Genomic DNA, 57,038 nt, shown 5'->3' on the forward strand with positions numbered 1-57,038 from the left:
CGGCTCGGCCACGGCGAACGCCCTGGACACCTCGGCGCAGTAGCCGCCCCACCGCCCGCACACCGACACGCCCAGCGCGTCCCCGGGGTTGATGACGCGCTCGCCGGGCACGTGCGCGGGCCGCGCCGTGTGCTCCCCGGCCGCCACCCGCAGCGACAGCAGCTCCTCGCACCCCGACTCGGCCAGCAGCACCCGCAGCCGGTAGGCCATCGCCCGCTCGGTCACACCGAACCAGGCCAGCTCCAGCGCCTGCTTCAGCACCCCTTCCGCCGCCGCCACCGCGCGCCCGACGGCCTCGACCTCGTACGGCTCCTTGCGCAGCCGCAGCGGCCACAGCACCGAGGAGGCGGGCACGAGCTCGGCCTCGATCGCCAGCCCGAACAGCTCCCGCACCCGCATCTCCGGATCCACCCCGACCCGGCGCGCCCCCGAGGGCACCACCCCGGCCGGATCGGCGGTCTCGGCCACCACGTCCTGCGTGACCACCAGAAACGTGCCCTGGCCGGCTCCAGGAAAGCTCCCGAGAAAGCTCCCGAGGAAGCGGGAGTCCGGCGAGGGCCGCAGCACGAGAGCGTCCACCCCGGCCTCGCCCATGGCCGCCCGCACCGCCGCCAGCCGCGCCGCGGCGGCCTGCGGCCCCGGGGCGGCCTGCGGCCCCACGGCGGCGTCGGGGACGGGGGTCACTTCGGCTCGTGCAGCCAGCAGGCGACCGGCCCGAACTCCGGCTCCTTCACGCGGCACACGTCCATCACGGACGGGCAGCGCGGGTTGAACCGGCACCCTCCCGGCGGGTTCGCCGGGTCCGGCACGTCACCGGCCAGCTCGGCGGGCAGCACACCCATCCCGTCCGGCTTGGGGATGGCCTGGAGCAGCGCCTTCGTGTACGGGTGCTGCGGATCCGCCCACACCTCTGCCGTGTCGCCCACCTCGACGATCTTGCCGAGATACATGACGGCGATCCGGTCGGCGATCAGCCGCACCACGGACAGGTCGTGGCTGATGAACAGCAGCCCCGCGCCCGAGTCCACCGCCAGGTCCCGCATCAGCCTGGCCACCTGCGACTGCGCGGAGGCGTCCAGCGCCGAGATGGGCTCGTCCCCGATCAGCAGCCGCGGCCGGGCCGCGAGCGCCCTGGCGATGGCGATGCGCTGCCGCTGCCCGCCGGAGAACTCGTGCGGGTGCCTCCCGGCGAAGTCCCGCGGCAGGCCGACGCGTTCCAGCAGGTCGGCGGGCGAGGAGGCGGTGTCGGCCGAGGTGCGCAGCCCGTCGGCGATCTGGTCGCCGATCCGCCGCCGGGGGTTGAGGGAGGCGTACGGGTCCTGGAAGACCATCTGGATCCCGGTCAGCTTCCTGCGCCGCAGGCCGAGCGGCGTGACCGGCTGCCCGTCGAACGCGATGGAGCCCGCGGTGATCGGGTTCAGCCCGCAGACGGCGCGGGCCAGCGTCGACTTGCCGCATCCGGACTCGCCGACCAGCCCGACGACCTCGCCGGGGTTGACCGTCAGGCTGGCCCCCGCCACGGCCCGCACGGCGGGACGCCCGGGGGAGCGGTGCTCGACGACCAGGTCGTCGATGGCCAACAGAGTCATTGCGCCTCCGCGTCGGGTAGGGACTCCAGCAGGGAACGCGTGTAGGCGTGCTCGGGCTCCCGCAGCACCCGCCCGCGCGGCCCCGACTCCACGACGAGGCCGTCCTTCATCACGCTCACCTCGTCCGCCACCGCCGACATCACGCCCAGGTCGTGGGTGACCAGCAGCACCGCCAGCCCCAGCTCGTCGCAGAGCCCGCGCAGCAGCCGCAGCACGCCGGCCTGCACGGTCACGTCGAGCGCGGTGGTCGGCTCGTCGGCGATCAGCACCTTGGGGGAGCAGGCCAGCGCGATCGCGATGGCGATGCGCTGGCGCATCCCGCCGGAGAACTGGTGCGGATAGCGCCCGTACGCCTCCTCGGCCCCCGGGATGCGCACCTTGCCCAGCAGCTCCACCGCCCGGGCCCGCGCCTCGCGCTTGTCCAGCCCCAGGTGGTGGCGCATGTGCTCGGTGAGCTGCTTGCCGATGGTCAGCATCGGGTGCAGGCTGGTCGCCGGGTCCTGGAACACCATGGCGACCTCGCCGCCGCGCACCCGGTTCAGCTCCTTGGGCGGCAGGGTGAGCAGGTCACGCTCGCCGAGCCGGATCTCGCCCGACACGCGGGCGCCGTGCGGCAGCAGCCCGAGCACGGCCAGCCCCGTCATGGTCTTGCCCGAGCCGCTCTCCCCGGCCAGCCCGTGCACCCGCCCGGGCTCCAGCGCGAGATCGACGCCGCGCAGGATCTCCTTGCCGCCGATCGACATCCTCAACCCGGTGATCTCAAGCGTCGTCACAGGGCACGCTCCTTGATCGCGCGGGCCGTACGGGGGTCGAGCGCGTCCCGCAGGGTGTCGCCGAGGAAGTTGAACGCCAGCACCACCGTCAGGATCGCCAGCCCCGGGAACGTCGCCACCCACCAGCTGTCGAACACCTCCACGCCCGAGGCCACCATCGCCCCCCACTCGGGGGAGGGTGGCTTGGCCCCGAGGCCCAGGAACGACAGCCCGGACAGCAGCAGCAGCGCGGTGCCGATGTCCAGCGTCGCGAGCACGAGGACGGGGCCGGTCACGTTCGGCAGCACGTCCACGCGCAACGACCGCCACACCGAGAAGCCCAGCAGCCGCCCGCTCAGCACGAACTCCCGCTCGCGCACCCCCAGCACCAGCCCCCGGGTGACGCGGGCGTAGGCGGGCCAGGCCACCACCAGCACGGCCAGCACCGCGTTCGTCAGGCTCGCGCCCAGCGCGGCGGCCACCACCATGGCCAGGATCACGGTCGGGAACGCGAACACCAGGTCCGCCAGCCGCATGATCGTCTCATCGACCCACCGGCCGAAGTACCCGGCGCAGGCGCCGAGCAGCCCGCCGATCAGCACCGAGAGCACGACCAGCAGCAACGTCAGCGGGATCGACACCCGCGCCCCGTACATCACGCGGCTCAGGATGTCGCGGCCGAGCTGGTCGGTGCCGAACCAGTGCCCGGGCCCCGGCGGCGCGAGCCGCGGCAAATCCTGGGCGAGGGGGTCGTGCGGCGCCAGCACGGGGGCGGCCAGCGCGATCACCAACCAGGCCACCGCCAGCACGGCGCCGACCACGGCCAGCGGCTGCCGCCACGCCTCGGGCAGCCGGGCAAGCAGGCCCCTGCGGGCCAGGGGGTCCCGCCGTCTCATTGCAGCCTCACTCGGGGATCGATGACGCCGTACAGGACGTCCACGATCAGGTTGATGACCAGGTAGACGACGCCGACGACCAGGCCGACGCCCATGACGGCGGGCAGGTCGAGGGTGGTGGCGCTCTTGTAGGCGTACTGGCCGACGCCGGGCCAGGCGAAGATCGCCTCGACCAGCACGGTGCCGGACAGCAGGCTGCCGAACGCCAGGCCCGCCACGGTGATGACGGGCACCAGAGCCGAGCGCAGCACGTACCGGAAGAGGATCACCCGGCCGGGCAGGCCCTTGGCCCTGGCGGCGCGCACGTAGTCCTGCCCCAGCACCTCCAGCACCGCCGAGCGCGTGAAGCGGGTGAGCAGGCCGATCGTGTAGAGCGCCAGCACCAGCGCGGGCGTCACGAGGTGCCCGACCGCGGAGGAGAACACGTCCCACCGGCCCGCCAGCAGCGCGTCCACGGTCTGCAGCCCGGTCACGGCCGGGACCGCGCCGTTGAGCGCCGCGTCCACCCGGCCACTGCCCGGGGTGAGCTGCAGCCGGTAGAAGAACACGTAGAACGCCACCAGCGCCAGCCAGAACGTCGGGACCGAGATGCCGATGAGGCTCAGCACGCGCAGCGCGTGGTCCGACAGCCGGTCCCGGCGCAGCGCGGCGATCACGCCGAACGCCACGCCCAGCACCAGCGACACCAGGATCGCCGCCCCGGCCAGCTCCAGCGTCGCCGGGACGAACTCGGCCAGGTCCTGGCTGACCGGCCGGTGACTCTGCTGGCTGGTGCCCAGGTCGCCGTGGAGCAGGCCCTGGAGGTGGAGCACGTACTGCTCCCAGAGCGGCTTGTCCAGGCCGTGCTCGGCCCGCCACTGGGCCACGATCGCCGGATCGCCCAGCGCCCGCTGGCCGAGGTTCGCGGCCACGGGGTCGCCGGGCACCAGGTTCGTCAGGACGAACGTGACGAGCGTGATGCCCCAGGCCATCAGGACCGCGAGCAGGATGCGCCGGATCAGGAAGCGGACGAGCGGATGGGCCCGTCCCGCCCGGCCCCGGCGGGCTTCGCCCGGGATGTCGGACACCTGCGGGGCTCCCTTACTTCACGCCGAGATCGGCCACGTCCACCGTCCACACCGGGTGGTACTCGAGGCCGGTCACCGACGCCGCCGTCACGATGTTCTGGCTGGGCTGGATCAGCGGGATGAACGGCCCGGAGGCGTTCAGCTTGGTTTGCACGTCCACGTAGGCGGCCTTGCGGGCGTCGTCGCCGATCGCCGTGGCGGCCTTGTCACCGGCGGCCTCGATCTCCTTGGCCGCCCCCGCCTTCCAGCCGGCCCGCAGGCCCACCGTCTTGCCCGGCAGGAACGCCAGGTAGTCGCTCGGGTCGGGGTAGTCCGGGCCCCAGTACCACAGGCCCATCTCCTCCTTGCCGTTGCGGTAGTTGTCCAGGGCCGTGGTGACCGGCGCGGGCTGCAGGTCGACCGTGATGCCGACCTCCTTGAGGTTGGCCTGGATGCGCTCGGCCAGCGGCTGGAAGGACAGGCCGTTGACGGTCAGCTCGCTCGGGTACTCCAGCTTGACGGTCGGGTTCGACACGCCGCTGGCGGCCAGCGCCGCCTTGGCGCCCTCGACGTCCCGCTTGGCCGCCTGGTCGGCGGGCAGCGCGCCGAGCAGCTGCGACGGGATGACGCCCGGCGCCTGGGCCGAGCCCTCGCCGGCCAGCTCCAGCAGGCCCGCGTAGTCGACGCCCTTGCGGACCGCCTCCACGAACTTGGCGTTCGGGGTGGTCTTGCTGATCCCGGAGTCCTGGTTGGCCAGCAGGAAGATCACGTTCGCCGAGGCGGTCTTCTTGACCTGCAGGGTCGCGGGCATGCCGGTGACCTGGTCGCCCGACAGGTTGAGGGCGATCTGGCTGTCGCCGCGCTGGACGTTCAGCTTCTGCGTGGCGGCCTCGACGTTGCGGATGACGACCTTGTCGTAGGCGGGCTTGGTGCCGTAGTACTTGGGGTTCGCCTTGAGCGTGACCTGGCTGCTCACGTTGAACGACTCGATCTGGTACGGGCCGGAGCCGGCGGAGGCCGAGTTCAGGTACTGCTCGGCCTTGTCCTGGGCGTCCGTGGTGGCGCCGTGCTCCTTGGCGACCTTGCTGTTGAGGATGCCGAGGGCCGGGTTGGGCAGGATGTACGGCAGCGCCGGGTTGGGCGCCTTCGACGTCAGCGTGATCGTCGAGTCGTCGGTCTTGGCCACCTCGACGCCGTCCAGCAGGAACGACGGCGTGCCCTTCATGTCCCGCACGCGCGTCAGCGAGAACACCACGTCGTCCGCCGTCACCGGCGACCCGTCCGCGAACGTGGCGCCCTTCTTCAGCTTGAGCGTCAGCGTCTTGCCGTCCTTGCTCAGCTCGTACGACTCCGCGAGCGAGGGCACCGGCTTGGTCACGTCAGCGCCGTCGAACGTCAGCAGCGTCTCATAGACGGCCTTGCCGACGATCAGCCCCGTCGGCTCGTACGTGCGGCCCGGGTCGGCCGTCTTGAGGTCGAAGGACGTGTCGATGACGAGGGTCTTGCCCCCACCGCCGGACGCGGCGGGAGTCTGGGAGCCGCCGCCGCTACCGCAGGCGGCCAGGGCGAGTGCACCGGCGAGCAGCACAGCCGCCGTCTGCGAGCGGGTCGCCATGATGGGTCCTCCAAGATTTGGACGTTCGGCAGGAAGATGTCGAGGATTGTGCGGCAGAACGTCCAGGCACTGTGCGGTCGGTAAGACGTATATAAAGGTCGATGAGGTAATGATGAGTGAAATTTCCAGAAATGGTGTCGGCGGCGGCGGTCAGCCTGGACGGATCGGCATCGGTCTCGAGCTTGACGACATCCACATGAAGATCCTCGAGGTCCTGCGCGAGAACGGCAGGATCTCGGTGGCCGCGCTGGCCGAACGGGTGGGCATCTCCCGCGCGAACGCCTACACGCGCTTCGAGGCGCTGCGCGCCGACGGCGCGATCAAGCGCTTCACCGCCGAGATCGACCACGTACGGGCGGGGCTGGGCATCACCGCCCTGATCTTCGTGACCGTACGCCAGCAGATGTGGAAGCAGTTCAGGGCCGAGCTGGCCCGGATGCCGGAGGTGGAGTACTGCGCGATCACCACCGGGCAGCACGACGCCATGATCCAGGTACGCGTGTCCGACGTGGCCGCCGTGCACACCATGGTGACCGACCGGCTGGCCAACATCCCGGCGGTCAAGGCGACCGAGACCGTGTTCATCCTGGACGAGGTGCTCAAGCGGCCGTACGTGCTGCCCAGCGATCGCGACCGTGATCGCGACCGGGGTCGCCCGGCGCGGCGGCCCGCCCAGGAGGGGGCGCAGGGCGGCGTGCCGCTCGGCAAGATGCGCTTCGTCGGCGCCGCCGAGGGCCGCGCCGCCCTCCGCAAGGACGACTGAATGATCAGCCGACCTCCCTGCACACGCTCACGTGAACCGTGTCGTCCCCGTCGAAGCTGAACTCCTCCACCAGGCGCAGCAGCCCGTCGTCCCCCTTCTCGACGCGGCTGCTGCTCTGCCCGCCGGCCTTCCCGCCGGCCTTCAGCGCGTGCGCGTAGGAGATCGACACCTGGGCGCCGTCACGCATGCCCACGAAACGCCCGTGGGTCACGGTGTCGCCGGAGTAGCTGCCCCACACCACTCCGTCAGCCTCCTGGTACAGGAACTCCGTCGGGCTGTCCGGGTCGACTACGCTCGCTGTCGAGCTCACCATCACGAATTTGCGGCCGTTGAGATTCACGCCCGCCATCGTGGCCCACATTTCCGAAATATCAGCATCCGTCTGGACGGATCGTGAGGAGACCGGTCAATGATCGACAATCCGTCCAGTGAGGATCTCCACCCCCGGCGGCCTTCGTGTAGGTGATCCACCGATCCTGGACGGTCGGCCCTGGCCGGTCGGTCCGGCACCTGCCCCAGCCCACGGTGCTGGACCGAGTCCGGGAGCCACGACCGGCTCTCACCGGAACCCCTGCAGAGGAGAGGACCGGGTACGCGATCATGCTCGCCTGCGCGGTCAGGGGTGCTGCGCACGCTCGTCGGCCTGGACGAGGACGGCGAGGCGCGCCCTGCTCGTCATCGCCGCCTTCCAAGCCGCTGTCGTCGCTCAGGCACCGCCGGCATCCTCGCAAACCTGCTCTGACCAGCAGCCGAAGGCGTCCGGTGATCCTCGAAGGGGCTCGCCGGACAGCGGATAAACGAGCGGGAATTGGAAAGGGTGCGCAGGTGAGGGCCTCTCCAGGAGGCCGCTGCTTCCGTAAGAAGAGGAGACGGCATGTCTTCTTCTGTCATGCACCGTGCCGTACAGGTCGCCGAGCCCGGCGGGGATCTGTCGCTGGTTCGGGCGGGCACCCAGGAGCCGGGCCCTGGCCAGGTACGGGTCACCGTGGAGGCGTGCGGAGTGTGCCACTCCGACGCCCTGATCACCGCCGGGCACATCCCGGGCACCGCCTTCCCCGTCACGCCAGGGCACGAGATCGCGGGACGCATCGACACGATCGGCGACGGCGTCGTCGGCTGGTCCGTCGGTGATCGGGTGGCGATCGGCTGGTACGGGGGCAGCTGCGGCCACTGCGACGCCTGCAGGGAGGGCGACGGCATCCTCTGTCCCGAGCTTCAGGTGCCGGGGGTCGCGTACGCCGGAGGGTTCGCCGACTCCATGGTGGTGCCGGCCGTCGCCCTGGCCGCGGTCCCGGACGAGCTCACGGCGGTGGAGGCCGCGCCCCTGGCCTGCGCCGGCGTGACCGTGTACAACGCGCTGCGGCGCAGCTCCGCGCGGTCCGGCGACACCGTGGCGATCCTCGGCCTGGGCGGCCTGGGACACCTCGGGGTTCAGTTCGCTTCGAAGATGGGCTTCGACACCGTCGCGATGGCCCGCGGTCCGGAGAAGGCGTCGCTGGCTCACAAGCTCGGCGCGGCCCACTACATCGACACCGCCACCGCGAACATGGCCGATGCGCTGCAGGCCAAGAGGGGAGCCAAGGTGGTGCTGGCGACGGTGACCAACGCCGCGGCGATGTCCCAGACGATCGACGGGCTGGGACGCCGCGGCGAGCTCATCATCGTCGGCGTCGCCATGGAGCAGCTGGACATCACGCCTCTGCAACTCGTGGGCGGGGCCAAGCGGGTGCACGGCCACGCTTCCGGCATCGCGGTCGACACCCAGGACACCATGAGGTTCGCCGCCCAGAACGGCGTCCGGGCGTGGACCGAGGAGGTCCCGTTGGAGGAGGCCGGTGCGGCGTTCCAGAAGATGCTCTCCGGCCGGGCCCGCTTCCGCATGGTCCTGACCACCGGCAACTGACGCCCCCCGGACATCCTCGGGTCAGCGGCGCTGGGCGCAGAGCCGTCAACGGGAGATCTCGATGGTGGACCGCCGGCTCCCAGGAGCGCGACAGCTTCGTGGCAGCACCGAGCGAGGCCGTCAGGAGCCGGCGGGACGACGAATCGATCGGGCAGGCCTTGGCCCGCGGCTACCTGCGGTTGCTCGGCGACTATCACGTCGCCGGCCTGCTCGTGCACAGCGTCGAGTACCAGCGGACCCTGGACGCCGGCCCTGCACTGCGTGGCAGGGAGCTGGAGCTGCGCCGGGAGCGGGAGGACCTTCTCGCCGCCACCTTGGCCGAGGACGTGCCGCCGCAGGGAGACCGCTACGCCCGAGGCTGGTGGCGGCACTCGCGTCGGCCATTGACCGGGTGCTGGACGGGGAGTTCCGGCGCCGGCTGCTCGCGGGGGAGCGGACCGGTGAGGTCCGGGCCTCGCTGACGCCTGTGGTCGAAGAACTGTTCGGCACCATCGAGGCCGCCTGCCGGCACCTGGATGGACCCGTCCGGTGACCTCGCCCCGCCGGAGGAGCCGGCGACGACTCGATGAGATCGCGCCGGGGCAGGGTTTGACGCCCGACCGGTAACGTCGCTGGAGCTCCTCGGCCCCCGCCGCCTGCAAGCCTGGCCACCAGCCCACCCCGGCCGCGCCGGCGAGCCTCGAACCGGGAGGGGCACAAGCGGGCCTACGCCAAGGTCATGCGGCGGCCGGAGCCGCCGTACGTCGACGTCGCCGAGGTGCTGCCGCCGACGTACGCGGTGGCGTCGGCGATGATGATGGCGCCGTTTGCCCTGCCCAGAGGCTCGTCGGTTCGCCGCTGGTGGTGATCATCCTTCCGGGGGTGCTGGGCTGTTGACGAACACGGCGAGGTCGCGGTCAAAACAGACGATGACGTGTCCGTCTTCGCTGATCGCCACCGCTGTCACGGATTTGGGGAAGTGCAAGTCGGGGCCGATCTGCTCGCGGGTGGCAAGCTCCCACACGCGAACGGTCTGATAACCGGCGGTCACAGCGATGGGTTGACCGTCCACGGTGGCGGCGGCGAGCGCCCCGGTGGCTTCGGTGGGCAGTCCGCCGAGGGCGTCGCCCGTGGCCAGGTCCCATAGCTTCACAGGGTCTGAGCTGTCGCCGCCGGCGGTGATCGCGGCCGGCCGATCGCCGATGGTGGTCACGGCGAGGTTCTGCACGGATCCGCCGTGCCGATCGGCGGGGGAGACGGTGGTCGATCGGTCGGTGGTGAGGTCGAGCATCATGAGGGTGCCGTCTTGGGTGACGGTCAGGGCGACCGGTCGGCCGTTGAGGGTGGCGACGCCGACTGCGCTCGTCCAGCGCCGGCGGCCGGCGCGGGACGCGTCGATCTCTTCGCCTGTGTTCAGGTTCCACAGGCGGATCGTTTCGTCGTAGCTGCCGGTCACGGCCACCGGCCGGCCGCCGAACTCCACTACGGCGGCCATGCGGACGGCGTGGTCATGACCGGTGAACGGCTCGCCTGTCTGCGTCCCCGAGCGGAGATCCCATACGCGGACGGTCTTGTCGGAGCTGCCGGTGACCACCGCCGGTCGGCCGCCGACAAGCGCGGTGGCAACCGCGGTGACCATGTCGGCGTGACCGATGAGCGGATCATCGACCTGCTCGCCGGTAGCCAGGTCCCACACGCGGACGGTCTTGTCGTAACTGCCGGTCACGGCAACGGAACGGCCATCGAGCACCGTGGTGGCGACGGCAGGGACATAGCCGGTGTGGCGGTTGGGGGACTCGTCGACTCGCCGCCCTGACGACAGGTCCCACATCCGTACCGAGTGATCGTCGCCGGCGGAGATGGCCACCGGTCGCCCATCCACCACCGTCGTCGCAACCGCCCGAACCCGATCGGTGTGCCCGGTGAGCGGCTCGCCGATCTGCCGGCGTGACCTCAGATCCCAGATCCGTACACTTCCGTCGATGCCGCCGGAGACGACCACCGGGCACCCGTCCAGAACCGTGGTCGCGATCGCCTGCACAAAGCCGGTCCTGCCACTGAACGCTCTGCCTACCTGCCGGCCTGACCTCGGATCCCACAAGCGTAAGGGTCCGCCGTCCTCACCGCTGGAAATCACCGCCGGCTGCCCGTCCACCACCGTGGGCACGATCAGCTCGACCTCGTAACCGTGGTCCCTCAGCGGTTTACCGATCCGCCGGCCGGACTTCAGGTCCCACAAACGTAAGGTACGGTCGGCGCCGCCGGAGATGGCCACCGATCGTCCATCCACCACCGTGGTCGCAACCGCTGTGACCCAACCGGTGTGACCTTCGAACGGCTCGCCGATCTGCTCGCCTGACCTCAGATCCCACATGCGTACGGTCTTGTCATGACCGCCGGAAACTCCCACCGGCCGCCCGTCCACCACCGTGGTCGCAACCGCTTTGACCCAACCGCTGTGACCTCTGAACGGCTCGCAGACTTGCTGACCGGTCATCAGATCCAACACCCGCACGGTCCCGTTGTTGCCGCCGGCGAAGACCGCCACCGGCCGCCCGTCCAGGACCGTGGTCGCGAGGGACTCCACGTAGTCGTAGTCGGCGCGACCGGTGAACGGTTGCCCGATCTGCTGACCTGACGTCAGGTCCCACAGGCGCAGGGTCCGATCGCGACCGCCGGTGACCGCCACCGGCAGCCCGTCCACGACCGTGGTCGTAACCGCCCACACCCGATCGGTGTGGCCGGTTCGCGGCACGCCGACCGGCTCGCCGAACGCCAGTTCGCTCGCCGGCCGGCTGGTCCACGCCAAAGTCCACCGGCCATTCCTGGCGAACGGAACCCGGGCCGCGGCCGATCGTGAAGAAGACATGGCGGAGATGTTAGCCGCCACCCCCGACGAAGATCAGCGGAGCGCGACCACCGCGATGCGCGCGCCGCCCCGTCGGCGGCACCCCTCACAACGGCGAGGCCGCCAACGGCACCGCCTGCAGCGTCGTGTCTGCTTGACCATCACGTGGTTCGCTTCGACCTGAGCATCCCGGCATCGGGGCCGGGTCAGCCTCGGGCGGCGGTTACGGGGGTGGTCGTAGAGGATTTGCCCATGGGGGAAGCTTCCGGGGGCGGCGGCGCTCGCACGCGGCTTTGTCACAGGTGCCGGTGCTTTCTATGCTCGGCCTGTGCTGGGGAGAGACAACGAGAGCGAACTGCTCGAGTCGTTGCTGCGGCACGCCGCCGACGGGCGCGGTGGCGGGGTGCTACTCCACGGTGAGCCCGGGATCGGGAAGACCGCGCTGCTGTCACACGTCTTGGAGCAGGCCGCCGGGTTCCGGGTGCTTCGCGCGGTGGGCGTCGAGCCGGAGGCCGATCTCGCGTACGCGACGCTGCACCAGCTCCTGCTCCCCCTGCTCGGACGGGCCCACGAGCTGCCGGACCCGCAGGCGCAGGCCCTGCGCGTCCTGTTCGGGAGCGCGCACGGCGCGCCACCCGATCCGTTCCTGGTGGGTCTGGCGACCCTGTCGCTGCTGTCTCTGGCGGCCGGGGAGAAGCCGGTGTTGTGCGTCGTCGACGACGCGCACTGGGCCGATCGGCCGACGCTGAAGACACTGGCGTTCGTCGCCCGCCGGCTGGACGACGAGCCCATCGCAGTGGTGCTGGCCGCGCGCGCCGACGAGGGTCACAGCACCGATCTGCCCGACCTGCGCCGCATCCAGCTTGCGGGCCTCGAGCCCGAAGCGGCCAGGGCGCTGCTCGCCGAGCGCGCAGGCGGGCGGCGCCTCAGCGAGGGTGAGCAGGACCGTCTGCTGGCCGTCACCGGCGGAAATCCCCTGGCCCTGATCGAGCTCGCCGGAAGGAGGATCCCGCCGGAGGGGACACCGGAGCCGCCGGCCATGACGGATCGGCTGCAGCGGTCGTTCCTGGCCAGGATCCGGGCGCGGCACGTCGAATCGTTGCCGCTGCTCCAGCTGATCGCCGCCGACGGCTCGGGCAGCGTCGCGACCATCGAGAAGGCGGCCACCTCCATGGGGATCGCCACCGGCCTGCTGCACCGCGCCGAGCTCGACGAGCTGCTGGCCTACGACGGTACGCGGCTGGTGTTCCGGCATCCGCTGATCCGATCCGCGATCTACCACAGCGCCACGAGCAGCCGGCGCGTCGCGATCCACCGCGCCTTCGCCGTGGCCTTCGACGCCCCGGCCGACCAGCACCGCCATGCCTGGCACCTCGGGCAGGCCGTCCTCGGGCACGACGAGTACGCCGCCGACCGGCTCGAGCACTCGGCCGAACAGGCGGCCCAGCGCGGGGGCCCGGCCGCGGCCATGGCCTCGCTGTCGAGGGCGGCCGAGCTCACGGTTGACGGCCCTCGCAGAGGACGGCGGCTGTGGAACGCCGCGCACGCCGCCGCCCAGGGCGGATTCACCGCCGCGGCCGTCGAGCTGCTCGATCGCGCCGAGCGCGAGCCCTCCCTGGACGAGACGGACCGGATCTCCGTGGCCGTCATGCGGGCCGTCGTGGCCGAGTTCGCCGGCTCGCCCAATGACGCCATGGACCTCATCAAGCCCTGGATCCCACGCGCGCTGCGGCTCGACCGGCGCCGCTTCGTCCCGACCGTCGCGATGTACGGCAACCTCGGCGTCCGCGCCAACCGGCCACAGGCCTGGTCCGATCTCGCCGGCTGGCTCGACGAGAGCACGCCGGCGCCGGACGACCCGGAGGACGCGGTGCTGCTGCTCCTTCGGGACGCCGCTCGGGCACGAACAGGCCGCGATCCGGGACCGGCCGTGCGCGAGCGCGCAGCGGTCGAATCGCTCACCGACCCGATCACGATGACCCTGGCCGGGGCGATCAGCCGCGCGCTCGGTGATCATGAGCTGAGCGGGCGGCTGTACCGCGACGCCGGGCGACTGGCGCGCAACAGCGGCGCGCTCGGCGCGCTCGCGTGGAACCTCGAGTACCAGGCCGCTGATGAGATCTCGCGGGGCAGGCTGGGGCTCGCGGAGGCCCACGCCGAGGAGGGCGCCCAGTTCGCCGCCGAGGTCGGCCAGCCGAACACGGCATGCCGCAACCGGGGGCTGCTCGCGCTGTGCGCGGCCATCCGGGGCCGGCCGGACGCCGGCGAGCTGGCCTCCGCCGTGCTGGCCGAGGCGGGCGAGCGCGACCTGGCCGACGCCATGTTCTACGCCAGGCGGGCGCTCGGGCTCATCGAGCTGGTCGCGGGCAGGTATCGCGAAGCCGTACGGCACTTCGAGGCGGTCGGCGCCTGGGACGCCGACGCACCCCCGGACCTCGCCATGGGAATCGTCCCCGACCTCGTCGAGGCCCTGGTCCGCGCCGGCGAGCGGGATCGGGCCGCCGCAGCCACGGCCCGCTACGCACAGTGGACCGAACGCATCGCCTCACCCGGCCTGGGCGCGCTCACGGCCCGCTGCCGGGCGCTGGTCCGCACCGGCGGCGCCGACGCCCATTACGCCGAAAGCCTGCGGCTGCACGCCAGGTCCGACGCTCCGCTGGAGCACGCCCGGACGCAGCTGCTGTTCGGCGAGCGGCTGCGGCGTGACCGGCGACGTTCCGAGGCTCAGGAGCACCTGCGCGCGGCGGCGGAGACCTTCCGCCGCGTCGGCGCGCTCACCTGGGCCGACCGCGCGCTGGGCGAGCTGCGCGCCACCGGGGAGTCGGGCCGGACCCGCACGCCCGAGGCGGACACGTTGAGCACGCTCACCCCGCAGGAGCTGCGCATCACGCTGGCCGTCGGAGAGGGGCTGACCAACCGGGAGATCGCCGCGCAACTGTTCCTCAGCCCCCGCACCGTGGACTACCACCTGCGCAAGGTCTTCCAGAAGGCCGGCATCGCCTCGCGGGCCGAGCTCATGCGGCTGGTCCTCGCCGAGCGACCCGCCTGAGACCGGCGATTTCACTGATTCGGCGGCCGCCTGCGCCTTTCTAACGTTGGGGACGTCAATCCCCTCGACGATGCCGGCCGGCGGGCACCCGAGTGCCCACGCCTGGGAGCCCATCGTCAACCCTGGAGTGCGCCGGATGGCTCATGCCAGGACATTCATCAAAAGGAACGCTTTCATGTCATCCGCGGATATCGACGACGGCCGGCGCGCCGGTCTCAAGCAATGGTTGGGGCTGGTGGTGCTGGTCCTGCCCGCCATGTTGCTGTTCATGATGCTCACCATCTTGTTCCTGGCCATTCCCCAGCTGGCCGCGGAGCTCCGGCCGACCAGCACCCAGACATTGTGGATCATCGACATATACGGGTTCCTGATGGCGGGGCTGCTGGTCACCATGGGAACGCTGGGGGACAGGATCGGTCATCGCCGATTGCTGATCGCCGGCGCGGTCGTCTTCGCCCTGGTCTCGCTGGCGGCCGCCGGCACCTCCGACCCCGCTCTGCTGATCCTGTGGCGAGCCGTCCTGGGAGTCGCGGCCGCCACCCAGATGCCCGCCACCCTGGGCCTGATCTTCGCCACGTTCGCCGACGCGCGCCAGCGGGGCGTCGCCGTCGGCATGTGGTCAGGCGGCATCTCGGTGGGCACCGGCCTCGGTCCCGTGCTCGGCGGGGCGCTGCTGGAGACGTTCTCCTGGCGGGCGGCCTTCCTGGTGGCCGTGCCGGTCATGGTGGTGGTGGCGATCGGCGCCCTCCTGCTGCTGCCCGACAACCGCAACCCGGCGGCGGGCCGGGTCGATCTGTTCAGCGTGGCGTTGTCGCTGGCGACGCTGCTGCCCATCGTCTACGGCGTCAAAGAGCTGGGCAAGGACGGCACGCTCGCGACGGCGCTGGTGAGCCTCGTGGTCGGGTCGGGGTTCGGCGCGTGGTTCGTGCTGCGCCAGCTGCGGCTGCCGGAGCCGCTGCTGGATGTGCGGCTGTTCGCCCACCGCGCGGTCAGTGGCGCGCTGGGCGTCTTCCTGCTGGCCGCGATCGCGCTCGGCGGCGTGTACCTGCTGGTCACGCAGTACCTGCAGCTGGTGGAGGGGCTCTCCCCGCTGCGGGCGGGGCTGTGGGTGCTGCCGGGGGCGGCCCTGCTGGTGCTGGTCTCGACGGCCTCCCCGATCCTGGTACGGCGGGTCCGCCCGGGGTATCTCATCGCGGCCGGGCTGGCCGTCCAGGTGATCGGCTACCTGATGCTCACCCAGGTCGGCGCCGTCGGCGGACTGCCGCTGCTGGTAGCGGGCTTCATGGTGCTCTATCCGGCAGTCGCGCCGTCCATGGCGCTGACCACCAACCTCGTCGTGGGCTCGGTGCCGCCGCAGAAGGCGGGCGCGGCCTCCGGGCTCGCCACGACCTGCAGCGACCTGGGCATCTCGCTCGGCATCGCCGTCATCGGAAGCATCGGCGCCGCCGTCTACCGTACCCGGATCAAGGGGGAACTGCCCGGCGGCCTGCCACCAGAGGCCGTCGCGGCCGGCGGCGACAGCCTCGACGGCGCGGTCTCGGCGGCACAGAGGTTGCCGGGCGAGCTCGCCGCGCAGGTCCTCGCCCCCGCTCGTGAGGCTTTCGCCGCCGGCCTCAACGTGGCGGCCGTCATCGCGGCGGTCATCGCGGGCGCCGCGGCGATTCTCGCGGTCCTCCGGCTGCGCCACATCCCGCCCACCGGCTGAGAAGGGAGGTCACCATGGTGTCGATCCGTCGTGCGACGGCCGGTGACGCGGCGACCGTTCTCGGCCTGATGCGTGAGCTCGCCGAGCACCAGAATCAGGGGGCTGCGATCACCGTGAGCGTCGATCGGATGGAAGAGCTGCTCAGGCGCCCTGAGGTCGTCTATCTGATCGCGGAGCGGGAGGGGCGGGCGATCGGTTACGTGTCCTGGCTTCAGCGGGTCAGCCTGTGGTCGGGCGGCGATTACCTCGCGCTGGACGACCTCTACGTGTGCGCCGGAGAGCGCGGCCACGGGGTCGGGGAACGGCTGATGCGGGCGGTGTCGGCCGCCTCGGACGGCAAGGTGATCCGCTGGGAGGTCGCCGAGACCAACGTGTCGGCACAGCGGTTCTACCAGCGCATCGGGGCCGGCCTGGTCTCCAAGAAGATCTGCCGATGGCAGGCGGTGGAGTCCCTCACCGCCGGGTAGCCATGACGGGTCCGCGGGCGAGCACCCGCTCGGCTTCCAGCACACGAGAGCTCCTCCGGCGAGGAGTCGAGCGGCCGGTCCAGGAAGCGCCGCTCAGCGCTCGATGAGTGCGGAGATCACCCGCCGCATGCGCTCGCGCAGGTCCGGGGCGTGCGGACCGCGGGTGAGAATGAGCTGGTGTGCCGCACCGACCATGGCGAGGGCCAGCGAGGCGGTGTCGGCGTCGGGAGGGACGCGGCCCAGCCGCTGTTCGGCCTCCAGGTAGGCGGTGAACATTCGTTCGCTCGCGTCCAGTTCGAGCGTGCCCTCGCCGAGCGCCTCGCTCAGGCGGGGCACGATGGACGGCCGGGCCAGCGCGAGCCCGGCCAGCGCCAGGAGGTTTCCGGCGGACAGCGTCTCGATGCCCGCCATCAGGTTGTCCGCCACGGTCGCGGTGCCGGCCCGCTCCGGCAGACCGTGCAGGCTCCGCGTCGCGGTCTGCGCCCGATCGACGAACAGCGCTGCCAGGAAGCTGTCCAGATCGCCGAAGTGGTTGTGGAGCAGCCCGGTGGCGACGCCAGCCTCGCGGGTGATCGCTCTGCCGGTCAGCCCGGAGGGGCCCTCGCGCAGCAGGACCTGCTCGGCGGCGTCGAAGAGTTGCTGCCGGACTTCGGGGATGGTGACGCCGCGCGGTGACATGACTCCGAACTCTACCCGCCTTGCCAGAATGAACACTCGCTCATACTGTATGAGCGAGTGTTCATTCTGAGGGAGGGATATGGAGACGAGAGAGTTCGTATGGACGCGCGGGCATGTGTTCGCCCTGGTCGCGCTCTGTTTGGCCCAGGTGCTCGACGCGGTCGACACCACGGTGGTGAACGTGGCGCTGCCCGCCATCGAGGACGACTTGGCGTTCGCGGCGGCCGACCTGTCCTGGGTGGTGAACGCGTATCTGGTGCCCTTCGGCGGGTTCCTGCTGCTCGGCGGCCGGCTGGGTGACCTGCTCGGGCACCGGCGGATCCTGATGGTCGGCATCGCGCTGTTCACCGGGGCGTCGCTGGTGGCCGGGCTGGCGCAGAACGGCGGCATGCTGATCGGGGCACGCGCCGTGCAAGGGCTGGCGGCGGCGTTGGTCGCGCCGATGACGCTGGCCCTGATCGCCCTGATCTTTCCCGAGGGGCGGGCGCGCAGCAGGGCGTTCGCGGTGTGGGCGACGGCGACCGCGGTGAGCAGCACGCTCGGCCTGGTCGCGGGCGGGCTGTTGGTGGACGGCCCGGGCTGGCGGTGGATCTTCTTCATCAACGTACCGGTCGGGGTGCTGTTGCTGCTGGCCGGGCGTTTCCTCCCCGCGCCGGGCGTCGTTCGCCGGAAGGGCGATTTCGATGTCGTGGGTGCGGTGACCGCCACCGTCGGTGTCGGGCTGGTCGCCTACGCGGTGCTGCGTACGCAGTGGTGGCTCCTGCTCGCCGGCGTGGCGTTACTGGCCTGCTTCGCCTTCCACGAGAGCGCCGTGGCCCGGCGGCCACTCGTCGACTTCGCCCTGCTCCGCAACCGGTCCGTGTCAGGGGCCAACCTGATTCAAGCGATACGGGCCGGCGCGCTGTTCGGAGCCTTCTACCTGGCCACGCTGTTCATGCAGCAGGTGCTCGGGACCTCGGCGCTGATGACAGGGCTGGCGTACATGCCGCTGACCGTCATCATGATCGGCGCTTCCTGGGCCGCCCCGACGCTCGTGCGCCGCTTCGGCATCCGGGCGGTGGTCACGTCCGGGATGCTGGTCGCCGCCGGGGGATTGCTGTGGCTGGGTGCGATCTCGCCGACGGGCGGACTGCTGGGGAACGTGGTCGTGCCGCTGGTGGTCGCCGGCTCCGGGTTCGGGATCGTGATCGTCCCGCTCGCCGACGCCGCGCTGTCCGGCGTCGCGCCGTCCGACAGCGGGGTTGCCTCCGCGCTGCTCAACGTCAGCGCTCAGCTCGGCGGCGCGCTGGGCCTGGCGGTGCTCGCGACCACGGCTGCCACGCGTGCCGGTGAGCGGCCCGACGCGGCGGCGCTCACCGACGGCTACGGCCTGGCCTTCGTCATCTCCGCGCTCCTGATGGCGCTCTGCGCCGCGACCGCGATGGTGTTCTTTCAAAGGAGACAAGCATGACGGCAAAACGAGCGATCATCGTAGGCGCGGGCATCGCGGGCCTGGCCGCCGCGCTGCGGCTGAGCCGGATCGGCTGGGAACCTCTCGTCGTCGAACGTGCCCCGTCGCGCAGGGAAGGCGGCTACGCGGTCGTGTTCTCCGGCCTCGGGCACGCCGCCGCAGAACGCATGGGCTTACTGCCCGCGCTCCGAGAACGTCAGGTCGACGCCTTCGACCTCGCCTACCTCCGCGCTGACGGCCGCCCGCGCTTCAAGATTCCGCACACCACCGTGCGGCGCCTGCTCGGCGACGGCGGCATGGCCCTGCTGCGCGGCGACATCGAGGACGTGCTCTACGAGGCGGTGGCCGATCACGCCCACATCAGGTTCGGCACCACCGCCACGGCCGTGGCGCAGGACGACGAGGGAGTCGACGTCACGCTCAGCGACGGATCCACGGAGAGGGCGGACCTGCTCGTGGGCGCTGACGGCCTGCATTCGACGGTACGAGAGCTCGTCTTCGGGCCCGAAGAACGCCACCGGCGCGACCTCGGCCACGTGGTGGCCGCGTTGACCCTGGACGAGCTGCCCGACGGGGCGCCGGAGCGGGCGTTCACCACGGTCACGGCCGTCGGCAGGACGTTCACGATCGCCGACCTCGGGCGCGGCCGGGTCGCCGCGTTCTTCACCTACAGCGCCGAAGACCCCGACGCCGAGCTGGCCAAGGGGCCGCGTCGCGCTCTGCAGCAGGCCTATCCCGGCCAGCACTGGGCCATCCCGCAACTGCTCGCCGGCCTGCGCGAGGAGGCCGTCTACTTCGACAGCGTCAGCCAGATCGTCATGGACCGGTGGAGCCGAGGTCGCGTCGCGCTGCTCGGTGACGCCGCCTGGTGCGTCACCCTCTTCGCCGGGTACGGCTCCTCCCTGGCCGTGGGCGGCGCCGACCTGCTCGGCACCGAACTCGAACGTCACCCTGCCGATCTCCCCGCCGCGCTGCGGGCCTGGGAGGACGCGCTGCGGCCGGAGGTGCTCGAAAGGCAGCGCAAGGGGCGCGCCAACACGGGCGTGCACGCTCCCCGTAACCGGCTCGAGCTCGCCATGCGGGACCTGCCCCTACGGCTGGCCACCGTGCCTCCGGTGACCCACCTGCTCAGCCGCCACCTCAGCCTCCACAACCAGTGAAGTACGGCTTCACCGCGTCGCCACTGGTTCCACCCGCGACAACGTGCCTGATCATGGAGGGGGTACGGATGTTATCGTCCGTCGCATGATTGAACTGATCGCTCCCACGGCACGGCTGCATTCCTCGTGGCTCACGGCGCGTGAGGAGTGGCAGCCTGGTGCTCACCAGGACGGGGCGGGCTTGCGATTGGTCGCTGACGATGACCTCGACAGTCCGGAAGGGTTCGCCTCACGGGTGGAGCGATTGCGCCGGCAGCGCAGCCGTCAGAGAACCTCCGGGGGGTATACGAGGTGCAGATGGCCCCATCGGGGAGGGTGAGCGTTGCGCGTGACTCCATAGCTCGGCTGCGTAGATGCAAGAGTCCGTTGTGCAGACAGCACGAAACGCATTGAGCTGCGACGACGTGTCCGGCCGGGGCTGGGGTCTCGTGTCGCCGGTCGCCTGTGCTTCGCAGCGTGAGATCGGGGGATTTCTCCGTTTGGAATACGGTAGGGGGGTATGGTACGTTCAAGGAGTCGGAAGGGGGAGACATGGTCGGATACAGCGGCAGCAAGCAGGACCAGCTGCGCCGACTGCGCCGGATCGAGGGTCAGGTGCGGGGGCTGCAGCGGATGGTCGAGGACGACAAGTACTGCATCGACATCCTCACGCAGGTGTCGGCGGCGACCAGTGCCCTGCAGTCGGTCGCGATCTCCCTGCTGGAGGATCATCTGGCCCACTGCGTCGCCGAGGCCGCCGCCAAGGGCGGGCCGGAGGCTCAGGAGAAGGTCAAAGAGGCTTCCGACGCCATCGCGCGGCTCGTTCGTTCCTGACAGACATCACCGGAGAGGGTTGATCGACATGGCTACCGCTACCTACACCGTCAAGGGCATGACCTGCGGCCACTGCGTGAGCTCGGTGAAGGAGGAGGTCGGTGAGGTGTCCGGGGTGACCTCGGTGGAGGTTGACCTGGCCAGCGGCCTGCTGACCGTGGAGAGCGAGAGCCCCGTGGACGCGGCGCAGATCGTCGCGGCCGTGGAGGAAGCGGGCTACGAGGTGGCGATTCCGGCATGAACGCGGCAACGAGGTTGGGTGCTTACATCGTGGGGCTGGCCGTCGTCTTCGGCGGCGCCCTGGGCGTCGGGAACGCGGTGGGGGAGGTTGCCCCGACTCCGGCGAAGCCGGAACACGGGACGACCCATTCGACTCCCGCCGCTGACAGTCATGGCGGTCACGCGGAGGCCACCGCGGCAGCGCAGGACAATACCCCTGGGGGGCTCCAGGTGTCCCAGAGCGGTTACACCCTCAACCCCTTGACCACCGTCAAAGCCGGCGAGCCCACGGACTTCCGCTTCACGGTGACGGGCCCCGACGGTAAGCCGGTGACCGGCTATCAGGTCGAGCATGACAAGAAGCTGCATTTCATCGTGGTGTCGCGGGATCTGGCGAGCTTCCAGCACGTGCACCCGGACATGTCCGCCGACGGCGTGTGGTCGGTGAAGCTGACGCTGGACGACCCGGGTGCCTACCGGGCCTTCGCCGACTTCACCCCTACCGGCGGCAGCGGCCTGACTCTTGGCGCGGATCTGCTGGTCGCGGGCGACTACAAGCCGCAGCCCCTTGCCCAGGTGGCCCGTACGGCTGAGGTGGACGGGTACACGGTCTCCTTGGCGGGTGATCTCGTGCCGGGGCAGGCGAGCAAGCTGACGCTGAGCGTGAGCAAGGACGGCAGGCCGGTGACGGACCTGCAGCGGTATCTGGGGGCGTACGGGCATCTGGTGGCGTTGCGGGCCGGTGACCTGGCCTACCTGCACGTGCACCCGGAGGAGAGCGTAAAGGCGGGGCCGGAGATCACCTTCTACGCCGAAGTGCCCAGCGGCGGTGATTACCGGTTGTTCCTGGACTTCCAGCATGACGGCAAGGTCCGTACCGCGGACTTCACCGCTCAGGCCGGTGCCGGGCAGCCCAAACCCGCGGCGGAGCCGAGCGCGAGCCCTTCTCACGACAACCACCCGCATTGATCGCAGGACACGAAGAAAGGAGACGTGATGTCTTCCCTGACTGAAGGCAGGGCTGTCGAGCTGTCGATCGGTGGCATGACCTGCGCGTCCTGCGCCAACCGGATCGAGCGCAAGCTCAACAAGCTCGAGGGCGTGAGCGCGACGGTGAACTACGCGACGGAGAAGGCGAAGGTCACCTTCTCCGAAGGCGTGGACCCGCAGCAGCTGGTCGCCGAGGTGGAGAAGGCCGGTTACACGGCCGCGCTGCCCGCCCCGCCCGCCGAATCCGGGACCGGGGCCGAGCCGGAGCCGGATGACGAACTGCGGCCGCTGCGCCAGCGCCTGATCACCGCGGTGGTGCTGAGTGTGCCGGTGGTGGCGATGGCGATGGTGCCGGTGTTGCAGTTCACGAACTGGCAGTGGTTGTCGCTGGTGCTGGCGGCGCCGGTGGTGGTGTACGCGGGCTGGCCGTTCCACAAGGCGGCCTGGACCAACCTGCGGCACGGCGCGGCGACGATGGACACGCTGATCTCGGTCGGTACGCTGGCCGCTTTCGGCTGGTCGGTGTGGGCGTTGTTCTTCGGCAGCGCGGGCACGCCGGGGATGACGCATCCGTTCGTCTTCACGATCGAGCGCAGTGACGGGTCGGGCAACATCTATCTGGAGACCGCGGCGGCGGTGACGGCGTTCATTCTGGCCGGCCGGTATTTCGAGTCCCGTTCCAAGCGGCGGGCGGGGGCGGCGTTGCGGGCGTTGCTGGAGCTGGGTGCCAAGGAGGTGGAGCTGGCCGATGGCCGGCGTGTCCCCACCGGGCAGCTCGAGGTGGGTGACACGTTCGTGGTGCGGCCTGGTGAGAAGATCGCCACCGACGGCGTGATCGTCGAAGGTAGCTCGGCGGTGGACGCCTCGATGCTGACCGGGGAGTCGGTGCCGGTGGAGGTGCGGCCGGGGGACGCGGTGACCGGGGCGACGGTGAACGCGGGTGGCCGGTTGGTCGTCCGGGCCATCCGGGTGGGCGCGGACACGCAGCTGGCGCAGATGGCCAGGCTGGTGGAGGAGGCGCAGACCGGCAAGGCGGCGGTGCAGCGGCTGGCCGACCGGATTTCGGGGATCTTCGTGCCGATCGTGATCGCGCTCGCGGTCGGGACGCTGGGGTTCTGGCTGGGCAGTGGGGACGGGGTGGCGGCGGCGTTCACGGCGGGGGTGGCGGTGTTGATCATCGCGTGCCCGTGCGCGTTGGGGCTGGCCACGCCGACCGCGTTGCTGGTGGGTACCGGGCGGGGCGCCCAGCTGGGCATTTTGATCAAGGGTCCGGAGGTGCTGGAGTCCACGCGTAAGGTCGACACCGTGGTGCTGGACAAGACCGGCACGGTCACCGAGGGCAAGATGACGCTGGTGGCGGTGCATCTGGCCGAGGGGGAGACCCGTGAGGAGGTCCTCGCGCTGGCGGGTGCGCTGGAGCATGCCTCGGAGCACCCGATCGCCCAGGCCGTCGCCCGCGCGGCCCGGTCGGAGGCGAGCGTGGAGGATTTCGCCAACGTCGAGGGGCTGGGCGTGCAGGGGATCGTGGACGGTCACGCGGTGCTGGTCGGCCGCCCTCAGCTGCTGGCGGAATGGTCCCAGCACCTGCCGGACAGCCTTCAAGATGCGCTGGAAACCGAGCAGGCCAAGGGCCGGACGGCGGTGGCGGTCGGCTGGGACGGCAAGGCGCGGGCCGTCCTGGTGGTGGCCGATGTCATCAAGGCCACCAGCAAGGAGGCGATCGAGCAGCTGCGGGCGCTCGGTCTGCGGCCGGTGCTGTTGACCGGGGACAACGAGGCGGTGGCCCGGACGGTGGCGGCCGAGGTGGGCATCGATGAGGTGATCGCCGAGGTGTTGCCCGCCGACAAGGTCGAGGTGGTCAAGAGGCTGCAGGCCGGGGGTCGGGTGGTGGCCATGGTGGGTGACGGGGTCAACGACGCCGCCGCGCTGGCGCAGGCTGATCTGGGGTTGGCGATGGGTACCGGTACGGACGCGGCGATCGAGGCTTCGGATCTGACGTTGGTGCGGGGTGATCTGCGGGTGGCCGCTGACGCGCTGCGGCTGTCGCGCCGCACGCTGGCCACCATCAAGGGGAATCTGTTCTGGGCGTTCGCCTACAACGTGGCCGCGTTGCCGCTGGCCGCGCTGGGGTTGCTCAACCCGATGATCGCGGGTGCGGCGATGGCGTTCTCAAGCGTGTTCGTGGTGAGCAACAGCCTGCGGCTGCGCCGCTTCAAGTAGGGAACCGGCTTCTGTGGCCCGAAGGCGATCATCGCCTTCGGGCTACAGGGGTTCACCCGGCCTTTTCGAGAACGGTCAGATTCTTGAGCTCGTGGCGCCGCGTCGGCTCGCCCAGGGCGTGAGCGATACGGGCCAGCTTCTCCTCAGGCAGAGCGTTCTTCCTGGCGATCGGGGAGCGGCCGGCGGCGCTGTGCCAGGCGATGAGCAGCCTGCCACGTGGCCGGGCCACCCGACGCAACTCGCGGATACCCGCCTCCAGGTCCGGCCACATCGCCACGTTGTTCACCGAGACCACGACGTCGAAGCTGTCGTCGGGAAAGCCCGTGTCCGCCGCGGTGCCGAGGCGCAGTTCGATGTCGCGCCCGCGGTTGTGCCGGGTCGCCTGACGCAGCATCCCGGGCGACGGGTCGATGCCGCAGACCCGCTCGGCCTCGATGTGACGCAGCAGGCCGCCCGGCCCGCATCCGACCTCCAGCACGCTGTCCTGTTTCCCGATGAGCGTCACGAGTTCGCCCGGGTCGTTGAGCCACAGCATGAGTCGCCCTGCCAAACGCCCGAGGATTCCCTGCGGAAGGGCGAACGGAGAGCGGATCGGCTCGTCGTACGCCCATGACTGGATCTCGTTGGTGGCCATGCCCTCAGCCTCGCGGTTCAAGTCGGGACCCATATTCCGCGGGTAGGCTGCCCGCCATCTCCGCCTCAACACCTCGGCTCTGCCGTACTGCGAGGAACGAGGCCTGGTACGGCCGGCGCTCAGTCCCCGGCGGCGGCATGGCGCGGCAGGCGGAGCCCCTTGAGGGCGAGTGCGTTGACCGCGACGATGAAGCTCGATCCGGACATCGACAGGGCGGCGATCTCCGGCCGCAGCACCAGGCCGAAGGCGGGTTCGAAGACGCCGGCCGCGATCGGCAGCGCGATCGTGTTGTAGCCGATCGCCCAGCCCAGGTTCTGGCGCATCTTGCGCAGCGTGCCGCGGCCGATGGCCAGCGCCGTCGGGACGTCGAGCGGGTCGGAGCGCATGAGCACCACGTCGGCGGTCTCGATGGCGACGTCGGTCCCGGCGCCGATCGCGATGCCGAGATCGGCCTGGGCGAGCGCGGGGGCGTCGTTGACGCCGTCGCCGACCATCGCGACCTTGCGCCCGCCGCGCTGCAGTTCGGCGATCTTGGCGGCTTTGTCGCCCGGCAACACCTCGGCGATCACGGTGTCGATGCCGAGCCGGTCGGCGATCCGCCGGGCGGTGGCCTCGTTGTCGCCGGTCAGCATGACGACCTCGACACCGGCTTCGTGCAGCGCGGCGACCGCAGGGGCGGAGCTGTCGCGGGGAGCGTCGGCGATGCCGATCACTCCGACGGCGCGCCCGTCCACGGCGGCGATGACCGCGGTACGCCCGCCCGCGGTCAGTTCCTCGCGCCGGGAGGCCAGCGGGCCCAGATCCACGCCTTCGATCCGCATCAGCTTCGTGTTGCCCACCACGACCCGGCGTCCGTCCACCTGAGCCGTCGCACCGTGGCCCGGGACGTTCTCGAACCCGGCGGCCTGCAGCACGCCCGGAGCGTGCGCGTCGGCGTAGCGGACCACGGCCTCGGCCAGCGGGTGCTCGGACTCCCGCTCGACGGCGGCCACCAGCGGCAGCAGTTGCGCCGCCTCCATCCCGTCGGCGATCACCTCGGTGACCTCCGGCTCGCCCCTGGTCAGCGTGCCGGTCTTGTCCATGACCACAGTCTGGACGCGGGCCGCGGTCTCCAGTGCCATGGCGTTCTTGAACAGCACGCCGCGCTTGGCGCCCAGGCCGGTGCCCACCATGATCGCGGTAGGGGTGGCCAGGCCCAGCGCGTCGGGACAGGTGATCACGACGACGGTGATGGCGAACAGCATCGCCGTGCCGGCCGCCGCGCCCGCCAGCAGCCACGCCACCAGGGTCAGCCCGCCGGCGACGAGCGCCACGAAGACGAGCCAGAACGCCGCCCGGTCGGCCAGACGCTGCCCTGGAGCCTTGGAGTTCTGGGCCTGCTGGACGAGCTTGACAATCTGGGCGAGGGCGGTGTCGGCGCCGACCTTGGTGGCCCGTACGCGCAGGGTGCCGTTCTTGTTGATGGTCGCGCCGACCACGGCGGAACCGGGGGCTTTATGCACCGGCAGGCTCTCGCCGGTGACCATCGACTCGTCGACCTCGCTCTCGCCCTCCATGACCTCGCCGTCGACGGCGATCTTCGCGCCGGGACGGACGAGCAGGACGTCCCCGGCCACGACCTCGGCGGTGGGGATCTCCACCTGCTCGCCGTCGCGGATCACCACGGCCCTGGGCGGGGCGAGGTCGAGCAGCGCGCGGATCGCGTCGTTGGCGCCGCCTCTGGCCCGCATCTCGAACCAGTGCCCCAGCAGGACGAACGCCGCCAGCACGGTCGCGGCCTCGTAGAACACCTCGCCGCCGCCGGTCAGCGTGATGTACACCGAGTACAGCCAGCCCGCTCCGATCGCCACGGCGACCAGCACCATCATGTCCAGCGTGCGGGCCCGCAGCGCCCGTACGGCGCCGTCGAAGAAGATCCACGAGGAGTAGAAGATCACCGGCAGGCTGAGCAGCAGCGCCCACACGTCCTCGCGCAGCCCGAACGGCACCGGCACGTCCAGCCCCAGCACTTCGCGCCCGATCGGCGACCAGATCAGGATCGGGACGGACAGCACCGCGGCCACGAGGAACCGGTTGCGCATGTCGGCCACCATGGCGTCCATCGACATGGCGCCATGGCCCCCGTGCCCCATCATCTCGTGCGGCGACGGACCCGCCTGCTCTCCATGCTCGGCAGGGGCCTCTTGGGCGGCCGAAACGACGCCTGGCGGGTCGGGCTCTGCCAGGGGATCGCAGACGTGCGACGGTACGGACTGCCCTGCGCAGTGGTAGCCGCATTCCTGCACCCAGCGGCGGAGCTCGGCCAAGGACGTGGCCCTCGGATCGAACACCACGACGGCGCTCTGCCCGACCGGGTTCACCTCGACCTCGATCACTCCAGGGCGGCGGCTCAGAACGGCACGCACCACGTTCTGCTCCGAGGCGCACTGCAGCCCGCTCACGTCGAGAACCGCCGTGCTGCGATCCTTGGTGTCCCCGGTCGTCATGGTTCGCCTCCACCCGCCCGGTAACGCGCGATCTATTATCAGCCATAGTAGACGTCGTCTCCCGGGCGCCATGTGCCGACCTCAAGCACTCCTGATGGCTTCGGGGACCCGCTCTGCGACCGCGGACTGGAAATGGGGGCAACCGGCCAAGTCCTCGTGATCGCAGTCCAGCGCGCCGTCGATGAGCTCAAGCGACGCCTGTGCCCCGGCGATGCGCCGGGCCAGCTCCTCCCGGCGGCGCAGCAGGACGGCCCGCCGTTTCGCCGCGTCCGAGGTGGCCATCATCTCGTGGATCTCTTCCAGGCTGAAGCCGGCTTCCTTGCCCCGCAGGATCACGGCCACCCGGTAGAGGTCGTCGGGCCCGTAGCGGCGGCGCGCTCCTTCGATGCGGGCCGGCGTGATCAGGCCCATCGCCTCCCAATGCCGCAGGACATGCGTCGCCAGGCCGAACCGCTCCGCGATTTCACCGATGCTCATGGTCGCACTTGACTTCATGTCGACATTAAGTCGCATGCTTGCCCCCATGTCCAAAGACAACAACGATTCGATGCCATCACTCATCAAGCTGCTCGACGTCGCCGACGCGTTGCCCGGGGCCATCGCCTTGCGTGCGCGCTCGTACGATCTGCTCACCCTCCCCGACGGCGCGGCAGTGGTGGACGTCGGCTGCGGTGGAGGGCGCGCGGTCGACGAGCTGGCGGAGCGCGGGATGAGATCGATCGGCGTGGACGTCAGCGAGGAGATGATCGCGGTGGCCCGCCACCGCCGGCCGCATGCGGACTTCCGGATCGGCGACGCTTTCGACCTGCCGCTCGACGATGGACAGGTCGCCGGATACCGGGCCGACAAGGTCTATCACGAGCTCGCCGACGCGGCCAAGGCGCTGGAGGAGGCCAAGCGGGTGCTCGCCCCGGGCGGGCGTATCGTGCTCGTCGGGCAGGACTGGGACGCGTTCATCATCGACTCCGACGACCCGGCGCTCACCCGGGCCATCGTGCACGCCCGTGCCGACCTGATCCCGAATCCCCGTGCGGCCCGCCGCTACCGCAACCTGCTTCTCGACGCGGGCTTCGAGGACGTCGAGGTGGAGGCGCACGTGGGCGTCTTCACCGACACGGCCATGCTGCCCATGCTCACCGGCGTCGCGGAGGGCGCCCGCGCGGCCGGAGCCATCACCCACGAGCAGGAAAGGGCGTGGGTGAGCGATCAGCGGGCGCGCGCCCAGGAAGGACGCATGTTCCTGGCGCTGCCCGTCTTCATGGCGTCGGCGTCGCGACCGGGGTAATAGCGCCACCTGCGGCTGGAAGCGGATCAGGCGGATATGAGGCGGCGGAGAAGGCCGCCGAGCGGCTCGCCGCCGTCCACACCTCCGCGGCCCGCCTGCTGAACTGCGCGCCGGACGAGATCGCGCTCGTCGACAGCGCGACCCGCGCGGCACGGGCCTGCTCCACGTGCGGCGTACCGCGCTCGACCGGCTCGACCCGCCCTTCCTCGACCTGCACCGCGCCCGCTGGGTCGAGCCCGCGCGCTACGAGGTGCAGCCGGGCGCACGCCGCTTCGAGAACGGGGAGTACGGCGTGGCCGCCCGGCTGCCGGGTGCACGACCAAGGGGCCGAACGGTGCGGCATCGTCACCTTCACCCTCGACGGCGAACCCGCTGAGCAGATCAGGAAACGACTGGCCGGCCGATCGATCAACGTCCGCGTCTCACATGCTCCGTCACGCTCCTGGACATGACCGATCGGGGCCTGCCGTCGGTGGTGCGGGCCTGGGTGCATTACTACAACACCGAGGCGGAGAGCACGAACCCCGCGTAGCCGTCCGCCGCGACCTGATCGCATTTCTGCCGGTAGGCGCCGACGCCGCCGACGTACGGCATGAACACCCGGGGCTTGCCGGGGATGTTGGCGCCCAGGTACCAGGAGTCGGCCCGCGGGTAGAGCGTGTGGCCGGCGACCTGGTTGACGTGCTCCACCCAGGCGTCCTCGGCCAGTGGGTCGGCGTCGATGGTGGCGATGCCGCCGGCCCGCAGCCGTCGCAGGCAGTCGGCGATCCAGTCGACGTGCTGCTCGATGGAGACCATCATGTTGCTGAGCACGGACGGGCTGCCGGGGCCCGTGATGGTGAACATGTTGGGGAAGCCCGCCGTCATCAGCCCCAGATACGTACGCGGCCCCGCCTGCCACTTGCGCCGCAGCGACAGGCCGCCCTTGCCGGTGATGTCGATGCCGAGCAGCGGACCGGTCATGGCGTCGTAGCCGGTGGCGTACACGATCAGGTCGGCGGCGTACTCGGCGCCGGCGGTGCGCACGCCGGTCGGGGTGATCTCCTCGATCGGCGCGGCACGCACGTCGACCAGGGTCACGTTGGGACGGTTGTAGGTGGCGTAGTAGCCGGTGTCGATGCAGATCCGCTTGGTGCCGATGGGATGGTCCCTGGGCGACAGCAGCTCGGCCACGCGTGGATCCGTGACGATCTCGCGGATCTTCCGCCGGACGAACTCGGCGCTGATCTCGTTGGCCGCCGGGTCGATCGCGGTGTCGCCGTAGGCGCCGAGGAAGGCCACGCCGCCCCTGGCCCAGCGGGTCTCGAACTCCCGCAGCCGATCCTCCGCCGTCGCCTCCAGCGCCGATGCGGTGTTGGAGGTGCCCATGACGCCGGCGGCGGAGGTGCGCATGCCGGCGCGGAGCTCGGCGTAGTTGGCCTTGACCCACCGCGCGTACTCCGGATCCATGGGCCGGTTCCAGGCCGGCAGGCTGTAGTTGGCGGTGCGCTGGAACACCGTCACGTGCTCCGCCTGCTCGGCGATCACCGGGATGACCTGGATGCCGGAGGAGCCGGTGCCGATGACGGCGACCCGCTGCCCGGTGAAGTCCACGCCCTCGTGCGGCCACCGCCCGGTGTGGTGGCTGGGCCCCTCGAAGGAGCCGGCACCGGGGAAGCCGGGGATCCGGGCCGCCGACAGGCAGCCCACCGCCGTGATGAGGTACGTCGCCGACACGTGGTCGCCGCGGTCGGTCTCCACGCGCCACAGGTTCGCGGTCTCGTCGTAGCCGGCGCGGGTCACCCTGGTCCCGAACCGGATGTCCGCGCGCAGGTCGAAGCGGTCGGCGACATGGTTGGCGTAGAGCAGGATCTCCGGCTGGGACGGGTAGCGCTCGCTCCATTCCCACTCCTGCTGGAGCTCCTCGTCGAAGGAGTAGGAGTACTGCATGCTCTCGACGTCGCAGCGGGCGCCCGGGTAGCGGTTCCAGTACCAGGTGCCGCCGACGCCGTCGCCGGTCTCGAAGACGCGGACGCTCAGGCCCAGGCCGCGCAGCCTGTGCAGCATGTACATGCCCGCGAAGCCCGCGCCGACGACGACGGCGTCGTACCTCATCGCAGGCTCCCGTCGATCGCCTCGGCGACCATGGTGATCGCCTCCGCGCTACCCGGGAGCACGTTCACCATCGTGAAGAAGACATGCATCTGGCCCTCGAACCGCCTGGACAGCACCGGGACGCCGGCCTCGCGCAGCCGCTCCGCGTACGCCTCGCCCTCGTCCCGCAGCACGTCGTGCTCGGCGGTCAGCACGACGGCCGGCGGCAGGCCCGACAGGTCCCCGGCCCGCAGCGGGGAGGCGTCCGCGTTCGCCCGCGTGGCCGGGTCGGGCGCGTAGTGGTCCCAGAACCAGACCATGCTGTCGCGGTCCAGCATGAGCTGGTTGGCCGGGTCGGTGTAGGAGGCGTTGTCCAGGTCGCAGTCGGTCACCGGGTAGACGAGGACCTGCAGCGCGATGGCGGGGCCGCCCTCGTCGCGGCTGCGCTGGGCCACGACGGCCGCCAGGTTGCCGCCCGCGCTGTCCCCGGCCACGATGAGCGGCAGGTCCGGCTCCTTCGCGGCGGCCCAGCACAGAGCGTCGTAGGCGTCGCGGGCGGCGACGGGGTAGCGGTGCTCGGGGGCGAGCCGGTAGTCGACCAGGACGACGGCGCAGCCCGTCCGGTGCGCCAGCGTCCTGCCCAGGGTGTCGAACTCGTCGAGGCCGCCGATGACCCAGCCGCCGCCGTGGTAGTACACGATCACCGCTCTCGGGTCCTCGGCCGGGACCAGCACGCGCGCGCCGAACGATCCGCCGTCCGCCGCCCGGATCACGGCTTCCTCCACGCGGGCCATCTCCGGGCCCTTGCCGTACAGCTCGCCCAGCGCGCCGCCCATGGCGCGCGCCTCCTCGGGTGTCATCTCGTGCAGCGGCTTGCCGCCCGCTTCGCTCATCTGCTTGAGGAACTGGACCGTCGCGTCGTCAAGGGACATGGAAGGTCACCTCACCAGGGCCTTGGAACGTGGCCTCAAAGTAAAATGCGGAGTGCATCGCGTCAACGGAGCGCAGCCAGCTCCCGCGCGTAATCGCGGGGCCGATCCCGCAGGTCGAGCAGGCGGCGGTGCATCGGCGCGAGCGGTTCCAGAGCGAAGCCGGTGTCCCGCCACGCCTCGAACGTGATGCCGATGCCCAGGTCGACGCAGAACTGCACGTTTCGGTCCTCGTGCTCGCCGTACCCCTCCAGGCAGATGATCGGCGTCGCCGCCGTGAACGCGTCGAGGATCGTGCCCCCGCCCAGCTTGGCCATGATCGCCACTGCGTGCCTGGCCAGGTCGAGTGCCTGGTGATGGTCCTCGGCCTGCTCGTACACCGGGGGCGCATCGGCGACGATCTCCCCGAAGGGCGGGAAGCCGTCGTCGTGCCACGGGCTCCAGGAGGGGTCCATCATGAAGCGGCGCGAGCCGGGAGCGAGGCCGGGGGCCTCGCCGACGTCGCGTACCACGAGGTCGAGCGGCAGTCCTTCGGCGCTCAGCTCCGCGGCCCGCTCCAGGTACGTGCCCATCGACCAGCCGCCGCCGTGCGCCAGGACGCGCCTGTCCCGATCCTCCCAGCGCAGCGGCGGCTCGGTGGTGGCCCTGATCGTCCAGGGGATGTCGTTGCCGGCGGAGTCGAACAGCCACACCTCCCGGTGCCTGTTCAGTGACCCGGTCCGGCGGGCGAAGGACGGCGAGTTGGCCGAATCGGCATGGCACACGTCGACGGGCACCGCCCCGAACTCCTCCGCGTAACGCTCCACGACGGGCAGCCAGAGACCGCTGAAGACGACGAACCGGTGGACCGCGTCGTCACGCCAGCGCTTGCGCACCGATTCGATCAGCTGCGGGTCGAAGGCGTCCGACAGGTTCCGGAACAGGCGCTGGCCGACCCGGGCGAGACGGAAGTCCCGCTGGTACGCCTCCTTGCTCGCGGAGATCTTGTCACGCCGTTCCGGCTGCCAGAACGCCTCGGCCAGGAAGACCTCGCTGGGGGTCCCGAGCTCCTGGAGCCGTCGCCTGAGCAGCAGGCCGGTGACGTGAGCGCCGAGCCCCGGGCCGCCCGTCAGGATCGCGATCATGCCAGGGCGTTGACATGCGACAGGACGAAACCGCAGAAGGCGCGGATGGAGTACAGCCCCTCGATGTCCAGCCGGTCGAAGTCGAGCTCCACGTCGAACCTCTCCTCGACCATGAACAGGAAGTTGATCAACTGGATGGAGTCCATGCCCAGCTCGCGGATGATGTCCGCGTCGTCGCCGAGCTCCTCCGCGGCCCAGTCGTCGCCCAGGGCCTCGGCCAGCATCGACTTGATCTGCGGCAGGAGGTCGTCCATCTGGTTCACACTCCGTTCTCGTAGAGCGATGAGCACTTCGAGCAGACCGGCATCAGGCCCGTCGCGCGCAGCGTGGTGCGCACCCGGCGGAAGGCGGGGCTGTGCCAGACCTCCGCCAGTGTCCCGTCCCTGATGTCCCCGACGATGAACTCGGGGAAGAACTTGCACGAGCTGACCTTGCCGTCGGCGTGCACCTCCAGCCGGCTGGAGACCGCCAGGCAGGTGGACTTGCCCGCGACCAGCCGACTGCGGCCGAGGGCGAAGTCGGTGACGTCGTCGAGCGTCACCTCGGGCGTGTAGCGGATCCAGGGCCGCCACACGCGTCCGGCGAGCTTTTCCATCGACTCCCGCAGGACGGCGATGTTCTCCGGTTCGAGGTGGTAGGTGTAGGAGTGCCAGGTGGCCTGCCCGGGCGGGGGCGGCGGGTTGAGCCAGGCGAAGTCGCGCGCGTACACCTCGTCCATCCGCGCGGCGGCCTCGGGGGTGATCCACCAGGGCAACTGGAAGAAGACCGAGTGGAGCTCGAGCTCCTCGGCCCACTCCATGAACTCGTAGAGGCGGCCCGCCGTCGCGTTGCTGACCATGGAGTTCACGGTGACCTCGCCCTGATACTCCCCGCTCCTGCGCAGGTCGAGCAGGGTCTTGAGGTTGCGCTCCGTCCTGGAGAACGACCTCGGCCCGCGCAGCGCCTCGTGGTCGGCTTCGAGCCCGTCGAGGCTGACCGTCAGGTTGAGGTTGCTGCCGAGCTTGAGCAGGTGCTCCAGGTTGCGCTCGACGAGGAGACCGTTCGTGCAGATGTTGACCTTGCGGGGGTAGCGGAGAAGGAGCTCGACCAGTTCGGGCAGGCGGCGGTACATCAGCGGCTCGCCGCCCCACAGCCAGGTCTTGGGCTTGGTCGCGTCCGTCTCGCGCAGCAGCCGCTCGAGCACCTCGATGTCCAGCTCGGCGGTGACCCGTTCCCTGCTGTAGTCGCGCAGGAAGCCCTGGTCGTTCCACTGGAAACAGTGATCGCAGCGCAGGTTGCAGGAGTAGGTGAGTTGCAGGCTGAGCTCGCTGGGCAGGCCGGTCGCGTAGCCGGGATCGGCCCCGACCCCCCTCTTGGTCCGCGACCGCACCGTGAGCTTGCGCCGGACGTCGGCGAACTCCGTCGGGGTCAGCGTCCTGCTGGATCGATTCTCCGTCAGCTTTCTTTCCACTTGCTCATCTCCCTGCGCGCTTCAGCGGATCAGCTGTTCGAGGAGCCCTTTCACGACACGGTCATGGCGGTCGGCGTCATCGAAGCCACGGGGCCGCTCCTCGATGATCATGATCAGGTAGAGGTAGGTCCGGTAGAGAGCGAGCCGGGTGAGCGCGCTCTCGGTGAGCTCGAGGCGTCCGCCGGCCTGCCGGTAGCCCCGCAGCAGGTCCGGGTCGTGCTCGGCTCTGCCGTACACGTCGAGGGAGACGAAGTCCGCCAGCGGATCCCCCCAGAACGCGCGTTCGTGATCGATCAGCGCCGCGATGCGCGGCGGCCGGCGGTCGAGGTCCAGCAGGATGTTGCCGGGCCACAGATCGAAATGGACCAGGGCGGGCTCGGTGACCTCATCGAGCGCGCCGGCCTCGGCCCGTACGGCACGCGCGATCTCGCCGGCCGGCCAGGGAAGGTCCGCGTCGAACCGGACGGCGTCGGCGAGCAGGCCGTCGACCATGGCCAGGAAGGCCTCCTTCCAGGTGGCGGCCCTCATCCGGGGCAGGTGCGGGTAGCCGAACTCCGTCCCCTTAATGCGGTGCAGCGCGGCGACGTGCTGCCCGAGCGTGCGGCGCAACTGCCTGGACTCCTCCTCGGCCAGCCGTTCGGCCGCCTCCGACCAGGGAATCCCTTCGACCGCGGTCATGATCAGATGCGGTACGGGGCCATCGAGGCAGGCGTGGAGCAGCCGGGGCTGCGGGACGCCGGTCCCTTCGGCGAGGGGGTAGAACAGCGCCTCCGTCCGGATGATGTCCCGCTCGTAGGCGAGGAGTCCGGCATCGCCGGGAGGGCTCAGCTTGAGGACCACCTCGGAACCGTCGTCCAGCCGGACGCGCCACAGGGCGGCGAACGTACCCGCTCCGAGCTCTCGCGCGGCGACGGCGCGGCGTCCGAGGGCGCGATGGACGAGCCCTTTTACCTCGGCTTCGGGCAGGCGCCTCTTGGTGTGCGCGGCCATCAGTGATCACCGCTGTTCAGCAGCTTGCCCAGCTGATCCAGGCTCCCGAGCACCGCGGACGTCTCCAGGCCGAAGTCGATGAGGCAGGCGATCTCGTCCACGCCGATCGCCGCCAGCCGGCGGACCCGTTCCGCCGCGACGTCCGGCTCGCCCAGCAGGCCCGCCTCGTCGAAGAAGCGTTTGACGGCTCTGCGCGTCATGAACTCGACGCCCTTCCGGCCGAGCGCGGCGGGGTCGACGTTGCGCGCGGAGCCCGCGCTGGAGCCCAGGTGCAGGCCGACCGAACTGCGGACGTACGCCGTCAGCGCCTCCCGCACGGCGTCGGTCGGCGGCCCCAGGTAGGTGTGCAGCATCACCACCACGTCGCCGGGCCTGCCGTCGAGCCCCGCCCGGTATTCCTTGATCTTGAGCGCCAGCTCGTCGACGCTCTGGTTGAGCAGGTTGGTGAGGACGCCGACGCCGAGGGTGCCGGCCGTACGGAACGTCTCGACGCTGCCGGAGCTCGTCAGCCAGACTGGGAGCTCCGGCTGGACCGGAGGCGGGAAGATGCGGACCGGTTGTTCCTCGCCCACCCCGGTGACGACGGTCATCTCGTCCCCCCGCCACAACCGGCGGACCTGTTCCAGCGTCTCGACGGTGATGCGGGTCCGGTCGGCGTACGCGCCGGGGTTGAAGGCGAAGTCCACCGCGTGCCACCCGGAGGCGAAGGACACCCCCACCCGCCCGCCGGACAGGTTGTCGACCACCGCCCAGTCCTCGGCGATGCGGATCGGGTGATGCAGCGGGGCGACCACGCTGCCCGCGCGGACGGCCACGCGTTCGGTGACCGCGGCGACGGCCGCGCCGGTCACCGCGGAGTTCGGATAGAGCCCGCCGAAGGCGTGGAAGTGGCGCTCCGGCGTCCACACGGCCGTGAAGCCGTGCGTGTCCGCGTAGCGTGCCCCCTCCAGGAGCAGCTCGTAGCGGTTGGCGGAAGGTTGCGTGCTGTCGTCGGCGAAGTAGAACAGACTAAAACGCATCGGCTCTTTCTCTTCCGCGGGTCTTCTCCGGAGGCTGGGGTAGCCGGGGGCGGTCGACCTTCCCACTCAAGGTCCGTGGCAGTTCGTCGAGCCGGACGAACACGGTGGGAATGACGCCGGGCGGGAGATGCTCGCGCAGATGGCGCAGCACCTCCTGCTCGTGGTGGCCGTCATCGGCGACCACGTACGCGCAGAGCTTCTCATCGGCGAGGACGACGTGGGCGTCGTGGATCCCGGGACAGCGCATGAGCACGTTCGCCACGTCGTCGAGCTCGACGCGCACGCCGTTCACCTTGACCTGCCGGTCTCGTCTGCCCAGGAGCTCCAGAGAGCCGTCCGGCCGGAACCGCCCGAGGTCGCCCGTCCGGAATCGGTGCGGATCGGACGGGTCGAAGCCGCCCTGTTGTTCCCCGAGGTAGCCGTGGAGCGGGAAGGGCGTGCGCAGCTCGACCTCGCCCGACTCCAGCAGCCGCACCGCCACGCCTGGGAGCGGCTTGCCGACGGGGATCGACTCCGCCGTCGCGTCCGCGGCGGTGACCCGGTGGAAGAGCTTGGTCATCGTGGTCTCGGTGGGGCCGTAGAGGTTGATCAGCTCCTTCTCCGTCCCGAACAGCGCCTGCCAGGAGCGGACGTCGGAGGGGCGCAGCGCTTCGCCCGCCAGCAGGACGGTGCGCAGCTCGCTCAGCGACGCGGGTGCCAGATTCACCGCTCGGAGCGTGCGGAAGACCGTGGGGACGCAGTGGAGGATCCGCACCCGATTGCTCTCCAGCCAGTGGGCGAGCCCCTGGCCGCTGCGGGCGCTGTGCGGGGCCACGACCATCGTCCCGCCCGAGCACAGCGGGACGAAGGCGTCGCGCAGGAAGGCGTCGAATCCGGGAGAGGTCAGCGAGGAGACGCGCGTCCCCCTGCCGGCGCCCAGGAGGTCGATCTCCCACGTGATGAAATGCGTGATCGCCGGGAGGCTGCCCACGACCCCCTTCGGCCGGCCCGTGGTGCCCGAGGTGAAATAGACGTAGCCGGGGCCGTCCGGCTCGCCGGGGTCCCATCGTGCCGGCTCCACCGCGTGATCCCGTACGTCCCGGGCGTCCAGGGTCCGGAACCCCTCCCTGCCGGCTCCGGCCAGGGCCGGCGATCCGGCCCGGTCGACGACGACGGCTCCCGGCCGCAGGTCGTCGATGGCCATGGCCAGTCGCGCGGGCGGCGTCCGTACGTCCACCGGAGCGAACACGCGGCCGCAGGCCATGGCCGCGAGCATCGCGGCGACGGTCTCCACCGGATCGGCGCACACGATGAGCACGGGATCGCCGCCCGGGACGGCGTCGAGTTCCGCCAGGTGTCCCGAGGCTCGCACGGCCAGGTCGTGGTAGGTGGCGGCCCGGTTCCTGGTGTCGATCGCGATGTCCTGGGGATGGGCCTGAACGTGGCGCATCCACCGGCCGGCGACGCCGGTCATCCCGGGTGTCCTGTCGTACGGCCCGCGCCCTGCGCCACCACGGGCCGGCTCAGCCAGGCGTCCAGGTCGGTCACGTCGTCCGGGGCGCGATCGCAGAGCACGTAGCGGCGGGGTGTCATCGCGGTGGGCCGGTGGCGCAGGCCCTCCATGCAGAGCGCGTGTGCCTCTTCGGCGGATCCGACCCGCGGGCCACGGGCGAGGAAGGCCACCAGCGGCTCACCCCGGACCTCGGGGAAGACCCGGGCGGGCAGCGGGGTGAGCACCTCGTCGAGGAGCCGCTGCACCTCGCCGACCTGGATCCAGCACGAGTCGACCGGCAGCCAGTCGCCGTCGCGTGGAAGCGGAGCCAGCCCGGTGACCTCGTCCATCCTCCGGGGGCTCAGATCCTCGGAGGCCGCCGACAGGAGGAGGCTCTCGATCGCCAGCAGGATCCGTTCGAGCTCGTCCCTGGGGACCCGGTCCAGGTGGCCGGTCCACAGTCGCAGGCGGAGCGTCTCCTCCGCGGCGAACAGGTCGAACCTGAGCATGACGTCGGTCTCCACCATCGGCGTCCAGGTGAGGGCGGTCTCGGCCGGCGCGCTCGCAGGCTGGGAGTCGATCCGGCCCACCACGAGATTGTTGAACAAGGGCTCGAAGCAGAAGCGGACACCCCGCCGGTGCTGGGCCTGTTCGGCGAGGTGCGTGCGTTTCTCGACGTCGTAGATGCCGTGCTTGCCCGCCTTCACGGTCGCCAGCCAGGCCTGATGGACGCATGCGTCGAAACTCATGGAGCGCAGGTCGACGCTCATGGGGGCCGACTGCACCAAAGTCCCGAGGTAGCCCGCCGACCGGCTGTCGTACCGGTTGCTGGAAAGCGTCAGGAAGTCACCGGTGGAGTGACCGGTGCGCTGGGAGAGCACGGTGCAGATCGCCGCCAGCACGATCGCCGGGCGGCCGAACCCGGCGCGCGCCTCTATCCGGGCCAGGGCCGCCGCCGCGGCCCGCGAGCACAGTTCGGCGGCGACCGACTCGCGCGGCGAGCCCGTGGAGGCGGCCGTGTAGAGGTGGTGCGGTGCCCGGTTCAGCACGCTCTCCCACAGCGCCAGAGCGCTCGCCGTACGGCGCGACAACGGCGGACGCCGCTCGGCCCAGGCCTGGTCCAGCGGCTGATGACGGACGTCCCCGACCTCACGGTCGGCGGGGTGGCCCACCATGCGTGCGAACTCCCGGCCGAAGACGGCCAGGCCCAGGAAGTCCGCGGTCAGGTGAGAGAGGTCCATGACGCCGGCGAGGACCTCGCCGCCACGCGTGGCCAGGGCGACGCGCAGCGGATGCGTCGTGGGGTTGCACGGGGGGCGCGTGTCGAGGAGGGTTCCGAGCTCCGCCGCCAGCGTGCCGGCCCCGGCCGGCCCGGTGCCGGCGTCGAAGCGGTGGATGATCAGCTCACCTGCCGCGGCGACCCGCTGGGCCGGGGAAGAGCCGGTCACGTACGTGGAGCGCAGCCCTTCGTGGCGGGCCAGCAGGACGGCGAAGGTCTCGGTGACGTCGTCCAGCCCGGTGCCCCCGGGCAGCTCCAGCACCCACCGCATCCAGCCGTGCGACTCGGGAAAACCGTCCAGCCAGCGCAGGATGTTCAGCTGGCCGAGGGTCAAGGGCCCCTCGCCGGCGCGATCGCCCTGGAAGGAAACGACGATCGGTTCGCACTCCGTCAGCGTGAGCTCGTGCGTGAGCGCGCTGGAGACATTCGGCATTGACGCAGATCACCCTCGCAGTCACGTGCTCGCGTGGACCGAAGGACACATGTATCCCTGCATTCAGCCCATCGCAGAGCCCGCTCCTGCCGAAACTTTCGGACTGCCCCCGATAAGCTAGCCGGAGCGTATGTGACCACTTTCTGATCGTCAAGAGCCGTGTTGATGGGCTGCCGGCCGCAGAGGTGAGTCCATTGACCGACCCGCAGAACCGGACATACGCTGCGCAAGATTTCGCGAGAGATTGGAAAGTTTTATCGGCCTTGCCTGAGGGATGCCCATGCGAGAAAGGCTGGACCTGCTGAGGCTCTTCCGCTACGCGGGCCCGGCGGTGACCATCGCGCTGGTCGTGATGGTCCTCATCGATGCGGTGGTGCCCGCGGGCATCGCACTCGCCGTCCAGGAACTGGTGGCGGCGGACGGCCGATCCGCGCTGGCGCCGGTGCTGCTCATGAGCGGCGTGGTGCTGGCCGGGCAGATGGCTCTGGCGTTCCGGTTCCCCGTGGGGCGGCTGGCGGCCGACCGCATCGACGGCGCGCACCGCACCCGGATCGCCGCCCTGGTGATGGGGGTGCCGACCGTGGACGTGGCCGAGCGGCAGGACGTCCAGGACCGGGTGAAGACGACCACGGCGGAGCCACGGGACTGGGTCGACAGGACCTCGGGCGACGGCGCCGTGAGCCAGCTGGAGCTGGTGGGCCATGCCGTCGGGCTGGCGGCGTCCTCGGTGGTGCTGTCCTGGTGGTCGTGGTGGCTGGTGCCGGCGACGGTCATCCCGGCGGTGTTCTTCCGCATGGTGCACGGCCGCCAGTGGGTCCGGCATTTCCGGATCTGGGTGGAGGGCGTCCTGTACCACCGGCGCTGGAAGTACTGGGGCGAGGTCGCCACCACGCCGGCGGCGGGCCGGGAGCTGCGCGTCTTCGGAGCGAGTGAATGGCTGCTCGGGCACTATACGCGTGACATGCGCACCCACGTGGATCCCGTGTGGGAGGACGACCGGCGGGTGCTGCGCGGGCTGTGGCTGGCGCTGTTCCTCCCGCTGGCCGGATGCGCCGTGGCCTTCACCTGGGTGGCCCTCGGCACGGCGGCCGGCCAGGGGAGCATCGCGCTGGAGGTGGCCGTGGTCACCGCGGCCTGGTCGGTGTTCAGCGTGGCCATCCGGACCGACGACGTGATCTCCCTGGAAGGAGCCCGGCCGGTCAGGCGGGCCGCCGGGGAGCTCGAGCGGATCAACCCCGCGCCGATCCCGCTGCGCGCGCACGCCGAGACCCCCGCGGTCCCGCCGCCGCTGCTGCGCTTGGAGAACGTGCGCTTCAGCTATCCGGGCCGGCAGGTGCTCAACGGCGTCGATCTGGAGATCAGGCCGGGGGAGCTGCTGGCGCTGGTCGGGCTCAACGGAGCGGGCAAGTCGACGCTGACCAAGCTGCTGGCCGGGCTGTACCGGCCCGACTCGGGCAGGATCCTCGCCGACGGGACGGACATCGCCGGCATCCCCGACTGGCAGTCCCGGCTGAGCGTGGTGTTCCAGGACTTCCTGAAATACCCCCTCTCCCTGCGCGACAACATCGCCCTCGGAGCCGCCGACCCCGGCCTGCTCTCCGACGTCGTCCGGGATGCCGGGCTGGTCCCCGTGGTGAGCCGGCTGTCCGGCGGCTACGACACGCCGCTGTCGCGCAGCCGTACCGCGGGGGTGGACCTGTCGGGCGGCCAGTGGCAGCAGGTCGCGCTCGCCCGCGCGCTCTACGCCACCCGCCGGGGGGCCAGGATCCTGGTGCTGGACGAGCCCACGGCCCACCTGGACGTCCGCACCGAGCACGACCTGTTCCAGCGGCTGCCGGACATCACCGAGGGGATCAGCGTGGTGCTGATCTCGCACCGCCTCTCGACGGTACGGCAGGCGGACCGGATCGTGCTGCTCGACGGCGGCCGGATCACCGAGTCCGGGACGCACGAGGAGCTCATGGCCGAGGGCGGGCAGTACGCCACCATGTACGCGCTTCAAGCCCAGCGCTTCAGCCAGGGATACGACGACCGGCTGGACGAAGGAGATCTCGCGTGAGGGAGTACGCGCGCCTGTGGCGTGAGCTGATCGTGCTGTGCCTGCAGCGCTATCCCGGGTCGACGGCCTTCCTGATCGGCTGGCACGTGGCCTCGACGGTCATGTTCGCGGCCGTGGGGCTCACGCTGCGCGCGCTGGTGGAGGCCACCCAGGCGGGCACCGCCACCGCCATAGGGGTGGCGGCGCTGGGCGCCGCGCTGGTGCTCACCCTCAACCTCGGCGTCGAGCACATCGCCTACCTGCGGACCATCCACCTGGTCGAGCGGATCAGCCTCACCGAGGTGGAGCCCCGGATCCTGCGCGCGTGCGCGGAGCTGCCGCAGGTGCGGCACCTGGAGGAGCCCGAGTTCCTGGATCGGGTCACCACGTTGCGCGGCCAGTCCGGCGCGGTGGTGGACTGGGCGTGGTCGATCCTCCAGGCCGTCGCCGCCACGATCGGGCTGCTGGTGGCGCTCGTGGTGCTGGGCGGCGTGAACCCCTGGCTGCTCGCGCTGCTGCCGTGCGCGGCCGTACAGCTGGCCATGGAGCGGCACGGCCGCAAGAAGATCGCCGAAGAGGACCTGCGGTCGGCCGAAGACCTGCGCCTCCATCGGGACCTGTACGACGACATCTGCGTCAACCCGGCCGCGCTGAAGGAGCTGCGCGTCTACGGCGCCGCGGGGGAGGCGCTCAAGCTGCAGGCCGAAGCGTGGGAACGGGTCACGCGCTCACGCGCCCGCGCCGCCCTGATCGCCGCCGGCTGGTCGTCGGCGGGCTGGCTGGTCTTCGGCGCCGGCTTCACCCTGGCGATCTTCCTGGTCACGGCGACAGGCCGCCCGGGGGACATCATCCTGGCCGTGTCCATGGGCGTGCAGTTCCGCAACGTGGTCGAGCACGCGCTGCACCGATCCATGCAGGCCGGCGGGTACCGCCGGCTGCTGCGGCCCTACCTGTGGCTCATGGAGTACGCCCGCACGCACCGCGACACCGCCGACGCGGCCCCGCCCGCCCGGCTGCACCACGGGATCGAGCTGCGGAACGTGTCCTTCACCTACCCGGGGACCACCGAGCCCGTCCTCGAGGACCTGTCCGTGCGGCTGCCCGCCGGAGCGGTGGTCGCGGTGGTCGGCGAGTACGGTTCCGGCAAGACCACGCTGGTCAAGCTCCTGGCGAAGATGTACGCCCCGGACTCGGGCAGCATCCTCGTCGACGGCGTGGAGCTGTCGGCCCTGGACACCGACGGCTGGCGGGCCTCGATGAGCGCCGCCTTCCAGGACTTCGGCCGCTACTGCACCACCTTCGAGGACTCCGTCATGATGGGCGCGCCGGGCGACCTGAACGCCACGGTGCGCACCGCCGACGCCGAGGCGCTGGTCTCCCGCCTGCCCGACGGTCCCGCCACCGAGCTCGGCCGCCGTTTCGGCGGGATCGAGCTGTCGGAGGGCCAGTGGCAGAAGGTGGCGCTCGCCCGCTCCGGAGTGCGGGCGCGGCCCCTGCTGTTCGTCCTGGACGAGCCCACCGCGTCCCTGGACGCGCCGAGCGAGCACGCCATCTTCAGCCGCTACGCGCAGCGTTCCCGCGAACTCGCGGCCTCGAACGGAGCGATCAGCGTCATCGTCTCCCACCGTTTCTCCACCGTGGCCGACGCGGACCTCATTCTGGTGATGGCCGCCGGAAAGCTGGTGGAGTCCGGCAGGCATGACGAACTGCTCACCCGGAACGGCATTTACGCGGACCTCTACGGCATTCACGCGGCCGCGCACGCCTGAGCTTGTTCAGGAACGGTAATAGCGGTCGATGACGCGTCGATAGTAGGTCGGCGAGAAACCCATCCGGGCCGTCGACGGCGCGTGTTGCGCCATTCGTTTCGTTGACACGTTGTAGTCGTTCGCCGGGATGTCCACATAGACCTTGGTGACGGCTCGGCCGGACAGTTCCGTCAGATAGGAGATGATTTCTTCGGCGGTCACGGGATGGCCCGAGGCGACGTTGACCGTCGCGTGACGGAGGTCGCCGGACAGGAGTTCCGCGGCGATGGACACGAGGTCCGCGACGTCGACGAGATCGCGGCGCGCCCCCCGGTAGACGGTCACCGCACCGTCTTTCACCTGGGAAAACAGTGCGGGGAGCAGCTGGTGCCGCCGTTGGTGCGGTCCGACGACCTCCGTCACCCGGAGGATGAGATGATCCACTCCGGAGGCCCGTATCACTTTCTCCATCTCCACCTTGTGCCGCCCGTACGCGGTGGTGGGGCGGACCGGGTCTTCTTCCGAACAGGGCGATCCGCCGCCGTTTCCATAGAGATGCGCCGACGCGGTGGAGAAGTAGAGCAGCCGGCGTCGCCGCGCCCTGCCGATGACCTGGTGGAGCAGATCGGCTTCCCGGCGAAATTCCGTCGCCTCGGTGGTGGTGGACCGTGACACCCCGGCGGCGAACACCACCACATCATCCGGCACCGGCTGAGAATTCACGAAAGCCCGGGCAATCATTCCGTCGCCGACAACCTCCATGAAAGCTATTCTCGTATAACGGCAAGCATTCGGGGAGTATTCGCGGCGTTATTTCCCGGGGTTTTCTCGTTCGGCTCGCCCGCCAAGGCGATCAGGGCCGTCCGGTCGCCGGTACCTCACCCGCAGGTGGGGCAGTCGGGTCGCCTCGGGATGGGCCGCGAGCGGATCTCCAGCGGCCAGAAGTCCACCTCGCTCCACCGCCCGCTCAACGCCGGGGGCAGCCCCGCCAGGACGCGGATCGCCTCCCAGGCCAGAATCGTGCCGACGAGCCCGCACAGCGCTCCGATGGCGCCCGCCTTCTGCCGCTTGCCGACCAGCGACTCCACCCGGTCGCGCCCGTGGTCGGCGAAGGTCTCGGCGCGCACACAGGTCCAGCAGGCGGTCTCCCCGGGCAGGACCGTCGTGCCGAGCACGCCGATGTGGTAGGCGTACCCCGTGCCCAGGATGTGCGGCACGTCCGGCCAGCAGGCCTCGCTGACCCACGTGGCCGTGTCGTTGGGCGTGGGCAGGTCGATCGCGTTGATCACGATGTCCGCCCCGTCCACCAGGTCGGCGAGGTCGGCGGCGGAGGTGACGCGCCGGTCGAAGGTCTCGGCCGTGACGAAGGGATTGGCGGCCCGCAGCCTGGACGCGGCCGCCTCGACCTTGGGCGCTCCCACGTCGGCGACGCAGAACAGGGTCTGCCGGGTCAGGTTCGACGGCTCGACCCGGTCGAAGTCGCACAGGCGGATGGTGCCGACACCCGCGTTCGCCAGGCAGAGCGCGACCCAGCCGCCGAGCCCGCCGACCCCGCACACCACCGCGGTCGAGCGGTCGATGCGCTCCTGCAGCTGCACGCCGCTGGAAAGGTCGGTGAGGCCCTGGTCGCAGAAATCCTGGAGCAGCCGCAATTGGCGGTCGTAGAATTGGGCGCGATCGTCCCCGAGCCGCGCGAACGAGCCCTCGAGATGGCCGACCCGGCTCAGCAGCTGCTCTTCCGTGAGGATTTGCAGCACCTCGCCGAGCGGCTGCGAGTCACCGACGGACCGCGCTATCTCGGCATATGTGCGAGTGCCGTCCAGAAGTGTTATCACCCGTTTCACAAAAGCGTCGGCGGCGAATCTCTTCACCGTTCTGTCCGCCGTGCACAGGAAGAGCAGTTCGTCGCCCTCGGCCTGGACGATCACGCTTTCCCGCAGGCGGGGGCGCCAATCCGTCACGTGTTCCTCCGAGCGCGGGTGAGGTGAAACACCTCACCCGCGTGCGCTGTCAGTTGCCGGCGGAATTCGAAGCGGTGACCGCGCCGACGCGCATGCTCGTCTCTTCGAGCTTCACCATGACCGGACGTCTTCTCATGGCCCCACCTCTCGTCCGAACGGATTCCTTCACTGCATTCTCTCCATGACGGAACTTTTTACAAGGGAAATTCGGCCAACTCTTGAATCGCCTGGTCGAGGTCGTCGGCGACGCCGCGTTCGTACAGCTGGACGTAAAGCTCGTCGGGGCCGCGGCCATATCTGCGTATCTGGCCGGCCCGCACGCGCAGGCGTGCCTGCGCCTCGCGGACGATCTCCTCGGGGCCGCCGCGCCAGCCGTACTCCTCGAGGAAGAGGCGCAGCCGCTCCGGCCGGGCGGCGTGGTCGCCGAAGCCGTCGGCCGCCGCCGCGCGCCGCGCGTACAGCGGCACCCAGGCGATGGCCACCCACGCCACGTCCGAGTCCGGGGTGACCGGCCCGGCGAAGTCCCAGTCGAAGAAGCCGGTCAGCCTGCCCTCGTGCCACGCGGCGTTGAACGGGCCGGCGTCGTTGTGCGCGATGATCTTCCCCGGTGTCCATGACCCTCCGAGCCGCCAGCGCGCCGGGGGAGAGGGCACGTAGTCGGCCACGGCCTCGTGGTAGTCGCGCAGCCAGCGGGCCACCTGGACCAGCGCGTCCTCGCTCCACGCCCACACGGGCCACGGTGGCTCGCCGGCGATCTCGCCCGCCAGGTAGGTGAGGATCTCCCGGCCCTCCGCGTCCACGCCCAGGACGCGGGGCGCGCCGCCGAACCCCTTGCGCTCCAGGTGCCGCAGCAGCTCGTGGACCGACGCCGACCACGCGCGCACCGGCCTTCGCACCGTGGCGCCGATCCGCACCACGGCCTGGTCGTTGCCGCCCATGAGCTGCTCAGCGGCCATGACCGTACCGAGTCGCGATCTCGACGGCGAGCGCGCGTACGGTCGGTTCGCGGTGGCTCCGCATATCACCGGTCCCCGGGTCAGCCATGTGCCGGCCAGCGATCTCCACCATAATTTTCCCGCTCGGGTCTGTCCATGATCCCGGGGAGCGGGTCCGGCCACGGGATTTCCGGCGGTGTGAGCCGGTGGTTCTTCGGTCAGCCCGCCGGCTTCCCCGATCGCTGACCCGCGCACCGCCGATCCGTGCGCCCTGAGCCGGCCATGGCGTCTCCCCGTGATGTGGATCTCGGGGTTAGAGTCTGCCGGATCATGAAATATCACGGAGAAGGCGGATATGTCGGCTATCGAGCAGCTGAAGTTAACCGACCCTGACCTGGCGGAACGCCTGCGCAAGAGTATGGCCGAAGTGGAGGCCAGGCTGCACGTGGCAGCCGCGGAATCGCCCGACCTCCTGGTGAGCCGGACGGCCGGTTACCTCCTGGGCGCGGGCGGCAAGCGGTGGCGCCCGCTCCTGGTGCTGCTGGGCGCCCAGTTCGGCGACCCGGAGCGCGACTCGGTGCCGACCGCCGCGGCGGTCGTCGAGCTCGTCCACGCCGCCTCGCTGTACCACGACGACGTGATGGACGAGGCGCCGCTGCGCCACGGGGTGCCCAGCGCTCACACCCGCTGGAACAACAAGATCGCGATTCTGGCCGGCGACCACCTGGTGGCCCGCGCCGCCACGCTCAGCCTGGGCCTGGACGAGCAGGCGCGCCGCGCCCAGGCCGAGGCCTTCGAGCGGCTGGTGATGGGGCAGGTCAGGGAGGTGGCGGGCCCGCGTCCCGGCCAGGATCCTGTCGCGCACCACCTGGAGGTCGTACGCGACAAGTCCGCCTCCCTGATCGCGCTGTCCGTACGGCTGGGCGGCATCTGCGGGGGTGCCGACGCCGGCACGGTCGCGGCGCTGGGCGAGTACGGCGAAGCACTCGGCGTGGCCTTCCAGCTGTCCGACGACGTGATCGACATCGTCTCCGGAGCGGACCGGGCGGGCAAGGCGGCGGGGACCGACCTGCGTGCCGGCGTGCTGACCCTGCCCGCCCTGCTGGCGCTGCGGGAGGGCGGGCGGCTCGGCGAGCTCCTGGCCACCGGCCCGCTGCAGGACGCCGAGCTGCACGCCGAGGCGCTGGAGCTGTTGCGCTCGTCGGCCGGCCTGGCCGCCGCAGGGTCGGAGGCGGCCAGGTACGCGGCCGAGGCGCGCTCGGCCGCCGGCCGGCTCCCCGACTGCCCGGCCAAGCAGGTCCTGGAGGCTCTGTGCGAGCTGGTGTCCTCCCGCGCGGCCTGACAGGAGGACGCGACCGCTGACCCGGGACGCTCGCCGAGACGGGCGCACGGACGCCGACCCGGGGCTGTCGTCGCGGGCCGGGTCGGCGTCCGGTGGGGTTCCGGTCAGAGGTTGAGCGGGATCTTCACGTACGAGCCGTCGATGTTGCCCGCCTTGTCGATGCTCCGCAGGTGGAGCGTCCAGGTCCCGGTGGAACCGGTGGGCTTCATCCAGTAGAACGGCAGGCCGTACGTGGAGTACTGCGGGGTGTCGTCCGGATCGCTGGACACGATGGCCCACTCGATCCGCCCCACGCCCGACCCGCCGGAGTCGGTTGCGGAGGCGGCGATGTGCACCCGCTTCCTGCCGTCGTACACGTCGTACCCGAGCGTGACGTCGGTGTCGGGCGCGGTCTCGTCGTCCGCCGCCGAACCGGTCACCGTGGGCAGCGGGTCCTGGGCCGGGCAGCCCGAGTCGCACGGCGTGACGGAGACCCGGGTCGCGGGCACCGTGACGCCGGCGCCGTTGAGGGTGATGTGGTCGTTCGGGCCGATGAGGATGGGCTCGTAGGGGATGGTCGAGGTGATGACGCCGTTCGCGTACGTGCGCAGCCGGATGTAGACGTAGCCGAAGTCCGTCGAGGTGATGGTGGCCGCGGCCTTGCCCTGGGTGAGGAAGGCGGAGATGCGTTTGTACGGGCCGACGCCCGCGGCGTAGGAGCTGCCGGGGATGTCCTCAAGCTCGACCTCGGTCGACGGGTCGGTGAACCCGGTGCGCAGCCCGCCCGCGTCGGTGAGCAGCAGGTTGACCGGGCCTCTGACCTGCACTTCGGTGCCCGTGAGCCCGCCGGCGGCGGCCGCCTGGACGGTGTCGTCCTGCTGCGCCGCGAGGGCGGCCGTGGTGGGTCCTTCGCCCTGGATGGCGTTGACGGCGTCGTAGACGACCTGCGACTCGTTGGGCAGCTCGACGTGGCCGATGCCGGAGTAGGCGGGCTCGGTCACGGAGTTGCCGCGCAGCCCCGCGGTGAGCCGGGCCGAGCCGAGCGGCACGGTGCCGTCGCCGAGGTCACTCCAGTTGATCATGACGCCGGTGCCGTTGACGCAGCCGTCCCACCAGCCCTTCTTCTCGTTGCAGTGCGCTTCGGGAAACTCGTCGAAGCTCACCGGGGTGGTCACGCCGGTGCCCACCAGGCGGGTCAGGCCGACCCTGGAGTCGGCCGGGTTCCAGGCGTCTGCCGCCCGGTGCCAGGCGCGGGCCTTGTCGATCAGCGCCAGGTTCTTGTCGCTGAGCATGTCACGTACCTGGTCGGGGGTGAGCGGTCCGCCCGGTACGCGGTTGACCGGCGGCTCGACCACGGTGTGGTAGTTGTCGGAAGGCAGCAGCTCCAGGAAGCCGGGGAAGTTCTTGGTGATCTTCGCGGCCTGGTTCCTGTTGAGCAGGCAGCGGCCGGCGGTCAGGTCGATCACGCAGGGCGTCTTGTAGTGCATGACGCCCAGTGCCTTCGCGGCGCCCAGGTACGGCGTGGCGATGGTGGAGATCCGGTTGATCTTGCCGACGGAGCGCTGCATGCGGGTGGCGGCCAGCGTCACCAGCCCGCCCTGGGAGTGGGCGATGATGTTGACCCGGTCGGCGCCGGTGGCCTGCCGTACCGACTCGATCCGGTCCAGCAGCTGGTTCGCGTTGTGGTCCGACGACTTGCGCCAGTCCACGGGATTGAGGAAGAGGTTCTCGCCCGGCTGCGGGTTCTCGATGTCGCCCAGCACGTACCCGGCGTTCTGCAGGTGGGTGACGGTGCCCGCGTAGATGGATTTGATGCCGAGGATCTTCATGATGACTTCGGAGGCGTAGACGCCGTTGCCCTTGGCGTCGGTCTCCCCGTCGTCGTTCAGCATGATGTTGTCGAGGTGCGCGTCGCTCAGGCTGAGCAGCTTGGCCAGGGTGCCGGGCCAGTACTCGGTGCTCGCGTCCCTCAGCTTGGACCCCATGATGCCCGGCACGAAGATCACCGGCTTGGTGACGGGCTTGGCGCCGGTGCCGCAGGCGGCCGGCTCGTCCTGGGTGTAGGTGAGCTTGCGTACCAGCGCGGCCGAGTCGTAGACGGCGTCGTGCTGGTCGAAGATCGACAGGTACAGCTTGTGCGACCCGCCGGTGATCGGCGTGGAGGCCTTCATCAGCGGCGTGGCCCCGTCGTACGTCGTCCCGGCCCCGGCCGAGGCGGACATCGCCAGCAGGCCGGTCGTGTTGGTGGAGATGACGTTGCCGGAGGGGTCGAAGGCGAAGTTGTCCGGCGCCAGGATGGTCGACTCGTCGGTGGTCCAGGTGCTGCGGTCCAGCTCGGCGACGAAGCCGTCGTTGTAGGCGGACCTGACGAACTCTGGGAACTCCTCGCTGAAGTACTTGACCTCGAAGGTCATGCACTTGGCCCAGGTCGGGACGTCCAGGTCGACCCGGAGCACGGTGACGTCGTAGGCGCTGTCGCCGCGGACCTTGCCGCCGCCCGAGTCGCGCCCGTCGGAGTCGAACTGGTTGGCCTGCGGCGCGAGGGTGGCGTCGCCGGTGGTCAGCAGGGCGCCGGTGCCGGACAGGCCGCCGATGCCGGTGCCCAGGCCGTTGGTGCCGGTGGTGGGCGGGGTGGTGACGTAGGAGGCCGTGACCAGGCTGCTGTCGCCGACCAGCGCGCCGGCCAGCGCCCTGGCGCCGTCGGCGCCGGTGCCCACGGGGGTCACGCTGCTCGCGTCGACGTCCAGCGTGGTGACGCCGGCGGAAGAGCGGGCCTGCCGGGCCTTGCGCGCCTTGGCGGCACGCTCGCGGGCGGTCTTGCGGTCGGCGGGCCTGCCGACGGAGATCGTGTGGCGCTCCGACGAGGGCGCGACCCCTGAGGCCGGGGCGGTGGTGGACGGGGCGGTGGAGGACGAGGCAGGGGAGGGCTGGGCGGGGGAGGGGCTGGCGGGATCGGCGAGGGCGGGGGCGGTCAATCCGGTCCCTGCCATCGCGACGGCGAGCATGACCAATAAGAACCTGCGGCGCATCGGCTGCTCCAGGCTGGGTCGGGCCGTGAGAACGGACTTCGTTCCGGGCGTTCGTGTCACGGCGGGCCGGGACCAGCGACACCAAGATCAAAGCGGAGAAAACGTATACATCAACACGTACGCGGTCAAGTCCGAAAAATGGATATTGACGGAACATGACGGAGGCTCAATACTCCAGGTGATCAATTCCCCCGGCCTCACTACGGCGCCCGTGAGCACTGGTCGACGCATGCCTGTGTGCTGGCGGTCTGCACCCTTCCCGTTGTCACCCCCCGCACCTGTGTGGAGCATGCCATGCGCTTGGCCAAAAACGTTTTCCGTGCCTTATGGGTGGGTGGGCTCGCGGCCGCGGCCTGCGTCGCGGTGACATGGGCGATGCTGGCGCTGCTCGTCAGCGGCGCGGAAGGACTGGTCGGGAGCTTCCTGGCCAGAAGCGTGAACGGGGTCACCACCGCGGCGGCCGCCGCCACGGGCGGCCCGGTGGACTGGTGGTCGGCCACGCTGGCCTCCGGCGGCCGGATCTGGCCGCTCCGCTTCCTGTTCCAGGGCTCGCCGATGGTATTGCTCGCGCTCGGGCCCGTGGCGGCCGGCCTGACGGCCGGCCTGCTGACCCGGGGCAGAACCCGGCTGCTCGCCGCCTCGGCCGGGTACGCCGCCGTGATCACCACCGTGGCCACGGTCACCGCCCTGATGTGGCCCGGCGAGCTCGCGGCGGTCAGCACGCCCTGGCCGATCGCGTTCGCGCTCGCCCTGGCCTGGTGCTTCACCGCCGGGCTGGTCGGCCAGGCGGCGCGCCGCGTGAAGGTCGTGGCGGCCGGTGCGGTCGTCCTGCTGATCGCGCAGTTCTCCGTCTCCGGTTCCGCGGTCGCCGCCCCGCCGGCGAAGGCGAAGAGCGAGCTGCCGGTGGCCATGGCGGCCGCGGGCCCGCCCGAGCCCGCTCCGGTCGGCTACTTCCGTCCGGGCGTGACCGAGGCGCTGGCCAAGGTGGGGATCTCCAACGCCGCGGACGGAGCGAAGATCGCCGCCGACACCGGCGTCACCATGGCCAAGGACCCCTGGCTGGGCGTGCCCACGATGCTGAGCATGCGGAGCCCCGCCGGCAAGGACGTCAAGAGCTGGCTGCGCGCCAACGCCGGGCTCATGGCGGCCAAGGATCCCGTCGCCCAGCTCACCGAGCTGCCCGCCAGGCCCAAGGACCCGCTGGGGCTCAAGCACGACTGGTTCCAGCAGCAGATCGACGGCGTGCCCGTGTACGGCGCGCGGGTCGGCGTACACCGCGACGCCAAGGGCAAGACCGTGCTCAGCCTGACCAACAACTTCATCCCCGACCTGGCCCCCACCGGCACCAAGCCGACCCTCGCCGCCGCGTCCGCCGTGACCGCCGCCGGCCGGGCCATGCCGGGCGCGAAGGCGGGCGCGGCGCCCGAGCTCCTGCTGCTGCCCGACGAGCCGGACCCCGGCAAGCCGGTCGCGGCCACGCTGGTCTGGCGGGTGCCGATGGTCGCCGACGACGGCCGTTCGACGGTCTTCTTCGTCGACGCGCTCAGCACCGGGCGGATCGTCAAGTTCGAGCCCGGCCACCTGGAGTACAAGAACCGCAGCGTCTGGGACCTGGACAACAACCCGCGTCCCAGCGGCGGACCGGCCAGGACCGAGGGCGAGGGCCCGGTGTCCCAGCCCGACGTCAACGCCGTCTACGACCACAGCGGCCGCTTCTACGACTACCTGTCGAGCACCTTCGGCCGCGACAGCTGGGACGGCGAGGGCGGCAAGATGAACTCCTACGCCCGCTACTCCAACGACCGCAACCACCAGCCGGTCAAGAACGCCTTCTTCGACCCGCTGACCGGCGAGACCATGTTCGGCGAGGGCACCGCCACGCTCACCATCGTCTCCCACGAGTGGCAGCACGGCGTCACCCACTCCAGCGCCGGCCTGTTCTCCTTCTTCCAGGGCGGCTCGCTCCACGAGAGCTTCTCCGACGTCTTCGCGGCCTTCACCGAGTACAAGGTCAAGGGCAGCACCAGCTGGAAGGCGGGCGAGGGCAGCTCGCTCGGCGTCATCCGCGACCTGGCCAACCCCAGCGCGCTCAGCTATGACGGCAAGCCACACCCCGACCACTACAGCAAGTACTGGCTGGGCTGCGCCGACGGCGGCTGGGTGCACTTCAACAGCCTGATCCCCAGCCACGCCTGGTACATCCTGGCCACCCGCGTCGGCATCGACAAGACCCAGGAGATCGCCTACCGCGACCTCACCACCCAGCTCGGCCCGCGCTCGCGCTTCTCCGACACGCGCGCCGGCGCCATCCAGGCGGCCGCGGACCTGTACGGCAAGAACTCGCCCGAGATGCTGGAGACCTGGCGCGCCTTCGGCGCGGTCGGGATCGACGGCAGCTACGAGTCGCCGCGCCAGGAGTGCATGTGCTTCGCCGACGAGTCGCTGACCGGCGTCGGCCTGGAGGCTCTGGACCCCGACGGCGCCGACACCGACGCGACCGTGGCCGGCCTGCTGCGCGTCCGCGACATCTTCGAGAACGCCGAGTCCGGTGCCGTCATGCACTACGCGCAGCTGTACGCCCGGGCCAACAGCCGCGCCATGGAACTGCTCACCACCAGCGACACGCTCCGCAGGCAGACCGCCCACCTCATGCAGAGCATGGAACCGGCCTTCCGCACGGTCAACACGCCGCAGGGCGACCTGACCACCGTCACGCAGGGGCAGATCGACGAGATCAACGCGCTGGTCAACGCCTATCTCGAGGCTGACATCGACGCGGGCAGCGACGGCACCTGGACGGCTCTGGCCCGCTCGGAACTCGAGTACGCCAACATCCAGTCGATGGTCGGCATGTCGGTCAACGAGGCGTACGCCTACCTCGAATCACTCTTCGACTAAGGAAACACATGCGCCGCCGCCTCCTGACGGCCCTCTGGCTGGTGCCCGCGTTACTGCTGGGCTCAGCCGTGCCGGCCGCCGCCGAGAACGACCCCCTGCCCGACCGGCTCGACCGCGCGGTCGCCGCCAAGCTCGCCGAGCACGACACCACCGACGTGTTCGTGATGCTCAAGGAGAAGGCGGACCTGTCCGGCGGGCGGTCGCTACGCGGCCATGCCGCCAAGGCGGAGCACGGCTTCCGTACGCTGCGCTCGACCGCCGAGCGCAGCCAGCGCGGCCTGCGCTCCTTCCTCCAGGACTCCAAGGCGATCTTCACGCCGTACTGGCTGGTCAACGCCGTGCTGGTGCGCGGCGCCGACGCCGGCCTGGTCAAGCGGCTGGCCGAGCGGCCCGACGTGGCCCGGGTACGGCCGGCTGGCAGCGTCTCGCTGCCGGAGCCCGAGCGCTCGGTCAAGGCCGTGGCCCAGGTCGCGGGCGCGGAGTGGGGCGTGGACGCCGTCGGCGCCCCGCGCGTCTGGTCCGGTTTCGGCGCCAAGGGCGAGGGCATCGTCGTCGCCACGATCGACTCCGGCGTTCAGTACGACCACCCCGCCCTGGCGGGGCAGTACCGCGGGCGCAAGGCCGACGGCGGCTACGACCACAACTACAACTGGTTCGACCCGACGCTGGTCTGCGGCGTGCCTTCGGCGACGCCGTGCGACAACAACGGGCACGGCACCCACACCATGGGCACCATCGTCGGCGCGGGCGGGATCGGGGTGGCGCCCGGCGCCACCTGGATCAGCGCCAAGGGCTGCGAGTCGAGCAGGTGCAGCGACGTCTTCCTGCTGGAGGCGGGCCAGTGGATGCTGGCGCCCACCGACCTGGAGGGCAACAACCCGCGTCCCGACCTGGCGCCGCACCTGGTGAGCAACTCCTGGGGCGGTGACGCGGGCGACCCCTTCTACCAGGAGATCGTGAACTCCTGGGTGGCCTCGGGCATCTTCCCGCTCTTCGCCGCGGGCAATGCCGGCCCCGAGTGCGCCACCGCGCACTCGCCCGGCGACTACGCCAACACCTACGCCGTCGGCGCCTACCAGTCCGACGGGAAGATCGCCGACTTCTCCAGCCGCGGCGACCCCGAGGGCACGGCGATCAAGCCCAACATCACCGCGCCAGGCGTGGCCGTCCGCTCGTCCGTGCCCGGCGGCGGCTACTCGGCCTACAGCGGCACCTCCATGGCCACGCCCCACGTGGCCGGAGCGGTGGCGCTGCTGTGGTCGGCCGCGCCCACCCTGCGCGGCGACATCGCCGCCACCAGGCGGGCGCTGGACGAGACCGCCGTCGACGTGACCGACTACAGCTGCGGCGGCGACAGCTCGAACAACCGGGTCTGGGGGCAGGGACGGCTGGACGCCTTCGCCGCCGTGACCTTCGCGCCGCGCGGTCAGACCGGCACCCTCGCCGGGACCGTCCGCGACGCCACCGGCGCGGCCGTGCCGAAGCCGACCGTGACCCTGACCGCCTCCGGCGTCAAGCGGACCCTCACCGGCGGCGCCGACGGGACCTTCAGCATCCCGCTGCCTCCCGGCTCCTACGAGGTCAGCGCCTGGGCCTTCGGCTTCGCGCCGGCCACCGGCACCGCCACCGTGGTCTCCGGCGCCACCGCCACCCGCGACCTGTCCCTGGCCACGGTCCCCCGCTACGACGTCTACGGGGAGGTCCGGCAGGCCGGCGGCGAGCCGCTGCCGGGCGCGGTGGTCACCATCGAGGGCACCCCCTACGCCCCGGTCACCACCGAGTCGGACGGCGCCTTCGCCATGCTCGGCGTCCCCGTCGGCACCTGGCGGGTGAACGTGCAGGGAGCCAGGTGCGGCGCCTCCACCACGGTGACGCTCGTGGTCGACTCCGACGAGCTGCTCCAGATCGACACCCCGCTGCGCAAGGACGCCTTCAACAACAAGTGCGACGTCATCCCGACGCTCAGCTGGGAGCCGGGCACCACCGCGCTGGCGCTGACGGGTGACGACGCGGGCGTCGCGGTCACGCTGCCCTTCACCTTCCCGCTGTACGGCAAGCCGTACACCAAGGCGTGGATCTCCACCAACGGCTTCATCAACTTCCAGCGGCTCAGCACCCTGTCCATCAACGGTCCGATCCCGAGCGGCGGCCTGCCCAACTCCGCGATCTACGCCTTCTGGGACGACCTCGTCGTGGACTCCTCGGCGCAGGTGCTCACCGCCACCCTCGGCGCCGCGCCCAACCGGCGCTACCTCGTCGAGTGGCGCAACGTCAGCCTGGTCTCCCAGCCCGCGGCGCGGCTCACCTTCTCCGCGGAGCTGCACGAGAACGGGCAGATCCTCATCCAGTACAAGTCGCTGTCGAGCGGCCTGATGCCACGCGGCTCCTCGGCCACGATCGGCATCGAGAACAGCACGGGAACGCTCGGCTTCGAGTACTCCAGCAACGTGCCCGTACTGCGCTCGGGCATGGGCATCCGCTTCTACGGCGCGGGCGTCGTGCAGGGCGTGGTACGCGACCCCGCCGGCACACCCCTCAAGGGCGTCGAGGTCGGCTACGCCATGCCGAACGATTCGACGCTCATGGAGCAGGCCGTCACCGATGCCACCGGCGCGTACCGCCTGTTCCCCCTGCCGGGCGAGTACACGGTCTCGATCGCCTCCAGCGACTGGGAGTACTACTCCTCCAAGGTCACGCTCGGTGAGGAGGGACAGGTCGTCGACCTCGACATCACCCTGTATCCCAGCAGCAACGACATCTCCGGCGTCGTCAGGGACAGCTCGGGCAAACCCCTGCCCGGGGTGAGCGTCGCGGTCATGGACCGCAACATCGCGGTCTCGAGAACGGACGAGACCGGCGCCTACCGGCTGACCGGCGTCCACGGCGGCACCCAGTGGATCCAGGTGTTCGCGCGGGCCTGCGAGGTGCTGGTCCAGAAGCGGCTGACGGTCACCGGAGACCTGGTCGTCGACCTGACGCAGGGCATGCCCGTCGACGACTCCGGCTTCGCCTGCACGCGCAAGCCACGCGCGTGGGTCGAGGGCACCGAGGTGATCGACGTCAACGCGTCCACCAGCGCGATGGTGCCGCTGCCCTTCTCCTTCCCGCTCTCCGGCGACACCTTCACCAGCGTGGGCGTCACCGGCCTCGGCATGCTGCTCTTCTACGACGCGCTGACCGGCGAATGGTCCTGGGCCGCGCCGTACACCGACAACCTGGCCTACGACGACCAGTCCTCGGTCCGCACGGCGACGGTGAACGGCACGTTCGTCGTCGAGTGGCGCGGCGTCCTGCTCAAGGGCACCGGGCTGCGCCTCACCTTCGAGGCGGTGCTCCATCCCGACGGGCGCATGGTGTTCCAGTACGGCGACCTGCCGGACGACCCGCGGATCCGCAACGGGGAGGGTGTCGTGGCGGTGTCCAACGCCTACGGGCCCGACGTGCTGCTGATCCGCGGCGCGCTCGACCCCGAGACGGCCTTCGAGGTCCGCCCGGCGCCTCAGGCGGCGTGAAAGGACGACCGGCGACCGCCCGCCGCACCGCCTCATGACGCGGTGCGGCGGGCGGTCGAAGTGCGGGGACGGGCCCCGCACTTCCTCAACGGGCGATGCGGTAGGCGCGGATGATCGTCTGGTCGACGGTGTTACCCGAGCTGTCGGTGGACCTGGCGCGCAGCGACACGAATCCGTCCGGCGCCGGGTGCTGAAGAACGAGCATGCCCTTCCCCCCGGAGTGCAGCGCCTTCGCCGCCTGCCACGTCACTCCGTCGTCATAGGAGACGTCCACGGACAGC

The 57,038-nt window shown here is 70.8% G+C and carries 46 protein-coding genes (2 of these 46 only partly in view); 19 read left to right on the forward strand and 27 right to left on the reverse strand.

Going from position 1 to position 57,038, the window contains the following annotated elements:
• The 6 genes in view from ACFKCF_RS07555 to ACFKCF_RS07580 are tightly spaced (at most 13 nt apart) and all read right to left on the reverse strand, a layout consistent with a single transcriptional unit that may run on beyond the window.
• Positions 1-684: the 5' portion of a M24 family metallopeptidase gene (locus tag ACFKCF_RS07555; protein WP_394492038.1), read on the reverse strand. 363 nt of this gene lie to the left of the window's left edge; 684 of the gene's 1,047 nt are visible here — the first part of the coding sequence; the start codon lies at positions 682-684; its stop codon lies beyond the left edge, outside the window.
• Positions 681-1,589, reverse strand: coding sequence for an oligopeptide/dipeptide ABC transporter ATP-binding protein (locus ACFKCF_RS07560; RefSeq protein ID WP_394492040.1), 909 nt, complete (start codon positions 1,587-1,589; stop codon positions 681-683). The genes ACFKCF_RS07555 and ACFKCF_RS07560 overlap by 4 nt, the downstream gene beginning before the upstream one ends.
• Positions 1,586-2,362, reverse strand: a complete 777-nt coding sequence (locus ACFKCF_RS07565) for an ABC transporter ATP-binding protein (protein ID WP_394492042.1) — start codon at positions 2,360-2,362, stop codon at positions 1,586-1,588. The genes ACFKCF_RS07560 and ACFKCF_RS07565 overlap by 4 nt, the downstream gene beginning before the upstream one ends.
• Positions 2,359-3,237: an ABC transporter permease gene (locus ACFKCF_RS07570; RefSeq protein WP_394492044.1), complete on the reverse strand. Its 879-nt coding sequence runs from the start codon at positions 3,235-3,237 to the stop codon at positions 2,359-2,361. The genes ACFKCF_RS07565 and ACFKCF_RS07570 overlap by 4 nt, the downstream gene beginning before the upstream one ends.
• Positions 3,234-4,304: an ABC transporter permease gene (locus tag ACFKCF_RS07575; RefSeq protein WP_394492046.1), complete on the reverse strand. Its 1,071-nt coding sequence runs from the start codon at positions 4,302-4,304 to the stop codon at positions 3,234-3,236. Before ACFKCF_RS07575 ends, ACFKCF_RS07570 begins: the two co-directional genes overlap by 4 nt.
• Positions 4,305-4,317: 13 nt before the next feature.
• On the reverse strand, positions 4,318-5,898 hold the full coding sequence (locus ACFKCF_RS07580; protein WP_394492048.1) for an ABC transporter substrate-binding protein: 1,581 nt from the start codon (positions 5,896-5,898) through the stop codon (positions 4,318-4,320).
• Between the two features lie 112 nt (positions 5,899-6,010).
• On the opposite strand from ACFKCF_RS07580, the gene ACFKCF_RS07585 reads away from it, so the two are divergent.
• The gene (locus ACFKCF_RS07585; RefSeq protein WP_394492050.1) at positions 6,011-6,661 is read left to right on the forward strand and encodes an Lrp/AsnC family transcriptional regulator; all 651 of its coding nucleotides are present in this window, start codon (positions 6,011-6,013) and stop codon (positions 6,659-6,661) included.
• Positions 6,662-6,665: 4 nt separating this feature from the next.
• On the opposite strand, the gene ACFKCF_RS07590 is transcribed toward ACFKCF_RS07585, so the two are convergent.
• Positions 6,666-7,001 (reverse strand): hypothetical protein, encoded by a 336-nt coding sequence (locus ACFKCF_RS07590; RefSeq protein WP_394492052.1) that lies wholly within the window; start codon positions 6,999-7,001, stop codon positions 6,666-6,668.
• Positions 7,002-7,535: 534 nt separating this feature from the next.
• Between ACFKCF_RS07590 and ACFKCF_RS07595 the strand changes: the two genes are divergently transcribed.
• The 3 genes from ACFKCF_RS07595 (at position 7,536) to ACFKCF_RS07605 (ending at position 9,411) form a co-directional block, all read left to right on the forward strand.
• Positions 7,536-8,564, forward strand: coding sequence for an alcohol dehydrogenase catalytic domain-containing protein (locus ACFKCF_RS07595; RefSeq protein ID WP_394492054.1), 1,029 nt, complete (start codon positions 7,536-7,538; stop codon positions 8,562-8,564).
• Between the two features lie 98 nt (positions 8,565-8,662).
• Positions 8,663-9,025, forward strand: a complete 363-nt coding sequence (locus ACFKCF_RS07600) for a hypothetical protein (RefSeq protein ID WP_394492056.1) — start codon at positions 8,663-8,665, stop codon at positions 9,023-9,025.
• 257 nt (positions 9,026-9,282) lie between these two features.
• Entirely contained in the window at positions 9,283-9,411 is a 129-nt protein-coding gene (locus ACFKCF_RS07605; protein ID WP_394492058.1) for a hypothetical protein, read from the forward strand.
• Here ACFKCF_RS07605 and ACFKCF_RS07610 read toward each other — a convergent pair whose 3' ends face one another.
• Positions 9,412-11,412 carry a WD40 repeat domain-containing protein gene (locus tag ACFKCF_RS07610; protein ID WP_394492060.1) on the reverse strand — a complete coding sequence of 667 codons (2,001 nt, stop codon included), beginning with the start codon at positions 11,410-11,412 and terminating at the stop codon, positions 9,412-9,414.
• A gap of 307 nt (positions 11,413-11,719) precedes the next feature.
• Between ACFKCF_RS07610 and ACFKCF_RS07615 the strand changes: the two genes are divergently transcribed.
• The 3 genes from ACFKCF_RS07615 to ACFKCF_RS07625 all read left to right on the forward strand — a co-directional run bounded on the left by ACFKCF_RS07615 (position 11,720) and on the right by ACFKCF_RS07625 (position 16,612).
• Positions 11,720-14,440 carry an AAA family ATPase gene (locus ACFKCF_RS07615; RefSeq protein WP_394492062.1) on the forward strand — a complete coding sequence of 907 codons (2,721 nt, stop codon included), beginning with the start codon at positions 11,720-11,722 and terminating at the stop codon, positions 14,438-14,440.
• Between the two features lie 175 nt (positions 14,441-14,615).
• Positions 14,616-16,145 carry an MFS transporter gene (locus tag ACFKCF_RS07620; RefSeq protein ID WP_394492064.1) on the forward strand — a complete coding sequence of 510 codons (1,530 nt, stop codon included), beginning with the start codon at positions 14,616-14,618 and terminating at the stop codon, positions 16,143-16,145.
• Positions 16,146-16,159: 14 nt separating this feature from the next.
• Positions 16,160-16,612 carry a GNAT family N-acetyltransferase gene (locus ACFKCF_RS07625; protein WP_394492066.1) on the forward strand — a complete coding sequence of 151 codons (453 nt, stop codon included), beginning with the start codon at positions 16,160-16,162 and terminating at the stop codon, positions 16,610-16,612.
• 93 nt (positions 16,613-16,705) lie between these two features.
• Here ACFKCF_RS07625 and ACFKCF_RS07630 read toward each other — a convergent pair whose 3' ends face one another.
• Entirely contained in the window at positions 16,706-17,290 is a 585-nt protein-coding gene (locus ACFKCF_RS07630; RefSeq protein ID WP_394492068.1) for a TetR/AcrR family transcriptional regulator, read from the reverse strand.
• A 79-nt stretch (positions 17,291-17,369) separates the two neighbouring features.
• Here ACFKCF_RS07630 and ACFKCF_RS07635 point away from each other — a divergent pair, with 79 nt between their 5' ends.
• From ACFKCF_RS07635 to ACFKCF_RS07660, 6 genes are all read left to right on the forward strand, one after another.
• Positions 17,370-18,740 carry an MFS transporter gene (locus ACFKCF_RS07635; RefSeq protein WP_394492070.1) on the forward strand — a complete coding sequence of 457 codons (1,371 nt, stop codon included), beginning with the start codon at positions 17,370-17,372 and terminating at the stop codon, positions 18,738-18,740.
• Positions 18,737-19,900, forward strand: coding sequence for an FAD-dependent monooxygenase (locus ACFKCF_RS07640; protein ID WP_394492072.1), 1,164 nt, complete (start codon positions 18,737-18,739; stop codon positions 19,898-19,900). Before ACFKCF_RS07635 ends, ACFKCF_RS07640 begins: the two co-directional genes overlap by 4 nt.
• A gap of 531 nt (positions 19,901-20,431) precedes the next feature.
• The gene (locus ACFKCF_RS07645; protein ID WP_394492074.1) at positions 20,432-20,713 is read left to right on the forward strand and encodes a metal-sensitive transcriptional regulator; all 282 of its coding nucleotides are present in this window, start codon (positions 20,432-20,434) and stop codon (positions 20,711-20,713) included.
• Between the two features lie 28 nt (positions 20,714-20,741).
• Positions 20,742-20,954: a heavy-metal-associated domain-containing protein gene (locus ACFKCF_RS07650; RefSeq protein ID WP_394492076.1), complete on the forward strand. Its 213-nt coding sequence runs from the start codon at positions 20,742-20,744 to the stop codon at positions 20,952-20,954.
• Between the two features lie 239 nt (positions 20,955-21,193).
• On the forward strand, positions 21,194-21,901 hold the full coding sequence (locus ACFKCF_RS07655; RefSeq protein ID WP_394492078.1) for a hypothetical protein: 708 nt from the start codon (positions 21,194-21,196) through the stop codon (positions 21,899-21,901).
• Positions 21,902-21,928: 27 nt separating this feature from the next.
• Complete coding sequence (locus ACFKCF_RS07660) at positions 21,929-24,142, forward strand: heavy metal translocating P-type ATPase (protein ID WP_394492080.1); 2,214 nt, start codon at positions 21,929-21,931, stop codon at positions 24,140-24,142.
• Between the two features lie 52 nt (positions 24,143-24,194).
• Here ACFKCF_RS07660 and ACFKCF_RS07665 read toward each other — a convergent pair whose 3' ends face one another.
• The 3 genes from ACFKCF_RS07665 to ACFKCF_RS07675 all read right to left on the reverse strand — a co-directional run bounded on the left by ACFKCF_RS07665 (position 24,195) and on the right by ACFKCF_RS07675 (position 27,823).
• On the reverse strand, positions 24,195-24,776 hold the full coding sequence (locus ACFKCF_RS07665; protein ID WP_394492082.1) for a class I SAM-dependent methyltransferase: 582 nt from the start codon (positions 24,774-24,776) through the stop codon (positions 24,195-24,197).
• 119 nt (positions 24,777-24,895) lie between these two features.
• Complete coding sequence (locus ACFKCF_RS07670) at positions 24,896-27,262, reverse strand: heavy metal translocating P-type ATPase (RefSeq protein ID WP_394492085.1); 2,367 nt, start codon at positions 27,260-27,262, stop codon at positions 24,896-24,898.
• 81 nt (positions 27,263-27,343) lie between these two features.
• Positions 27,344-27,823, reverse strand: coding sequence for a MerR family transcriptional regulator (locus ACFKCF_RS07675; RefSeq protein ID WP_394492087.1), 480 nt, complete (start codon positions 27,821-27,823; stop codon positions 27,344-27,346).
• Here ACFKCF_RS07675 and ACFKCF_RS07680 point away from each other — a divergent pair.
• Positions 27,810-28,547, forward strand: coding sequence for a methyltransferase domain-containing protein (locus ACFKCF_RS07680; protein ID WP_394492089.1), 738 nt, complete (start codon positions 27,810-27,812; stop codon positions 28,545-28,547). The genes ACFKCF_RS07675 and ACFKCF_RS07680 overlap by 14 nt on opposite strands.
• Here the strand turns inward: ACFKCF_RS07680 and ACFKCF_RS07685 are convergent.
• The 10 genes from ACFKCF_RS07685 to ACFKCF_RS07730 all read right to left on the reverse strand — a co-directional run bounded on the left by ACFKCF_RS07685 (position 28,519) and on the right by ACFKCF_RS07730 (position 39,315).
• Positions 28,519-28,890 carry a hypothetical protein gene (locus ACFKCF_RS07685; RefSeq protein WP_394492092.1) on the reverse strand — a complete coding sequence of 124 codons (372 nt, stop codon included), beginning with the start codon at positions 28,888-28,890 and terminating at the stop codon, positions 28,519-28,521. The genes ACFKCF_RS07680 and ACFKCF_RS07685 overlap by 29 nt on opposite strands.
• Positions 28,891-29,042: 152 nt before the next feature.
• Positions 29,043-30,641, reverse strand: coding sequence for a flavin-containing monooxygenase (locus tag ACFKCF_RS07690; RefSeq protein ID WP_394492094.1), 1,599 nt, complete (start codon positions 30,639-30,641; stop codon positions 29,043-29,045).
• Entirely contained in the window at positions 30,638-31,552 is a 915-nt protein-coding gene (locus ACFKCF_RS07695) for an alpha/beta hydrolase (protein WP_394492096.1), read from the reverse strand. Before ACFKCF_RS07695 ends, ACFKCF_RS07690 begins: the two co-directional genes overlap by 4 nt.
• 62 nt (positions 31,553-31,614) lie before the next feature.
• Positions 31,615-32,673: a hypothetical protein gene (locus tag ACFKCF_RS07700; protein ID WP_394492098.1), complete on the reverse strand. Its 1,059-nt coding sequence runs from the start codon at positions 32,671-32,673 to the stop codon at positions 31,615-31,617.
• The gene (locus ACFKCF_RS07705) at positions 32,670-32,927 is read right to left on the reverse strand and encodes an acyl carrier protein (RefSeq protein ID WP_350740127.1); all 258 of its coding nucleotides are present in this window, start codon (positions 32,925-32,927) and stop codon (positions 32,670-32,672) included. Before ACFKCF_RS07705 ends, ACFKCF_RS07700 begins: the two co-directional genes overlap by 4 nt.
• Before the next feature lie 5 nt (positions 32,928-32,932).
• Positions 32,933-34,123 carry a radical SAM protein gene (locus tag ACFKCF_RS07710; RefSeq protein ID WP_394492100.1) on the reverse strand — a complete coding sequence of 397 codons (1,191 nt, stop codon included), beginning with the start codon at positions 34,121-34,123 and terminating at the stop codon, positions 32,933-32,935.
• Between the two features lie 21 nt (positions 34,124-34,144).
• Positions 34,145-35,113 carry a phosphotransferase family protein gene (locus ACFKCF_RS07715; RefSeq protein WP_394492102.1) on the reverse strand — a complete coding sequence of 323 codons (969 nt, stop codon included), beginning with the start codon at positions 35,111-35,113 and terminating at the stop codon, positions 34,145-34,147.
• Positions 35,113-36,132: a MupA/Atu3671 family FMN-dependent luciferase-like monooxygenase gene (locus ACFKCF_RS07720; protein WP_394492104.1), complete on the reverse strand. Its 1,020-nt coding sequence runs from the start codon at positions 36,130-36,132 to the stop codon at positions 35,113-35,115. Before ACFKCF_RS07720 ends, ACFKCF_RS07715 begins: the two co-directional genes overlap by 1 nt.
• Positions 36,122-37,585: an amino acid adenylation domain-containing protein gene (locus ACFKCF_RS07725; protein ID WP_394492106.1), complete on the reverse strand. Its 1,464-nt coding sequence runs from the start codon at positions 37,583-37,585 to the stop codon at positions 36,122-36,124. The genes ACFKCF_RS07720 and ACFKCF_RS07725 overlap by 11 nt, the downstream gene beginning before the upstream one ends.
• Complete coding sequence (locus tag ACFKCF_RS07730) at positions 37,582-39,315, reverse strand: condensation domain-containing protein (RefSeq protein WP_394492108.1); 1,734 nt, start codon at positions 39,313-39,315, stop codon at positions 37,582-37,584. The genes ACFKCF_RS07725 and ACFKCF_RS07730 overlap by 4 nt, the downstream gene beginning before the upstream one ends.
• 280 nt (positions 39,316-39,595) lie before the next feature.
• Here ACFKCF_RS07730 and ACFKCF_RS07735 point away from each other — a divergent pair, with 280 nt between their 5' ends.
• Both ACFKCF_RS07735 and ACFKCF_RS07740 read left to right on the forward strand, forming a co-directional pair.
• Positions 39,596-41,374 carry an ABC transporter ATP-binding protein gene (locus ACFKCF_RS07735; protein ID WP_394492110.1) on the forward strand — a complete coding sequence of 593 codons (1,779 nt, stop codon included), beginning with the start codon at positions 39,596-39,598 and terminating at the stop codon, positions 41,372-41,374.
• Positions 41,371-43,122: an ABC transporter ATP-binding protein gene (locus ACFKCF_RS07740; protein ID WP_394492112.1), complete on the forward strand. Its 1,752-nt coding sequence runs from the start codon at positions 41,371-41,373 to the stop codon at positions 43,120-43,122. The genes ACFKCF_RS07735 and ACFKCF_RS07740 overlap by 4 nt, the downstream gene beginning before the upstream one ends.
• 6 nt (positions 43,123-43,128) lie before the next feature.
• Here the strand turns inward: ACFKCF_RS07740 and ACFKCF_RS07745 are convergent, their stop codons facing one another.
• From ACFKCF_RS07745 to ACFKCF_RS07755, 3 genes are all read right to left on the reverse strand, one after another.
• Positions 43,129-43,863 carry an NAD-dependent epimerase/dehydratase family protein gene (locus ACFKCF_RS07745; protein WP_394492115.1) on the reverse strand — a complete coding sequence of 245 codons (735 nt, stop codon included), beginning with the start codon at positions 43,861-43,863 and terminating at the stop codon, positions 43,129-43,131.
• Positions 43,864-43,979: 116 nt separating this feature from the next.
• Entirely contained in the window at positions 43,980-45,062 is a 1,083-nt protein-coding gene (locus ACFKCF_RS07750) for a HesA/MoeB/ThiF family protein (protein WP_394492117.1), read from the reverse strand.
• Between the two features lie 194 nt (positions 45,063-45,256).
• Positions 45,257-46,018, reverse strand: a complete 762-nt coding sequence (locus ACFKCF_RS07755) for a phosphotransferase (protein WP_394492120.1) — start codon at positions 46,016-46,018, stop codon at positions 45,257-45,259.
• 334 nt (positions 46,019-46,352) lie between these two features.
• Between ACFKCF_RS07755 and ACFKCF_RS07760 the strand changes: the two genes are divergently transcribed.
• Positions 46,353-47,339 (forward strand): polyprenyl synthetase family protein, encoded by a 987-nt coding sequence (locus ACFKCF_RS07760; RefSeq protein WP_394492122.1) that lies wholly within the window; start codon positions 46,353-46,355, stop codon positions 47,337-47,339.
• A gap of 104 nt (positions 47,340-47,443) precedes the next feature.
• Here ACFKCF_RS07760 and ACFKCF_RS07765 read toward each other — a convergent pair whose 3' ends face one another.
• Complete coding sequence (locus ACFKCF_RS07765; RefSeq protein ID WP_394492125.1) at positions 47,444-50,347, reverse strand: choice-of-anchor L domain-containing protein; 2,904 nt, start codon at positions 50,345-50,347, stop codon at positions 47,444-47,446.
• 294 nt (positions 50,348-50,641) lie between these two features.
• Here ACFKCF_RS07765 and ACFKCF_RS07770 point away from each other — a divergent pair, with 294 nt between their 5' ends.
• Together ACFKCF_RS07770 and ACFKCF_RS07775 are read left to right on the forward strand one after the other, a co-directional pair.
• The gene (locus ACFKCF_RS07770) at positions 50,642-53,245 is read left to right on the forward strand and encodes a M4 family metallopeptidase (RefSeq protein WP_394492128.1); all 2,604 of its coding nucleotides are present in this window, start codon (positions 50,642-50,644) and stop codon (positions 53,243-53,245) included.
• Between the two features lie 8 nt (positions 53,246-53,253).
• On the forward strand, positions 53,254-56,757 hold the full coding sequence (locus ACFKCF_RS07775) for a S8 family serine peptidase (protein WP_394492130.1): 3,504 nt from the start codon (positions 53,254-53,256) through the stop codon (positions 56,755-56,757).
• 85 nt (positions 56,758-56,842) lie between these two features.
• Here the strand turns inward: ACFKCF_RS07775 and ACFKCF_RS07780 are convergent, their stop codons facing one another.
• Positions 56,843-57,038: the 3' portion of a hypothetical protein gene (locus ACFKCF_RS07780; RefSeq protein WP_394492133.1), read on the reverse strand. The gene runs 1,289 nt beyond the window's last position; 196 of the gene's 1,485 nt are visible here — the last part of the coding sequence; the start codon falls outside the window, past its right edge; its stop codon occupies positions 56,843-56,845.

The organism is Nonomuraea sp. JJY05 (assembly GCF_043496855.1).
Taxonomy (GTDB): domain Bacteria; phylum Actinomycetota; class Actinomycetes; order Streptosporangiales; family Streptosporangiaceae; genus Nonomuraea.

Excerpts from the sequence above, each read along its gene's own strand:
- ACFKCF_RS07675 (WP_394492087.1), bottom strand. The coding sequence starts at position 27,823 with ATGAGTGATGGCATCGAATCGTTGTTGTCTTTGGACATGGGGGCAAGC.
- ACFKCF_RS07770 (WP_394492128.1), top strand. The coding sequence starts at position 50,642 with ATGCGCTTGGCCAAAAACGTTTTCCGTGCCTTATGGGTGGGTGGGCTC.
- ACFKCF_RS07645 (WP_394492074.1), top strand. The coding sequence starts at position 20,432 with ATGGTCGGATACAGCGGCAGCAAGCAGGACCAGCTGCGCCGACTGCGC.
- ACFKCF_RS07720 (WP_394492104.1), bottom strand. The coding sequence starts at position 36,132 with ATGCGTTTTAGTCTGTTCTACTTCGCCGACGACAGCACGCAACCTTCC.
- ACFKCF_RS07680 (WP_394492089.1), top strand. The coding sequence starts at position 27,810 with ATGCCATCACTCATCAAGCTGCTCGACGTCGCCGACGCGTTGCCCGGG.
- ACFKCF_RS07625 (WP_394492066.1), top strand. The coding sequence starts at position 16,160 with ATGGTGTCGATCCGTCGTGCGACGGCCGGTGACGCGGCGACCGTTCTC.
- ACFKCF_RS07690 (WP_394492094.1), bottom strand. The coding sequence starts at position 30,641 with ATGAGGTACGACGCCGTCGTCGTCGGCGCGGGCTTCGCGGGCATGTAC.
- ACFKCF_RS07705 (WP_350740127.1), bottom strand. The coding sequence starts at position 32,927 with ATGGACGACCTCCTGCCGCAGATCAAGTCGATGCTGGCCGAGGCCCTG.
- ACFKCF_RS07570 (WP_394492044.1), bottom strand. The coding sequence starts at position 3,237 with ATGAGACGGCGGGACCCCCTGGCCCGCAGGGGCCTGCTTGCCCGGCTG.
- ACFKCF_RS07735 (WP_394492110.1), top strand. The coding sequence starts at position 39,596 with ATGCGAGAAAGGCTGGACCTGCTGAGGCTCTTCCGCTACGCGGGCCCG.
- ACFKCF_RS07585 (WP_394492050.1), top strand. The coding sequence starts at position 6,011 with ATGAGTGAAATTTCCAGAAATGGTGTCGGCGGCGGCGGTCAGCCTGGA.
- ACFKCF_RS07695 (WP_394492096.1), bottom strand. The coding sequence starts at position 31,552 with ATGTCCCTTGACGACGCGACGGTCCAGTTCCTCAAGCAGATGAGCGAA.
- ACFKCF_RS07670 (WP_394492085.1), bottom strand. The coding sequence starts at position 27,262 with ATGACGACCGGGGACACCAAGGATCGCAGCACGGCGGTTCTCGACGTG.
- ACFKCF_RS07660 (WP_394492080.1), top strand. The coding sequence starts at position 21,929 with ATGTCTTCCCTGACTGAAGGCAGGGCTGTCGAGCTGTCGATCGGTGGC.
- ACFKCF_RS07715 (WP_394492102.1), bottom strand. The coding sequence starts at position 35,113 with ATGGCCGCGCACACCAAGAGGCGCCTGCCCGAAGCCGAGGTAAAAGGG.
- ACFKCF_RS07560 (WP_394492040.1), bottom strand. The coding sequence starts at position 1,589 with ATGACTCTGTTGGCCATCGACGACCTGGTCGTCGAGCACCGCTCCCCC.
- ACFKCF_RS07725 (WP_394492106.1), bottom strand. The coding sequence starts at position 37,585 with ATGACCGGCGTCGCCGGCCGGTGGATGCGCCACGTTCAGGCCCATCCC.
- ACFKCF_RS07610 (WP_394492060.1), bottom strand. The coding sequence starts at position 11,412 with ATGTCTTCTTCACGATCGGCCGCGGCCCGGGTTCCGTTCGCCAGGAAT.
- ACFKCF_RS07755 (WP_394492120.1), bottom strand. The coding sequence starts at position 46,018 with ATGGCCGCTGAGCAGCTCATGGGCGGCAACGACCAGGCCGTGGTGCGG.
- ACFKCF_RS07730 (WP_394492108.1), bottom strand. The coding sequence starts at position 39,315 with ATGCCGAATGTCTCCAGCGCGCTCACGCACGAGCTCACGCTGACGGAG.
- ACFKCF_RS07635 (WP_394492070.1), top strand. The coding sequence starts at position 17,370 with ATGGAGACGAGAGAGTTCGTATGGACGCGCGGGCATGTGTTCGCCCTG.
- ACFKCF_RS07760 (WP_394492122.1), top strand. The coding sequence starts at position 46,353 with ATGTCGGCTATCGAGCAGCTGAAGTTAACCGACCCTGACCTGGCGGAA.
- ACFKCF_RS07595 (WP_394492054.1), top strand. The coding sequence starts at position 7,536 with ATGTCTTCTTCTGTCATGCACCGTGCCGTACAGGTCGCCGAGCCCGGC.
- ACFKCF_RS07700 (WP_394492098.1), bottom strand. The coding sequence starts at position 32,673 with ATGATCGCGATCCTGACGGGCGGCCCGGGGCTCGGCGCTCACGTCACC.
- ACFKCF_RS07685 (WP_394492092.1), bottom strand. The coding sequence starts at position 28,890 with ATGCCGCACCGTTCGGCCCCTTGGTCGTGCACCCGGCAGCCGGGCGGC.
- ACFKCF_RS07765 (WP_394492125.1), bottom strand. The coding sequence starts at position 50,347 with ATGCGCCGCAGGTTCTTATTGGTCATGCTCGCCGTCGCGATGGCAGGG.
- ACFKCF_RS07775 (WP_394492130.1), top strand. The coding sequence starts at position 53,254 with ATGCGCCGCCGCCTCCTGACGGCCCTCTGGCTGGTGCCCGCGTTACTG.
- ACFKCF_RS07665 (WP_394492082.1), bottom strand. The coding sequence starts at position 24,776 with ATGGCCACCAACGAGATCCAGTCATGGGCGTACGACGAGCCGATCCGC.
- ACFKCF_RS07630 (WP_394492068.1), bottom strand. The coding sequence starts at position 17,290 with ATGTCACCGCGCGGCGTCACCATCCCCGAAGTCCGGCAGCAACTCTTC.
- ACFKCF_RS07620 (WP_394492064.1), top strand. The coding sequence starts at position 14,616 with ATGTCATCCGCGGATATCGACGACGGCCGGCGCGCCGGTCTCAAGCAA.
- ACFKCF_RS07640 (WP_394492072.1), top strand. The coding sequence starts at position 18,737 with ATGACGGCAAAACGAGCGATCATCGTAGGCGCGGGCATCGCGGGCCTG.
- ACFKCF_RS07605 (WP_394492058.1), top strand. The coding sequence starts at position 9,283 with ATGCGGCGGCCGGAGCCGCCGTACGTCGACGTCGCCGAGGTGCTGCCG.
- ACFKCF_RS07650 (WP_394492076.1), top strand. The coding sequence starts at position 20,742 with ATGGCTACCGCTACCTACACCGTCAAGGGCATGACCTGCGGCCACTGC.
- ACFKCF_RS07580 (WP_394492048.1), bottom strand. The coding sequence starts at position 5,898 with ATGGCGACCCGCTCGCAGACGGCGGCTGTGCTGCTCGCCGGTGCACTC.
- ACFKCF_RS07745 (WP_394492115.1), bottom strand. The coding sequence starts at position 43,863 with ATGGAGGTTGTCGGCGACGGAATGATTGCCCGGGCTTTCGTGAATTCT.